At 64.2% G+C, this 57,671-nt stretch carries 52 protein-coding genes (1 of these 52 cut by a window edge); 26 read left to right on the top strand and 26 right to left on the bottom strand.

Annotation, left to right across the window (positions count from 1 at the left end; genetic code table 11):
* Positions 1 to 107: 107 nt before the first annotated feature.
* Entirely contained in the window at positions 108 to 968 is an 861-nt protein-coding gene (locus AB0I57_RS02835; protein ID WP_358329522.1) for a hypothetical protein, read from the top strand.
* Between the two features lie 83 nt (positions 969 to 1,051).
* Here the strand turns inward: AB0I57_RS02835 and AB0I57_RS02840 are convergent, their stop codons facing one another.
* The 4 genes from AB0I57_RS02840 to AB0I57_RS02855 all read right to left on the bottom strand — a co-directional run bounded on the left by AB0I57_RS02840 (position 1,052) and on the right by AB0I57_RS02855 (position 5,044).
* Positions 1,052 to 2,713: a class I adenylate-forming enzyme family protein gene (locus AB0I57_RS02840; protein ID WP_358329525.1), complete on the bottom strand. Its 1,662-nt coding sequence runs from the start codon at positions 2,711 to 2,713 to the stop codon at positions 1,052 to 1,054.
* Positions 2,714 to 2,891: 178 nt separating this feature from the next.
* A complete protein-coding gene (locus AB0I57_RS02845) occupies positions 2,892 to 3,761 on the bottom strand; it encodes a class II glutamine amidotransferase (RefSeq protein ID WP_358329528.1) in 870 nt (289 codons plus the stop codon).
* A gap of 45 nt (positions 3,762 to 3,806) precedes the next feature.
* Positions 3,807 to 4,535, bottom strand: coding sequence for a flavodoxin family protein (locus AB0I57_RS02850; RefSeq protein ID WP_358329531.1), 729 nt, complete (start codon positions 4,533 to 4,535; stop codon positions 3,807 to 3,809).
* A gap of 353 nt (positions 4,536 to 4,888) precedes the next feature.
* Positions 4,889 to 5,044: a hypothetical protein gene (locus AB0I57_RS02855; protein WP_358329534.1), complete on the bottom strand. Its 156-nt coding sequence runs from the start codon at positions 5,042 to 5,044 to the stop codon at positions 4,889 to 4,891.
* A 198-nt stretch (positions 5,045 to 5,242) separates the two neighbouring features.
* On the opposite strand from AB0I57_RS02855, the gene AB0I57_RS02860 reads away from it, so the two are divergent.
* The 4 genes from AB0I57_RS02860 (at position 5,243) to AB0I57_RS02875 (ending at position 17,157) form a co-directional block, all read left to right on the top strand.
* On the top strand, positions 5,243 to 14,395 hold the full coding sequence (locus AB0I57_RS02860) for an amino acid adenylation domain-containing protein (protein ID WP_358329537.1): 9,153 nt from the start codon (positions 5,243 to 5,245) through the stop codon (positions 14,393 to 14,395).
* A gap of 136 nt (positions 14,396 to 14,531) precedes the next feature.
* Entirely contained in the window at positions 14,532 to 15,368 is an 837-nt protein-coding gene (locus AB0I57_RS02865; RefSeq protein WP_358329540.1) for a lysophospholipase, read from the top strand.
* Positions 15,369 to 15,537: 169 nt separating this feature from the next.
* A complete protein-coding gene (locus AB0I57_RS02870; RefSeq protein WP_358329543.1) occupies positions 15,538 to 15,885 on the top strand; it encodes a YciI family protein in 348 nt (115 codons plus the stop codon).
* A gap of 6 nt (positions 15,886 to 15,891) precedes the next feature.
* A complete protein-coding gene (locus AB0I57_RS02875; RefSeq protein ID WP_358329546.1) occupies positions 15,892 to 17,157 on the top strand; it encodes a DUF6596 domain-containing protein in 1,266 nt (421 codons plus the stop codon).
* Positions 17,158 to 17,199: 42 nt separating this feature from the next.
* Here AB0I57_RS02875 and AB0I57_RS02880 read toward each other — a convergent pair whose 3' ends face one another.
* The 3 genes from AB0I57_RS02880 to AB0I57_RS02890 all read right to left on the bottom strand — a co-directional run bounded on the left by AB0I57_RS02880 (position 17,200) and on the right by AB0I57_RS02890 (position 18,855).
* A complete protein-coding gene (locus AB0I57_RS02880) occupies positions 17,200 to 17,595 on the bottom strand; it encodes a DUF5313 family protein (protein WP_358329549.1) in 396 nt (131 codons plus the stop codon).
* Positions 17,596 to 17,630: 35 nt separating this feature from the next.
* Positions 17,631 to 18,116 carry a MarR family transcriptional regulator gene (locus tag AB0I57_RS02885; protein ID WP_358329552.1) on the bottom strand — a complete coding sequence of 162 codons (486 nt, stop codon included), beginning with the start codon at positions 18,114 to 18,116 and terminating at the stop codon, positions 17,631 to 17,633.
* 100 nt (positions 18,117 to 18,216) lie between these two features.
* A complete protein-coding gene (locus AB0I57_RS02890; protein WP_358329555.1) occupies positions 18,217 to 18,855 on the bottom strand; it encodes a TetR/AcrR family transcriptional regulator in 639 nt (212 codons plus the stop codon).
* Between the two features lie 88 nt (positions 18,856 to 18,943).
* Here AB0I57_RS02890 and AB0I57_RS02895 point away from each other — a divergent pair, with 88 nt between their 5' ends.
* The 4 genes from AB0I57_RS02895 to AB0I57_RS02910 all read left to right on the top strand — a co-directional run bounded on the left by AB0I57_RS02895 (position 18,944) and on the right by AB0I57_RS02910 (position 22,536).
* A complete protein-coding gene (locus AB0I57_RS02895; protein ID WP_358329558.1) occupies positions 18,944 to 19,636 on the top strand; it encodes a nitroreductase in 693 nt (230 codons plus the stop codon).
* Between the two features lies 1 nt (position 19,637).
* Positions 19,638 to 20,780: a methyltransferase gene (locus AB0I57_RS02900; protein WP_358329561.1), complete on the top strand. Its 1,143-nt coding sequence runs from the start codon at positions 19,638 to 19,640 to the stop codon at positions 20,778 to 20,780.
* A gap of 181 nt (positions 20,781 to 20,961) precedes the next feature.
* Positions 20,962 to 21,816 carry a Bax inhibitor-1/YccA family protein gene (locus AB0I57_RS02905; protein ID WP_358329564.1) on the top strand — a complete coding sequence of 285 codons (855 nt, stop codon included), beginning with the start codon at positions 20,962 to 20,964 and terminating at the stop codon, positions 21,814 to 21,816.
* 213 nt (positions 21,817 to 22,029) lie between these two features.
* Complete coding sequence (locus tag AB0I57_RS02910; protein WP_358329567.1) at positions 22,030 to 22,536, top strand: GNAT family N-acetyltransferase; 507 nt, start codon at positions 22,030 to 22,032, stop codon at positions 22,534 to 22,536.
* Between the two features lie 103 nt (positions 22,537 to 22,639).
* On the opposite strand, the gene AB0I57_RS02915 is transcribed toward AB0I57_RS02910, so the two are convergent.
* Both AB0I57_RS02915 and AB0I57_RS02920 read right to left on the bottom strand, forming a co-directional pair.
* Entirely contained in the window at positions 22,640 to 23,857 is a 1,218-nt protein-coding gene (locus AB0I57_RS02915) for an acetyl-CoA C-acetyltransferase (RefSeq protein WP_358329570.1), read from the bottom strand.
* Positions 23,858 to 24,033: 176 nt separating this feature from the next.
* Positions 24,034 to 24,918, bottom strand: coding sequence for an SGNH/GDSL hydrolase family protein (locus AB0I57_RS02920; protein WP_358329573.1), 885 nt, complete (start codon positions 24,916 to 24,918; stop codon positions 24,034 to 24,036).
* A gap of 133 nt (positions 24,919 to 25,051) precedes the next feature.
* Here AB0I57_RS02920 and AB0I57_RS02925 point away from each other — a divergent pair, with 133 nt between their 5' ends.
* Complete coding sequence (locus tag AB0I57_RS02925; RefSeq protein ID WP_358329576.1) at positions 25,052 to 26,437, top strand: cystathionine beta-synthase; 1,386 nt, start codon at positions 25,052 to 25,054, stop codon at positions 26,435 to 26,437.
* A gap of 124 nt (positions 26,438 to 26,561) precedes the next feature.
* On the opposite strand, the gene AB0I57_RS02930 is transcribed toward AB0I57_RS02925, so the two are convergent.
* The 3 genes from AB0I57_RS02930 to AB0I57_RS02940 form a co-directional block, all read right to left on the bottom strand.
* Entirely contained in the window at positions 26,562 to 27,785 is a 1,224-nt protein-coding gene (locus AB0I57_RS02930; RefSeq protein WP_358329579.1) for a Dyp-type peroxidase, read from the bottom strand.
* Positions 27,778 to 28,311 carry a copper chaperone PCu(A)C gene (locus tag AB0I57_RS02935; protein WP_358329582.1) on the bottom strand — a complete coding sequence of 178 codons (534 nt, stop codon included), beginning with the start codon at positions 28,309 to 28,311 and terminating at the stop codon, positions 27,778 to 27,780. The genes AB0I57_RS02930 and AB0I57_RS02935 overlap by 8 nt, the downstream gene beginning before the upstream one ends.
* A gap of 173 nt (positions 28,312 to 28,484) precedes the next feature.
* Complete coding sequence (locus AB0I57_RS02940) at positions 28,485 to 29,015, bottom strand: hypothetical protein (RefSeq protein ID WP_358329584.1); 531 nt, start codon at positions 29,013 to 29,015, stop codon at positions 28,485 to 28,487.
* A gap of 161 nt (positions 29,016 to 29,176) precedes the next feature.
* On the opposite strand from AB0I57_RS02940, the gene AB0I57_RS02945 reads away from it, so the two are divergent.
* Both AB0I57_RS02945 and ilvA read left to right on the top strand, forming a co-directional pair.
* Complete coding sequence (locus AB0I57_RS02945) at positions 29,177 to 30,349, top strand: cystathionine gamma-synthase (RefSeq protein WP_358329587.1); 1,173 nt, start codon at positions 29,177 to 29,179, stop codon at positions 30,347 to 30,349.
* Positions 30,350 to 30,385: 36 nt separating this feature from the next.
* A complete protein-coding gene (gene ilvA, locus AB0I57_RS02950) occupies positions 30,386 to 31,618 on the top strand; it encodes a threonine ammonia-lyase (RefSeq protein ID WP_358329589.1) in 1,233 nt (410 codons plus the stop codon).
* A gap of 81 nt (positions 31,619 to 31,699) precedes the next feature.
* Here the strand turns inward: ilvA and AB0I57_RS02955 are convergent, their stop codons facing one another.
* From AB0I57_RS02955 to AB0I57_RS02965, 3 genes are all read right to left on the bottom strand, one after another.
* Positions 31,700 to 31,945, bottom strand: a complete 246-nt coding sequence (locus tag AB0I57_RS02955) for a hypothetical protein (RefSeq protein ID WP_358329591.1) — start codon at positions 31,943 to 31,945, stop codon at positions 31,700 to 31,702.
* A gap of 133 nt (positions 31,946 to 32,078) precedes the next feature.
* The gene (locus AB0I57_RS02960) at positions 32,079 to 32,849 is read right to left on the bottom strand and encodes an FAD:protein FMN transferase (protein ID WP_358329593.1); all 771 of its coding nucleotides are present in this window, start codon (positions 32,847 to 32,849) and stop codon (positions 32,079 to 32,081) included.
* Positions 32,850 to 32,876: 27 nt separating this feature from the next.
* On the bottom strand, positions 32,877 to 33,056 hold the full coding sequence (locus tag AB0I57_RS02965; protein ID WP_358329596.1) for a hypothetical protein: 180 nt from the start codon (positions 33,054 to 33,056) through the stop codon (positions 32,877 to 32,879).
* Between the two features lie 228 nt (positions 33,057 to 33,284).
* Here AB0I57_RS02965 and AB0I57_RS02970 point away from each other — a divergent pair, with 228 nt between their 5' ends.
* Positions 33,285 to 34,634 carry a bifunctional lytic transglycosylase/C40 family peptidase gene (locus AB0I57_RS02970; RefSeq protein WP_358329599.1) on the top strand — a complete coding sequence of 450 codons (1,350 nt, stop codon included), beginning with the start codon at positions 33,285 to 33,287 and terminating at the stop codon, positions 34,632 to 34,634.
* Between the two features lie 97 nt (positions 34,635 to 34,731).
* Here AB0I57_RS02970 and greA read toward each other — a convergent pair whose 3' ends face one another.
* Both greA and AB0I57_RS02980 read right to left on the bottom strand, forming a co-directional pair.
* Positions 34,732 to 35,226, bottom strand: a complete 495-nt coding sequence (greA, locus tag AB0I57_RS02975) for a transcription elongation factor GreA (RefSeq protein ID WP_358333081.1) — start codon at positions 35,224 to 35,226, stop codon at positions 34,732 to 34,734.
* A 227-nt stretch (positions 35,227 to 35,453) separates the two neighbouring features.
* The gene (locus tag AB0I57_RS02980; protein ID WP_358329602.1) at positions 35,454 to 35,879 is read right to left on the bottom strand and encodes a DUF4307 domain-containing protein; all 426 of its coding nucleotides are present in this window, start codon (positions 35,877 to 35,879) and stop codon (positions 35,454 to 35,456) included.
* A gap of 195 nt (positions 35,880 to 36,074) precedes the next feature.
* Here AB0I57_RS02980 and mca point away from each other — a divergent pair, with 195 nt between their 5' ends.
* From mca to AB0I57_RS02995, 3 genes are read left to right on the top strand one after another with little or no spacing between them, the layout of a single operon-like run.
* Positions 36,075 to 36,953, top strand: a complete 879-nt coding sequence (gene mca / locus AB0I57_RS02985) for a mycothiol conjugate amidase Mca (protein WP_358329605.1) — start codon at positions 36,075 to 36,077, stop codon at positions 36,951 to 36,953.
* Entirely contained in the window at positions 36,950 to 37,270 is a 321-nt protein-coding gene (locus AB0I57_RS02990) for a hypothetical protein (protein ID WP_358329608.1), read from the top strand. Before mca ends, AB0I57_RS02990 begins: the two co-directional genes overlap by 4 nt.
* Before the next feature lie 17 nt (positions 37,271 to 37,287).
* Positions 37,288 to 39,303, top strand: coding sequence for a thioredoxin domain-containing protein (locus AB0I57_RS02995; RefSeq protein ID WP_358329611.1), 2,016 nt, complete (start codon positions 37,288 to 37,290; stop codon positions 39,301 to 39,303).
* Between the two features lie 114 nt (positions 39,304 to 39,417).
* Here AB0I57_RS02995 and AB0I57_RS03000 read toward each other — a convergent pair whose 3' ends face one another.
* Positions 39,418 to 40,086 carry a hemolysin III family protein gene (locus AB0I57_RS03000; RefSeq protein WP_358329614.1) on the bottom strand — a complete coding sequence of 223 codons (669 nt, stop codon included), beginning with the start codon at positions 40,084 to 40,086 and terminating at the stop codon, positions 39,418 to 39,420.
* Between the two features lie 160 nt (positions 40,087 to 40,246).
* On the opposite strand from AB0I57_RS03000, the gene AB0I57_RS03005 reads away from it, so the two are divergent.
* A complete protein-coding gene (locus AB0I57_RS03005) occupies positions 40,247 to 41,014 on the top strand; it encodes an isoprenyl transferase (protein ID WP_358333084.1) in 768 nt (255 codons plus the stop codon).
* A 42-nt stretch (positions 41,015 to 41,056) separates the two neighbouring features.
* Here AB0I57_RS03005 and coaA read toward each other — a convergent pair whose 3' ends face one another.
* Complete coding sequence (gene coaA, locus AB0I57_RS03010) at positions 41,057 to 41,989, bottom strand: type I pantothenate kinase (protein WP_358329617.1); 933 nt, start codon at positions 41,987 to 41,989, stop codon at positions 41,057 to 41,059.
* Between the two features lie 168 nt (positions 41,990 to 42,157).
* Between coaA and AB0I57_RS03015 the strand changes: the two genes are divergently transcribed.
* From AB0I57_RS03015 to AB0I57_RS03045, 7 genes are all read left to right on the top strand, one after another.
* Positions 42,158 to 43,402: a DUF885 domain-containing protein gene (locus tag AB0I57_RS03015; protein ID WP_358329620.1), complete on the top strand. Its 1,245-nt coding sequence runs from the start codon at positions 42,158 to 42,160 to the stop codon at positions 43,400 to 43,402.
* Positions 43,403 to 43,445: 43 nt separating this feature from the next.
* Positions 43,446 to 44,741 (top strand): serine hydroxymethyltransferase, encoded by a 1,296-nt coding sequence (gene glyA, locus AB0I57_RS03020; RefSeq protein ID WP_358329623.1) that lies wholly within the window; start codon positions 43,446 to 43,448, stop codon positions 44,739 to 44,741.
* 159 nt (positions 44,742 to 44,900) lie between these two features.
* The gene (locus tag AB0I57_RS03025; protein WP_358329626.1) at positions 44,901 to 45,218 is read left to right on the top strand and encodes a hypothetical protein; all 318 of its coding nucleotides are present in this window, start codon (positions 44,901 to 44,903) and stop codon (positions 45,216 to 45,218) included.
* Positions 45,218 to 45,802 carry a DUF3558 domain-containing protein gene (locus tag AB0I57_RS03030; RefSeq protein ID WP_358329629.1) on the top strand — a complete coding sequence of 195 codons (585 nt, stop codon included), beginning with the start codon at positions 45,218 to 45,220 and terminating at the stop codon, positions 45,800 to 45,802. The genes AB0I57_RS03025 and AB0I57_RS03030 overlap by 1 nt, the downstream gene beginning before the upstream one ends.
* Positions 45,803 to 45,804: 2 nt before the next feature.
* Positions 45,805 to 47,040: a hypothetical protein gene (locus tag AB0I57_RS03035; RefSeq protein WP_358329632.1), complete on the top strand. Its 1,236-nt coding sequence runs from the start codon at positions 45,805 to 45,807 to the stop codon at positions 47,038 to 47,040.
* A complete protein-coding gene (locus AB0I57_RS03040; RefSeq protein WP_358329635.1) occupies positions 47,037 to 47,822 on the top strand; it encodes an ESX secretion-associated protein EspG in 786 nt (261 codons plus the stop codon). The genes AB0I57_RS03035 and AB0I57_RS03040 overlap by 4 nt, the downstream gene beginning before the upstream one ends.
* A gap of 260 nt (positions 47,823 to 48,082) precedes the next feature.
* Entirely contained in the window at positions 48,083 to 49,450 is a 1,368-nt protein-coding gene (locus tag AB0I57_RS03045) for a PhoH family protein (RefSeq protein WP_358329638.1), read from the top strand.
* Between the two features lie 121 nt (positions 49,451 to 49,571).
* On the opposite strand, the gene AB0I57_RS03050 is transcribed toward AB0I57_RS03045, so the two are convergent.
* From AB0I57_RS03050 to glpX, 4 genes are all read right to left on the bottom strand, one after another.
* The gene (locus AB0I57_RS03050; protein ID WP_358329641.1) at positions 49,572 to 50,003 is read right to left on the bottom strand and encodes a limonene-1,2-epoxide hydrolase family protein; all 432 of its coding nucleotides are present in this window, start codon (positions 50,001 to 50,003) and stop codon (positions 49,572 to 49,574) included.
* A 26-nt stretch (positions 50,004 to 50,029) separates the two neighbouring features.
* The gene (locus AB0I57_RS03055) at positions 50,030 to 51,634 is read right to left on the bottom strand and encodes a serine hydrolase (protein ID WP_358329644.1); all 1,605 of its coding nucleotides are present in this window, start codon (positions 51,632 to 51,634) and stop codon (positions 50,030 to 50,032) included.
* 163 nt (positions 51,635 to 51,797) lie between these two features.
* Positions 51,798 to 53,201 carry a class II fumarate hydratase gene (locus AB0I57_RS03060; protein WP_358329647.1) on the bottom strand — a complete coding sequence of 468 codons (1,404 nt, stop codon included), beginning with the start codon at positions 53,199 to 53,201 and terminating at the stop codon, positions 51,798 to 51,800.
* Between the two features lie 115 nt (positions 53,202 to 53,316).
* Positions 53,317 to 54,357 carry a class II fructose-bisphosphatase gene (gene glpX, locus AB0I57_RS03065; protein ID WP_358329651.1) on the bottom strand — a complete coding sequence of 347 codons (1,041 nt, stop codon included), beginning with the start codon at positions 54,355 to 54,357 and terminating at the stop codon, positions 53,317 to 53,319.
* A 214-nt stretch (positions 54,358 to 54,571) separates the two neighbouring features.
* Here glpX and AB0I57_RS03070 point away from each other — a divergent pair, with 214 nt between their 5' ends.
* Complete coding sequence (locus AB0I57_RS03070) at positions 54,572 to 55,141, top strand: DUF4245 domain-containing protein (protein WP_358329654.1); 570 nt, start codon at positions 54,572 to 54,574, stop codon at positions 55,139 to 55,141.
* A gap of 14 nt (positions 55,142 to 55,155) precedes the next feature.
* On the opposite strand, the gene AB0I57_RS03075 is transcribed toward AB0I57_RS03070, so the two are convergent.
* From AB0I57_RS03075 to AB0I57_RS03085, 3 genes are read right to left on the bottom strand one after another with little or no spacing between them, the layout of a single operon-like run.
* Positions 55,156 to 55,410 carry an exodeoxyribonuclease VII small subunit gene (locus tag AB0I57_RS03075; protein ID WP_358329657.1) on the bottom strand — a complete coding sequence of 85 codons (255 nt, stop codon included), beginning with the start codon at positions 55,408 to 55,410 and terminating at the stop codon, positions 55,156 to 55,158.
* A 3-nt stretch (positions 55,411 to 55,413) separates the two neighbouring features.
* Entirely contained in the window at positions 55,414 to 56,670 is a 1,257-nt protein-coding gene (gene xseA / locus AB0I57_RS03080) for an exodeoxyribonuclease VII large subunit (RefSeq protein WP_358329660.1), read from the bottom strand.
* Positions 56,667 to 57,305: a lipid droplet-associated protein gene (locus tag AB0I57_RS03085; RefSeq protein ID WP_358329663.1), complete on the bottom strand. Its 639-nt coding sequence runs from the start codon at positions 57,303 to 57,305 to the stop codon at positions 56,667 to 56,669. The genes xseA and AB0I57_RS03085 overlap by 4 nt, the downstream gene beginning before the upstream one ends.
* 177 nt (positions 57,306 to 57,482) lie before the next feature.
* On the opposite strand from AB0I57_RS03085, the gene AB0I57_RS03090 reads away from it, so the two are divergent.
* Positions 57,483 to 57,671 carry the start of a 4-hydroxy-3-methylbut-2-enyl diphosphate reductase gene (locus AB0I57_RS03090; protein ID WP_358329666.1) on the top strand. The gene runs 822 nt beyond the window's last position, so 189 of the gene's 1,011 nt are visible here — the first part of the coding sequence; its start codon is at positions 57,483 to 57,485; its stop codon lies beyond the right edge, outside the window.

Here is a 57,671-nt window from a genome sequence, read left to right on the forward strand (position 1 = left end):
AGACGTGTGAAATCGTCAACTCATGGACAAGCGTCCGCATAAGTGTGAGACTCTTGTGCCTTGCTCGCTGAAAACGCGGGTCGGTTTCAGCATCGAATGGAGCGTGAATGTCTCGAAAGTTGTGGAAGAGTGCAGTGGCTGGTGCTGCTGCCATGATGCTTGCGGGCGGATTGTGGGGGGCTGGTGTCGCAAGCGCAGCAGATCCTGAGCATCCGACGGCGAACACCATCACGTCCGGCGATTTCAAGATCACCAAGAGAGTTGTGGGCGATGGCACAGTCGTACCGGGCGGGGAGGTCACCTTCCGAACCCAGGTTACGACGACTGGCGAGCCGGGCTCCGTCCTGTGGATTGCCGATCGGTATCCGGAGGGCTTCGAGTACGTCGATGGCAGCGCACGAGTGAACGCGTCGTCCATCCTGGGCCAGAAGTGGGACGACGTCGAGCCCGTTGTCGATGCAGTCGAGAATACGGTGACCGTGTCGGATGAGCGGTGGGAGATCTCGAGCGAAGGCAATGCGGTGACCTTCGAAGTCACCTACCGGGCACCTGAGGACGCCCAACCAGGCGAGGTCTTCGAAACCGGTGCCGAAGTCAAGGTTCTCCTTCCCGAAGAGGCCGACATTTCGGGGACGTGGGTCGAGGTTCGTGAAGAGAATGCCGGAGAGGCGATCAGGTCCGGTTCGTCGGATCTCGGTTTCGACGGAGACAGCGGATCGAGCGTGCTCGACAACCCGGGTGAATTCGTCGGCAACGTCATTCTCACGGTGATTACGGGCGGTGTGTTGCCTTCGCTGCCGGCTGATGCGTTGAGTTCTTCACTGCCGGCTGATGCGTTGACTTCGCTGCCGACTGACGCACTGAGTTCTTCGCTGCCGGCTGATGCGTCGAGTTCTTCGCTGCCGGACGATGCGTCGAGTTCTTCGCTGCCGGATGGTGCGCTGACTTCGCTGCCGTCCGGGTCCTGAGTCGTGCGGGCGCTTTCGCAACGGATACGTGAAAGCGCCCGCGGACAGGTTCGAATGCAGTAGTTTTCGCCTGCGGTGCGCGGTCAGACCGTGATGTCGCGGCGGATCATCTTGCCGGTCGCGTTGCGGGGCAGCGGGTCGGTAGTGATCCGCCACCGTGACGGCACCTTGAAATACGACAGACGCTCGGCGGCGTAGTCGCGCAACTCCACCTCGGAGGTCGTGGCATCCTCTCGCAGCACCACTACTGCGGATACCTCCTGCCCCAGATCCTCATGCGGCGTCCCGACTACGGCGCACTCGAGCACATCGGGGTGCTCGTCGAGACATTGCTCGACCTCGACAGGGTAGACATTCTCACCACCGCGCAGAATCAGATCCGACCTACGTCCGACCAGGCGTAGGCGACCGTTCTCGACTACGCCGTAGTCGCCGGTCCTCAACCACCGTCCGGGGGTTATCGCCGCTTCTGTCGCCGCATCGTCTCCCCAGTAGCCGAGCATCACGAATGGGCTACGCACGCAGACCTCACCTTCGACGCCATCGGGGAGGCTCTTACCGAGCGGGTCTCGGATCTCCATGCTGACGGTGACTATCGGCCGGCCCACCGTGTCCGGATCCTGCTCGAGTTCCGCAGCGGTGGCAACGGTGATCGCCGTGCAGGATTCGGTGAGTCCGTAACTGTCCACGAGCATGTTGCGGGCGAAGGGAGCCTTCTCGCGGAGCCGCTCCTTGAATGCGGCCGACGATGGCGCCGATGCAAGCGAGAACGATGTCAACGAGGACAGGTCGTACTTGTCGAGGTTCGCGTGCTCGATGAGACGTGATGCCATCGTGGGGACGGCACCCCAGTTTGTGACGTGCTCTCGCTCGACGAGGCTCAGCACCGCGTCCACGTCGAACCCGCCCTGGTGCATGACCACTGTGCCGCCGGTCGCCAATCGCGGAATCACCAGATTGTGCAGGCTCGCGATGTGGAAGAGCGGGGACGTCAGGAGGTAGCGCAAGGGGCTCGGTGCCTCGGGGTCGACCGTCAGTCCGCTGAATTCTCCGGCTATCGCGTCGCTGAACCGGTGGTAATCGACGACGGCCAGGATGTTTCGTTGCGAGTGCAGCGCGCCCTTGGGTCTGCCGCTCGTTCCGCTCGTGTAGAGGATCGCGGCTGGATCGTCCTCGTCGACCTCCGTGTGCGGAATTGAAGCTTGCGGGAATCGGGCGAAGATCCGCGGTAGGTCTTCTTCCATCGTGAGGACCGGGATGTCCGTGCCGACCGTGGCGACTGACTTGGCACCGGCGGCATCCGCGATCACCACCGTGGGGCGGCTGTGTCCCAACCCGTACTCGACTTCCCGCGGCACCCACCAGGCGTTGAGACCGACGCTGATGGCGCCAAGTACTTGCGTGGCCCAAAAAGCGATTACCCACTCGGGTGCATTCGCGGCGAGGATCGCGACGCGATCGCCTTTGCGGACTCCGTATTCGTCGCGCAGCGCTGTCGCCAGTGCCGCGACTGCAGTCGCATGCCCGGTATAGGACAAACGGCGGTTCGCGGTAACCAGGTAGTCCCGATCACCCCATCGGAGCGAAGCCGTGAGCAATTCCCCAACAGACCGTCCCCGGTTCTTCATCACCGGCATTCGGGCGCCGAGCACTGACTCTTCGACGACTTCGAAACGCCCACCGGGTCCAGTGAGTTGGGCGATCACATGATTGACGTACAACTGCGGATCTGTTGGGACAGTCATCGGCCGACCTTTCGTCCTCGCGCACTGAGTATCGCTACACGATGGCACGGCGGCACTAGTTCTGGGGTCGAATTGCGACTCGTCGAGACTGTCCGATACATCCAGGGGCCGGCGAATGCGATATCCGTTCAGTCTGACTGTCGCGGTGTGTCATTCGGCGGCGACGTTCATGGGAACACTACTGTTGCATCTGCGCCGCCTTCGCCTGCGCGCCCAGATCGTCGAGACAGATCCGGTGGCGCGGCGGACGATCGAGTATGAATTCTCGGCTCGTGCGGAGTTCCCGATCGACATGGAGGAGTTCACCTGACCGCAACGGCGTCCACCCAGGGTCCTCGTCCATCTGCTCGCTTGCGACCACGACCGCTGGGTGTTCAGCGAGGTGTTCGGACCGGGCACGAATCCTACCGGTCCCGCTCGTCTGCTGAAGATGACGGCTGCCGCTCGGACCGCCGGGGTGACGTTCGAGAAACAGTAGGTCGTGTGTGTCCGGGTAGCGCAGCGCCCACAGTTCGTCGGGGGTAGTCAGGATGAAGTTGAGAGCGTAGATCGGCACGTTGTCGGCCAGCCAGTCAACCGCCGTGGTTATCCCTGCCTTCACGCCGCCGCCGCTTCTGCCGATGTGGCCGGTGATGAGGGCGAAGACGCGTTCGGAGTCGGTGTCGCCTCGGACCAGGTCGAGGTCGGACCCCAGTTCGGCCTCGAGCCGGGGCAAATCTCGAACCACACCGTTGTGGGCGAAGAGGCGACCACGTTGAGCGAACGGATGAGTGTTTTTCGGGAGCAGATCACCCGTTGTCGCGAACCGGATGTGGGCGACGAACGTCGTCGAGTACCGCTGTTTCGCCTCAATGGCAAACTGCTTGTCCCCGTGCGCGGCAAGTGGTTGCTTCTCGACCACTGGCGCTCCGTCCGCCGTAAACGTCCCGAGTCCCGTGCCGTCCGGGTCACGCCAACTTTGCTTGGCCAGGCTGTCCGGCGCGTCGAGCAGCCAGAAGGACGCGCGGACGCGGTGCGGGGAGGCGGACAGCCCGAACAGTCGGCACAAGATGGTTTCCCGTCGATAGGTGAAGCAGCGGTTGACCTGCTTGTCTCAGCGGTAATCCGGGTTGGCGAAGTCGGGCCGGCAACCGGCTTCCCATTCCGAACGCTGATTTCCGTACGCAGGGAACCCACCTGCCTTTTTCAACATCGCAGCGGTATGCATCAGGTTGTAGGTCATGAAAGTCGTATTGCGGTTGGTGAAGTCGTTCTCTGGGCCGCCGGAGCCTTCGTCCAGGTACGACGGGCCGGGCCCAGCCTCACCGATCCACCCGGCGTCCGCCTGCGGCGGGATCACGTATCCGAGATGTTGGAGACTGTAGAGAATATTCATCGCGCAGTGCTTGACGCCGTCCTCGTTGCCGGTGATCAGGCACCCACCTGCTTTCCCGTAGTAGGCGTACTGACCCTGATCGTTGAGAAGTGACGAGCACGCGTAGAGCCGTTCGATCACCAGTTTGGTGACGGAGGCGTTATCGCCCAGCCAAATCGGTCCGCCCAGCACCAGGATGTCTGCGTCCAGTAAACGTCGATACAGCTGCGGCCACTCGTCACTCGACCATCCGTGCTCGGTCATGTCCGGATAGACGCCGGTCGCAATATCGTGATCGACGGCTCGAATCTGATCGACATTGACGCCTTCCTTTTCCATCACGCCGGCGCTGCGGTCGATGAGGCCCTGGGTGTTACTCACCTCCGGGGATCGCTTCAACGTGCAGTTGATGAACAGGGCGCGCAAACCGCTGAAGCGGGGTGCGTCTTCCGACGATGAATTGGTCATCGGCTTCTCCCATGACGTGGGTTTCGAATTGATGAAGTCCTTCAAATCCACGATATGCCGCGGGCAGCTCTTCGGGGGGAGAAGCGCTCCCGGTCAGGTTGGGCAGAGACCATCTCGACCCACGGCGAAATTGCTCGAATGGGGCTAGAGCTGATATCGCCTTCGCTGTACGTGACCGGGTGTATACGCACTGGGTTCAGCTTCCGATGTGCTTGTGCACCAGGTTCTTTGAAGATTCAGAAATCGACTCTCATACCGTACCGCTTCCGCTCGGCGCTTTCAGGGGCGCTGTGAATCGCAGCAACAGGACACCTCTCGCGGGCAGTTTGCACTTCGGAGAAATTGATTGACAGTCAATGGATTTCGTCTAATCGCGCCAAGGTTGTGGCGCCGATCCAGAAATCGACGAAGGCGTTGCTCTGGCGCGCAGCATCGTCAGCCACTAAAATCCAGTCCTCGCCGCGATCACGCGTGGCCTGTCGGTCGGGCGTGATCGCCTGAGCAGGCACCAACGCATCCACAATGATGTCGCATGTCAAAGAGGCTAGTTGGTAGGCTCTATTACACCCCGGCCTGGAAACTATCCAGCTTGGCTACGGGGTATGCAGATGTAGATCCTCGCACGAGTAAATCAGGCGGTACTGGGTCTACCGGGGTACTGCCCAGGTTCCCAGGCTCGCGGACACATAGCGGTGGGGAACAAATCAGTGTCATCGTCGGACGATCTCGATTTCAGCAACGCCCAATGTGGACTGTCGAACGCTGACATCCCGACACAGTCGGGTCTGTTCCCTCTTTCTGCTGCTCAACGCGGTATATGGTTCGCGCAGCATCTCCTCGATGATGTTCCGATCGCGATTTCTCAGTACGTGGAGTTCACCGATCTCGATCTCGACGTCGACCTGCTGGTGGAGAGCGCGCTCATCGCGACACGCGAACTCGGAACCGGCATGCTACGGATCGTCGAGAGAGATGGTGAACCGTACCAGCTGATCGACGAGTCGCTCAGACCCGAGTGGATCCACCGTGATTTTCGGTCCGAAGAAGATCCATGCGCGGCCGCCCACGCGTGGATGCGGGCCGAATGCAGCACACCGATCGACCTGCTGCGCGATCGGCTGATCTGCTCCGCAACCCTCCGCCTTGCCGACAACCACTACTACTTGTACTCGCGAATCCACCACATCGCGCTCGATGGCTTCGGCGCAATGACGTTCATGAACCGGACTGCGGAGTTGTATGCGGCAAGGGTAGAGGGACGCGATCCGGCGAGGTTCCGGGCCAATTCACTTCGTGAAATCGTCGAGGACGAGCATCGATACCGCACATCCAGCAGATTCGAGAAGGATCGCCAGTATTGGTCCGAGCGTAGCCACGACTTCCCGGATCCGATCAGTCTTGCAGGATGGTCGGCATCCCCCAGACTGCCTGCCCGGGTGATCAGCGCACCATTTCCGTGCGCCACGGAAGTTTCCGTGCAGCGGCTACTGGCCCGGCAACCGGGTTCGATGTTCGCTACCGTGGCGGTGGCCGCGGTGGCGGCGTTCTTGTCCCGCCTTACCGGCGAGGACGATGTCGTGCTGAGTCTGCCGGTCTCGGCTCGCACGACCGCGAGACTGCGCAACTCCGGTGGCATGGTCGCTAACGTGGTGCCGATCCGTCTACCGGTACGAGACGAAACGACGGTTGCCGATCTGATGCGGTCCGCGCAACTCGAGTTGACGGGTGCGCTGCGCCATCAGCGGTACCGGCACGAGGACATTCGGCGGGACGCCGGGATCGGCGGTGGCCATCGGGGCCTCTTCGGTCCGTCGATCAACATCATGCTGTTCGAGAACGAGTTTCGAGTCGGTGACTCGGTCGGCCGCTTCAACGTGTTGGGTACCGGTCCCGTCGAAGATCTGACGGTGAATCTGTACCCCAGCATCACGGGCCAGGTGGCGCAGATCGACTTCGAGGCCAATCCGAACCTGTACACCGAGGAGCAGTTGCGTGGACACCACACGCGATTCCTCCAATTCCTGGCCGTCTTCGCTGATGCGCCGGCCGATCGCCGGATCGGCGACCTCGCGATCCTGAACGAGGACGAGGTCGCGCATCTGGTCCCTGCAGGGGGGCCAGAGCCTGAACCGGTGCGTCTGCTGCCCGATCTGCTGGCGGAAGGTGTGGCTGCGGCCCCGGAGGGTATCGCGATCCGTGCATCGGGCACCGAGATCACCTACCGGGATCTCGACGCCCGTTCCAACCGCTTGGCACGGTTGCTCATCGCGCATGGTGCCGGCCCGGAGACCTATGTAGCGTTGTGCCTGCCGCGATCGACGGAGTCGTTGCTTGCGTTCTGGGCAGTTGCCAAGGCGGGCGCCGCCGTCGTGCCGATCGACCCGAATCTGCCGACCGACCTGATCGCTCACATACTCACCGATTCGGGTGCACTCGTGGGTATCGCCCTGGCTGAGCTGGTCGTGGATCTTCCCGACACCACACACTGGATCACTCTCGACACCGAAGCAACCATCCGGCAGTGTGCGCGTCTGACGGACGCGCAGATCATGGATGCGGAGCGCACTTCGGTGTTGCGACCGGACAACACGGCGTACATGATCCATTCGTCGGGTTCGACCGGTGTACCGAAAGGCGTCCTGGTCACACATGCCGGGTTGGCGAATTCAGCGGCCGCCGCTCGCCCGGAACTCGGTGTCACCGCGCATTCGCGGGTGTTGTGCTTCTCGTCGGCGAGCTTCGATGCCTCCTTGTTCGAGATGATCCCGGCGTTCAGCGCCGGTGCCACCATGGTCGTCGTCCCACCCGAAGTGCGCGGCGGGAACGAACTGAACGACCTCCTGCGAAATGAGATGGTGACACACATCATTTCGGCTGCTACGGCACCGAACACCGTCGACCCACGGGCGCTCGTGCATCTCGAGACGGTGGTAGTGGGCGCGGATCTGTGCACACCAGATCTCATTGATCGGTTCGGCGTGGTGTGCCGGTTCACCAACAGCTACGGGCCCACCGAAATGACGATAGTCGCGACCGTCGGCGAACCGCTGTCGCCGGGTAGTCCGATTACCATCGGCCAGCCAGTCCAGGGTGTGAGCGCCGTTGTGTTGGACCGTAGGCTGCAGCCGGTCCCAGTGGGGGTGGTGGGCGAGCTCTACCTGGCCGGGCCTGGACTGGCGCGCGGGTATCACGACGGTCGGGGGTTGACGGCGGAACAGTTCGTGGCCAACCCATTCGGGGAACCGGGGCAGCGTCTCTACCGTAGTGGTGACGAGGCGCGCTGGGTCCGTCCGCCCGGCGCCGAGGGATATTCGCTCGAGCTCATCGGCCGATCCGACTACTGGACGGGTGCGTTGGTGGGTTTGCCGGATGTGTTGGGGTTGCCGACGGATCGGCCGCGGCCTGCGGTGCGGTCGGGTGCTGGTGGTTGTGTCGAGTTCGTGGTGTCGGCGGTGACGGCGGGGCGGGTGCAGTCGTGGGCGCAGGAGCGGGGGGCGACTGCGTTCATGGTGGTGCATGCGGCGTTGTCGGTGGTGTTGGCGAAATTGAGTGGTAGTACCGATATCGCGGTGGGGTCGGCGGTCGCGGGCCGGGGTGAGGCGGCGCTCGATGATCTGGTGGGGAGGTTCGTGAACACTGTGGTGTTGCGGGTCGAGTGTGATCCGGACCTGTCGTTCACGGAGTTGGTCGAGCGGGTGCGGGAGCGGGACCTCGAGGCGTTCGCACATGCGGATATGCCGTTCGAGCGGTTGGTGGAGAGGTTGAATCCGGTTCGGTCGCAGTCGTTCTCGCCTCTGTTTCAGGTGATGTTGGCGTTTCAGAATTACGCCCAGTCGCGGGTGGAGTTGCCGGGGTTGACGGTGTCACCGGTTCAGGCGGATTGGGCGGCGGTACCGCTCGATTTGTCGATGTCGGTCGGTGAGGCGAACGACGGCGGGTACGAGGGGACGCTCGAGTACGCGACAGACATCTTCGATCCGGGGACGGCGGCGCAGATCGGGGAGCGGTTCGTGCGGGTGCTCGAGGCGGTTGTCGACGACCCATCGATTCTGGTCAGAGATGTTTCGGTCCTCGGCGCCTCCGAACGGGCGTCGGTGCTCGATACCTGGAACGACAGCGGTCGTGTGGTGCCGGAGAGGTTGCTGCTCGACGGGTTCGCTGAGCAGGTGGTGCGGGCTCCGGATGCGGTGGCGGTGGTGTTCGAGGGCGAGTCGTTGACGTATGCGCAGTTCGATGCGCGGGTGAATCGGTTGGCGCGGTATCTGATCGATGCCGGGGTGGGTCCGGAGTCGTTGGTGGCGGTCGGGATGCGCCGGTCGCTGGACATGGTGATCGTTCAATACGCGGTAGTCGAGGCCGGTGGTGGGTATGTGCCGATCGACCCGAACCAGCCCCGCGAACGCAACGACCATGTGCTCGAGATGGCGGATTCGGTGTTGGTGCTGACCACTGCGGCCGATCGTGGTGTGCTCCCGGTGGGGTCGGAGATTGTCGAGGTCGACGGTCTGGATGTGTCGGGGTATTCGTCTGCGCCGGTGACGGATACGGATCGGCGTGCTCCGTTGCGGCCGGAGAATGTGGCGTATGTGCTCTTCACCTCTGGGTCGACCGGTCGTCCGAAGGGGGTGGCGGTCAGTCACCGGGCGATCGCCAATCAATTGTCGTGGATGGTCTCCGAATACGGCTTCACCGACTCCGATGTGGTGGTATCGAAGATTCCGGTGACATTCGATGCTTCTTTGTTGGAGTTGTTTCTGCCGTTGACTGTCGGCGCCCGGCTGGTCATCGCCCGGTCGGATGGGCATCGTAATCCGGAATACCTGCTGTCACTGATCGAAGATGCCGGTGTCACGGTGGCGGCGTTTGTGCCGTCGATGCTTGGCACGTTGCTGGCCGACCCCGCCGTGCAGATACCTGCCTCGTTGCGGTTGGTGTATGTCGGCGGCGAGGAATTGCCGGCGGAGCTGTTCGGGCGGCTGGCGGCGAAGTCGGATGCACGCCTGGACAACATGTACGGGCCGACCGAGGCTGCGGTCACCGTGACGTCCTACCGGTGTGACGACCGGGACGTGGCCACCGTGCCGATCGGTGCACCGGTGTGGAACACCCAAACGTATGCGCTCGATGCCCGTTTGCACCCGGTGGCTGTCGGGGTGGCGGGGGAGTTGTATCTGGGTGGGGTCCAGTTGTCTCGCGGGTATCAGGGCAGGGCGGATTTGACGGCGGAGCGATTCGTGGCAGATCCGTTCGGTGATCCGGGCACACGGCTGTATCGCACCGGGGATTTGGTGCGGTGGAATCGGGATGGGAATCTCGAGTTTTTGGGGCGCACCGATTTTCAGGTGAAGGTGCGGGGGCTACGGATCGAGTTGGGGGAGATCGAGTCGGCACTGGTGGCCGAGGATGCGGTCTCTCAGGCTGTGGCGGCGGTACACGAAAATGACCTCGGACAGCAGCTCGTCGGGTATGTGGTGCCGGAGAGCGGCCAATCGGTGGACACGGAGGCGGTGCGGGAAGCCGTCGGGCGGTCGCTGCCCGCCTACATGGTTCCGGCGGTCCTGATGGTCCTCGACGAGTTCCCGTTGACCCCCAGCGGGAAGGTGGATCGGAAGGCGTTGCCGGCGCCGCGGTGGAAGTCCCGTGAGTTCCGGGCGCCGACGACTACGGTTCAGGAGATTGTTGCCGGGGTGTTCGCCGAGGTGCTCGGTGTTCAGCGGGTCGGGCTCGACGACGACTTCTTCGCGCTCGGCGGGAATTCGTTGATCGCAACCCGGGTGATGGCCCGGGTGGGTGCGGCGTTGGACGCGCGGGTGCCGGTGCGGGTGATTTTCGAGGCGCCGACGGTGGAGGCGTTGGCGGTGCGGGTCGAGCGGTATGCCGGTGAGGGTGGGCGTCCGGTACTCGAGGCGAGTCCACGGCCGGATCGGGTGCCGTTGTCGTTGGCGCAGCAGCGGATGTGGTTTTTGAACCAGTTCGATCCGGAGTCGGCGGTGTACAACATTCCGGTGGCGATCCGACTGTCGGGTGACTTGGATGTGGCGGCCTTGGATGCCGCGGTGGCCGATGTGCTCGTTCGGCACGAGGCGTTGCGAACGGTGTTCCCGGATTCGGAGCAGGGGCCGTCGCAGGTGGTGGTGCCGGTTTCGCGGGTGCCGGTGGATCTGACGCCGGTCCCGGTGACGGCGGAGGAGGCCGATGAGCGGATCGCAGCGTTGGTGGGTTTCGGGTTCGATGTGACCGCTGAGGTGCCGGTGCGTGGGGCGTTGTTGCGGTTCTCGGAGTCCGAGTACGTGCTGGCCATGGTGGCGCACCATATTTGCGCGGATGGGTTGTCGACCGCGCCGATGGCGCGGGATGTGATGGTGGCGTATGCGGCCCGTCGTGCCGGACGCGAGCCGGGGTGGGCGCCGTTGCCGGTGCAGTACGCCGACTACACACTCTGGCAGCGGGAGCTTCTCGGGTCGGAGGATGATCCGGAATCGCTGGCCAGCCGGCAGATCGACTACTGGACGGGTGCGTTGGCGGGGTTGCCGGATGTGTTGGGGTTGCCGACGGATCGGCCGCGGCCTGCGGTCCGGTCGGGTGGTGGTGGTTGTGTCGAGTTCGTGGTGTCGGCGGCCACGGTGGGGCGGGTGCAGGCTTGGGCGCAGGATCGGGGGGTGACCCCGTTCATAATGCTGCATGCCGTGCTGTCGGTGGTGTTGGCGAAATTGAGTGGCAGCACCGATATCGCGGTGGGGTCGGCGGTCGCGGGCCGGGGTGAGGCGGCGCTCGATGATCTGGTGGGGATGTTCGTGAACACGGTGGTGTTGCGGGTCGAGTGTGATCCGGATCTGTCGTTCACCGAACTGGTCGATCGGGTGCGGGAGCGGGATCTCGAGGCGTTCGCGCATGCGGATGTGCCGTTCGAGCGGTTGGTGGAGAAGCTGAACCCGACACGGTCGCAGTCGTTCTCGCCTCTGTTTCAGGTGATGTTGGCGTTCCAGAATTACACCCCGTCGGCCGTGGAGCTGCCGGGGCTGACGGTGTCGCCGGTTCAGGTGGAGTGGACGGCGGCGCCGTTCGATTTGTCGATGACTTTTGGTGAGGCGGCTGACGGCGGGTATGAGGGGTCGTTGGTGTACGCGACGGACATCTTCGATGCGGGGACGGCGGCGCAGATCGGGGAGCGGTTCGTGCGGGTGCTCGAGGCGGTTGTCAATGATCCATCGGTTCTGGTGGGAGATGTTTCGGTCCTCGATGCCTCCGAGCGGGCGTCGGTGCTCGATGCCTGGAACGACACCGGCCAACCGGTGCCGGAGGGGTTGTTGCTCGACGGGTTCGCCGAGCAGGTGGCGCGGACACCGGATGCGGTGGCGGTGGCATTCGAGGGGCAGTCGTTGACGTATGCGCAGTTCGATGCGCGGGTGAACCGGTTGGCGCGGTTGCTGATCGATGCCGGGGTGGGCCCGGAGTCGTTGGTGGCGGTCGGGATGCGTCGGTCGTTGGAGATGGTGGTCGGGATCTATGCGGTGCTGCGGGCCGGTGGTGGGTATGTGCCGATCGACCCGGACCAGCCTGGTGAACGTATTGACTATGTGCTCGATACCGCGGCACCGGTGTGCGTGTTGTCGACTTCCCAGGACGGTGTGGCTGTGTCCGGGCATCCCGTGGTGAACATCGATGCGGTGGATGTGTCGGGGTATTCAGCTGCACGGGTGACCGAGTCCGAGTTGCTCGGGCCGGTTCGGCCGGAGAACACGGCGTACGTGATCTTCACGTCCGGGTCGACCGGGCGCCCGAAGGGGGTGGCTGTCAGTCACCGCGCGGGCGTCAACCAGTTGTCGTGGATGATCGCCGAATACGCCTTCACCGACTCCGACGCGATGGTGCAGAAGACTCCGGTCACGTTCGATCCGTCGGTGTTGGAGTTGTTCCTGCCGTTGGCCATCGGTGCCCGGCTGGTCATCGCTCGGCCGGATGGGCATCGTGATCCGGAGTACCTGCTGTCGCTGATCGCGGACGAGGGTGTGACCGCTACTGTGTTCGTGCCGTCGGTACTGGGGACGCTGCTGGCCGATCCTGAGGTGCGGATCCCCGAGTCGTTGCGGTTGGTGTATGTCGGTGGCGAGGAACTGTCGGCGGAGTTGTTCGGGCGTCTGGCAGCGAAGTCGGATGCACGCTTGGACAACATGTACGGGCCGACCGAGGCCGCGGTCACCGTGACGTCCTACCGGTGTGAGAACCAGGATCTGCCGACGGTGCCGATCGGTGCACCGGTGTGGAACACCCGATCGTATGTGCTCGATGCCCGTTTGCAATCGGTTCCGCCCGGGGTGGCGGGGGAGTTGTATCTAGGTGGGGTGCAGGTGGCCCGCGGCTACCAGGGTCGGGCGGATTTGACGGCGGAGCGGTTCGTGGCGGATCCGTTCGGTGGGCCGGGTGCGCGGTTGTATCGGACGGGCGATTTGGTGCGGTGGAGTCGAGAGGGGAATCTCGAGTTCTTGGGGCGCACCGATTTTCAGGTGAAGGTGCGGGGTCTGCGGATCGAGTTGGGGGAGATCGAGTCGGCGCTGACGGCGCTGGACGAGGTCGCGCAGGCCGTGGTGGTCGTGCACGAGGGCGACGTCGGTCGGCAACTGGTCGGGTATGTGGTGCCGGCTGCGGGGTGCACGGTCGAGGTCGAGGCGCTGCGCGAGGCCGCCGGGCGGTCGCTGCCAGCCTATATGGTGCCGGATGCGTTGATGGTCCTCGACGAGTTCCCGCTGGGCCCCAGCGAGAAGGTGGATCGGAAGGCGTTGCCGGCGCCGGTGTGGGCACCTCGTGAGTTCCGGGCGCCGACGACTCCCGTCCAGCAGATCGTGGCCGGCGTATTCGCGGACGTCCTCGGTGTCGAGCGGGTCGGGCTCGATGATGACTTCTTCGCCCTGGGCGGTAATTCGCTGGCCGCGACCAGGGTGACGTCCCGGTTGGGCAGCGAACTCGACATGACCGTGCAGTTGCAGTGGTTGTTCTCGGATCCCACGGTGGAAGCACTGGCCGGCCGGATCGTCGCCGGTGTCGAGGGTGCGGCAGGTGAGGGCTTCAGCTCGGTTCTTCCCATCCGGGAGTCCGGTGCGGCGACGCCGCTGTTCTGCATACACCCCATAGTCGGATTGTCTTGGTGCTATGCGGGTCTAGCCCAGCGCCTCGACGGAGACGTGCCGATCTACGGAGTCCAGAGCCCTGCGCTCGTCGACGAGGGCTTCGTGCCCGAGTCGCTCGAGGAACTCGCGGAGCGGTACACCAGCGAGATCCGTGCGGTTCAGCCGGCCGGTCCGTATCGGCTGCTCGGCTGGTCGTTGGGCGGCGTGATTGCGCATGCGATGGCGATCCAACTTCAGGCGGTGGGCGAGCGGGTGGAGTTGTTGGCCATGATGGACAGCTTCGTCGGCTCGACCGGGGCGGGGGACGGATCCCTGAAGAGCATCACCATGAGCGACCTGCTTGGCGGATTCGGTGAAGAACAGGGCGTAGCGGGTTCTACCCTCTCGGACCTGAGTGTCGAAGCCGTTACCACCGAATTGGCTGGGCTGACTGGGCAATCCGTCGAACGAGCCGAACAGGTCGTGGGGCGGATCCTGTCGACGGCGGAACGCAACTCCCGGTTGATGTTCGAATATTGCCCGGAACGCTTCGATGGCGACATCGTGTTCTTCACCGCGATGGCTGACGATCACACCGGGAGCCGGGCCGCACGGGAATGGGACGGGGCCGTGACCGGACAGGTGCACAACCACCCGGTGCCGGCGACGCATTGGCGGATGACCGCCCCCGGCGCACTGGCCGTCGAATGCCCGATCTTGAGTGATGTCATGGGCGACGGAAAACGGCCGGAGTAATCGTGGACAGCGCTCCCTCGAGAGCCGAGTTCGACCCTCACGGCCACTCCCGTCGGGGGACACCTTCATCGCGCCGCCCGTACCTTGCTTCGACAAGCGCCCACGCGACGGGACAGATCCCCCTAGACTCGCATTCGTGCATCACACAGAGGAGGAATTCAACGGGGTGCAGGGCACCCGCATCGTGTACGACGTATGGCGTCCGGAGGGTCCACCGACGGGAATCCTGCTGCTCGCACACGGGATTGGCGAGCACGCACGCCGGTACGACCACGTCGTCGACCGTCTGGTAGGCCTGGGTCTGGTGGTGTACGCCCCCGATCACCGGGGGCACGGACGTTCGGGCGGTAAGCGGATCGAACTACGCGACTGGTCCGAATTCATCGACGATCTACACCGCCTGTCCGCGATCGCGGCAGCCCAGAATCCGGGACTGCCGCGGTTCCTGCTGGGACACAGCATGGGTGGGGCGATCGCGCTGACCTACGCCCTCGACCACGGCGAGGAGCTGGAGGGGCTGATTCTGTCCGCGCCGGCGATCGAGTTGGTAACCAAGAAGCCGAAGTTCGTGATCGAACTCGGCAAGATAGTGGGGCGGTTCGCGCCCGGCATCCCGGTCGAGACCCTAGACGTGAAGGCGGTCTGCCGTGACCCGGCGGTGGTCGCGGCATACGAGTCCGACCCCCTCGTGTACCACGGAAAGGTCAAGGCCGGTATCGCTCGCGGTCTCGTCATCGCGGCCGAGAGTTTTCCCGAGCGGGTACCGTCGCTGACCATGCCGACGCTGGTCCTGCACGGCACCGACGACCGTGTCGTCGACATCTCCGGCAGCCGGATGATCGCTGAGCGGGCCGGGACGCAGGACATGACGTTGAAGACGTACGACGGACTGTTCCACGAGGTGTTCAACGAGCCCGAACAGGAGAAGGTGCTCGACGATCTCGTCGATTGGCTCCGTCCGCGTCTGAAGTGACGTGATCTCGCAAAACAACCTTTCCTGCAAACGCACTTGCCTCCGGACGGGGTGGCGGCTGGGGTCGGTGGAAAAAAAAAATTCGTCGGCCCTGTCCATTCGTGGCCTTCTCGTTCGTCGTCATGGTGTACCGCAACTGCAACGAGAAACTCTCGAGGAGGAGACGATCATGAAGTACATGCTGCTGATCAACGCCGAGTCCACCGCCGACGTCACCGATGGCCCCACGATGGAAGAGTGGAGGGTCTATGACAAGGAGGTCATGGACGCCGGGATCTTCGTCTCGGGGGAGGGGTTGGCCGATCTGACCACGGCCACCAGCATTCAGGTGGGGCCGGACGGCGAACGTACCGTCACCACCGACGGGCCGTTCGCCGAGACCCGCGAGGTGCTGGGCGGCTTCTACGTCATCGACGTGCCCAACCTCGACGTAGCACTCGACTGGGCGGCGCGGTGCCCGGGATCACGCGACGGTGGCCGGATCGTGATCCGCCCGGTCGCCGACTTCGAGAACTGACATCCGATGGCTGTGGCGGGCAGCGGCCGCGGACCCGACGCGGAGTCGTCCGTGGAGGCGGTCTTCCGAGAGGAACGCGGCCGACTGCTCGCCGCCCTGGTCAGCCGGTTCGGGGACCTCGACCTGGCTGAGGAGGTGACGTCGGAGGCAGTCGAGGCGGCTCTACGGCACTGGCCGGTGGACGGAGTACCGTCCAAGCCCGGCGCCTGGCTGTTGACCACAGCGCGTCGTCGGGCCGTCGATCGACTGCGCCGTGACCAGGTCCTCGCGGCGCGGATAGCGACCTTGCAGGTGGAGGCGGATCGCGCCGACCCCGCTCCGCCCGCGGATATTGGTGGCGACCTCCCAGACGAGCGTCTACAGCTGTTCTTCACGTGTGCGCACCCTGCGCTGTCGGCGGAGGACCGCACCGCCCTTACCCTGCGCTGCCTCGCCGACCTCACGACACCCGAGGTTGCGCGCGCGTTCCTCGTGTCGCCTGCCACGATGGCGAAACGAATAGTGCGGGCCAAGAATAGGATTCGGGCGAACCGGATCCCGTTCCGGGTGCCGGGGCCCGACGAACTCCCACAGCGCCTGTCGGGTGTGCTGCAAGTCCTGTACTCGATCTTCACCGAGGGGTACGCCGCCAGCGGTGGGCCACAACTGCAACGCCTCGACGTCGCCGAGGAAGCGATCAGGCTGACGCGGGTCCTGTATCGGCTGCTGCCCGACGAACGTGAGATCGCCGGGCTCCTGGCGCTCATGCTGCTCGTCCATGCCCGCCGCGGTGCTCGTACGGCTCCTGGCGGCGGGTTGGTGCTGCTCGATGATCAAGATCGCACCGAGTGGGACCATCCGATGATCGAGGAGGGGACCGCGCTGGTGCTGGTCGCCCTCACCGGCGGCCCACCCGGCGCCTACGGAGTGCAGGCCGCGATCGCGGCGCTGCACGACGAGGCTGCCGACGTCGCGAGCACCGACTGGCCGCAGATCGTGGCCCTGTACGACGTCCTGCTGCGAATAGCGCCGTCACCGATCGTGATACTCAACCGAGCGGTCGCGATCGCGATGCGTGACGGTCCAGAGGCCGGCCTCGCGCTCCTCGACGATCTCGCCGACAACCCGCTGCTGCGCTCGCACCACCCGTATCCGGCGGCACGAGCGGAACTACTGCGCCGTCTCGGGCGCAGGAGGGAGGCCGCCGATGCCTACCGGCGCGCGCTCGACCTGGTTGGGACCGAACCGGAGCGCGAGCATCTTCGGCAACGACTCGGTGAGACCGAGCTGTAGTGCCGAGTCCGCAGTAGTGCCTAGGCCATGCGAATCGCCCTGCTAGAACGTGTGCGGGTGCGCCTTCTCGTAGGCGGCCTTCTCGGCGTGGTAGCGGGCGACCTTCTTGGGATTCTCGAGATCCGGTGAGAGTCCGTGCCTTTCGAGGCGGCGTCGACGGTTCTGCTCCATGTAGGCGGCCGCGAAGAACAGGGCGAGGAACAGGCCGAGGAGAACCATCGACCCGCGAAGCCACACCGGTCCGGGGAACAGGAAGAACGCCGCGAAGATCGGGATGAACGGCACCATGGAGCGCACCATGTGGCGGGGGATGGCCCAGTCCCCGATGAGGTCGTTGCGGACCCAGTCCTGCATCGCGTCGGGGAGCTTGCGGCCGCACGCGTAGCCGATCCACTGCAACGGGTTGGGGCGCCGACGGACCGTGTTTTGGGTGGTCATGGGGTGTGTGCCTGTTCCTGATCCGAAGGGGCGGTTCATTCGCTGAGGGCGCCGGCGCGCAGGGCCGCGGCGTTCACGCGGGTGAGGACGGAATGAAGTTCTTCGAGTTCGGCGAGACTGACACCCAGGCGCTGTACGACGGCGCCGGGAATGCGTTCGGCTTGGGTGCGCAGGGCCTTGCCGGAGTCGGTGAGCTCGACGATCAGCTGCCGTTCGTCAGCGGCACTGCGGGTGCGGGTTATCAGCCCGCTCGACTCGAGTCGTTTGAGGAGCGGGGACAGGGTGGGCGAGTCGAGTTGGAGGGCCTGCCCGATCTCCTTGACCGACATCGGTGCATCCCCCCACAGCGCGAGCATGACGAGATATTGCGGGTGCGTCAGCCCCATGGGCTCCAGGAGGGGGCGGTAGACCGCAAGTACCGCCCGATTGGCGACCGCTAATGCGAAGCACAGCTGGCGATCCAGCGCCAAGGGGTCGACGTCGCCCCAGTCGATTTCCGGTTCGGTGATGTCTGCGCTCACGGAAATGAAGAATACACGATTAAGTAGTGCACTAACTAAATGTTGTCGAGAACTCCCGTCGATCGGTGTGTGGACCGCGCCATCTGGTGGTCCACGTCGGCTACGGCGGGTTGTGTGAGCTGGTGGGGCTGTAGGCCGCGAGAAAGACGCGGACGGCTTCACGGATCAGCACGTCGCGGTCAGGTTTGGGTGTGATGGGCTCGCCCGCCACCAGCACCGGGTAGAACAGCGCTCCCTTGGTGAGCGCAGTGAATAGCGACGCAGCCTCCGCCGGAGACCTCACGTCCAGGATGTCGGCGTCGTCGAGATCGGCGAGCCACCGCTCCATGGCTCCGAAGTCGAACTCTCCTAAGAGGTTCTGGGCCCATTCGGGTCGCCGGATGCCCTCAGCCGAGGCCGCCCGCATTAGCCCCACAGTCTCGTCCGCCAGCAGCCAGTCCAGCCGGTTTCGCGACCACTCGAACATAGCCTCGCCGACCTCTTCGACGGACCGTGCCGGCGCCAGCTCAGCGCCGTGTGATCTCACAATCACGTCGCTGATCAGGGTCTCGAACAGCGCCGTTTTGGAACCGAAGTGCGCGTACACCGTCGGCTTGGTGACGGCCGCCTCGGTCGCGACCTTATCCATCGAGACTTGGGCGTAGCCGGCCGCCCCGAACAGCCGAGTTGCAGCGCGCACGATCGTCGCTCGTGTGCGTTCCGCCCGTGGTGACGACAACGGATGTCGTGGCACACTCACTCGTATTCGCCTTCTTGGTGACGTGAGACGCCGGCAGGTAGCCGTCGACAGGTCGCCGAGAGCAAAGAGACCCGAGGAGAGTTCGACGGTGACAGATACCGGCATTGTGGCAGCGGACGCTAGCTTGGCGCAGCTCTTGGAGGCGCGGATCAGTTGCAGGGCGTTCCTACCTGATCGAGTGCCACGCGATGTGATCGAGAGAATTCTGGAACTCGCGCAGCAGACGCCGTCGTGGTGCAACACTCAACCGTGGCAAGTTGCGATCACCGAAGGTGAGGGTACAGAGCGGTTCCGTTCGGGCCTGTCCGAGTACGTGATCGCAAACCCGCAGGAGCCGGATTTCGACTTCCCCCGTGAGTATCGGGGTGAGTACAAGCTGCGTCGGCGGGAGTGCGCGATGCAACTGTATTCCAGTGTCGGCATCGCCGCAGGTGACCGTGCTGCCTCGGCTGCGCAGACGATGAAGAACTTCACCCTGTTCGACGCGCCACACGTAGCGATCATCACCACGGACGAGGCGCTCGGCACTTATGGTGCCATCGATTGCGGTCTGTACGTCCAGACGTTCCTCCTTGCCGCTCAGAGTCTCGGGGTAGCAACCATTCCCCAGGCAGCGCTGGCCGGCAGTTCACCGTTCATTCGTGACTTCTTCTCACTCGAAGAGGGCCGCAGAGTCGTCTGCTCCATCTCCTTCGGCTATCCGGAGGTCGAAAATCCTGTCAACGGATTCCGTACAGCCAGGGAATCGGTCGAGAACGTCGTTCAGTGGGCGTCTGACTGACGTGCTCGACTCCCAAATGCTCGACCGCGACGCCCTGTTCTCCCGACTGCGCCGTCGACCCGACATCGAGGCCCCCAATCTGGTGGCTGTCGACGCAGCCGATCGGCTGATCCTCGACGAATCGGCGGCGGCGCTGTCACAGGCGCGAGAAGGGGCGGTCGCGGTGATCGGTGACCGCTACGGAGCCCTCACCCTTGGTGCCGCGGTGGCCCATGGTTCCACCGGAATCCGAGTGCACCAGGATTTGCTGACCGGCGAATTGGCGCTGGCCAAGAACGCAGACACCGTCGGACTTGCAGACCGCTACCGACCGTGCGCGCTGGGCAGGGAATTGCTGGCAGGAGTCAGTGTGGTGCTGATGCAGTTACCTCGAAGCTTGAGCGAACTCACCGAGATCGCCGAGGCGATCGCCCGCCACGCCGATTCGTCCGTCGTGGTTTACGCCGGCGGTCGCGACAAGCACATCTCGCCCACCATGAACGACGTGCTCGGGCGCTCCTTCGGAACGGTCAGGGCGACTCTCGGCAGGCAGAAGTCGCGGGTGCTGATCGCGAGCGATCCCCTCGAAGTGTCGGCTCCGACCTACCCGGTCACCGAGCACATCGCCGAGATCGGGCTTGACGTGATCTCACACGGTGCAGCATTTGCCGGGTCAAAGCTGGACATCGGGACCCGCTACCTCCTCAAGTACCTGCCACGTGTGAACCCACGGGCGCGCACGGCCGTCGACCTCGGCTGCGGCACCGGCATCCTCGCCGCTAGTCTTGCCCGATCTCTCCCCGAGGTCTCCGTGATCGCAACCGATCAGTCGGCGGCGGCGGTTGCATCGGCCGCCGCGACTGCACGGGCCAACGGCTTCGGCGACCGGGTGAGCACACTGCGTGACGACGCCATGTCCACAATCGAGACTGCGAGCCAGGACATCATCCTGTGCAATCCGCCGTTCCACGTCGGTGCGGCCGTCCACACCGGAGTCGCAGAGAAGATGTTCGCCGAGGCAGGCCGGGTACTCCGGCCAGGAGGTGAGATGTGGACCGTCTACAACTCGCATCTCGGATACCGGGGCATGTTGCGCCGACTTGTCGGGCCGACAGACGTCGTAGGCAGGATCCGCAAGTTCACCGTCACGAGATCCGTGGTCTGACGGCCGACATCAGATCTGGCCGCCGGCATTAGAACAGTTGTTTGGCGGGCGACACCAGTGCACCGGTAGAGTCCGGTTTGTCCCACCTCAGTGACGGTTGGGAACTCGCGGCGGGGTGCCGGACGTTAAGACCTACGAGAGATCGGATCCACCCGGCGAGCCATGAGAAGGGATAAACACGGTGCGCACCACCAGTAACCCGGTGTTCCGTAATCTGCCCAAGCAAGAGGGCAGCGGCGGATACGCCTCGTTCGGATCTGCGACGGGCGGTTCCGCGCAGGCCACTCAGCAGTTCGGCCAGCCACAATACGCTCAGGCCGAACCGTATCGGACAGGTCCCGACTATCGGTCGATGACCATCGACGACGTCGTCACCAAGACGGGAGTCACGCTCGGCGTGCTTTCGGTGACGGCGATCATTTCGTACTTCCTCGTGAGCAACGACACTGGCCTGGCCGTGCCATTCGTGATCGGTGGCGGTCTGGTCGGGTTGGTGCTGGTCCTCGTGGCGACGTTCGGCCGCAAGATGGACAATCCGGCCATCGTCCTCTCCTACGCTGTCGTGGAGGGCCTGTTCCTGGGCGCGCTGTCGTTCATGTTCACCGACATCACGTTCGGTGGCGTCGGTGGATCGGCAATGATCGCCCAGGCCGTGCTCGGCACGTTCGGCGTGTTCTTCGGAATGCTCGTCGTCTACAAGACCGGCGCCATCCGGGTCACGCCCCGGCTCACGCGAATGGTCATCGGCGCCCTGATCGGTGTCGTCGTACTCGCCCTCGGCAACCTGGTTGCCAGCTTCTTCACCCCTGGCGGTCTCGGCCTGCGCGACGGTGGAACCCTCGCGATCATCTTCAGCCTGGTCGTCATCGGTGTGGCTGCGTTCAGTTTCTTGCTGGACTTCGACGCCGCAGACCAGTTGATCCGTGCTCAGGCGCCGGAAAAGGCGGCGTGGGGCGTGGCATTCGGCCTCACCATCACACTGGTGTGGCTGTACATCGAGATCCTCCGCCTGCTGAGCTACTTCAACAGCGACTAGCGATCTCGACTAGCAGTTTCACGCCAATGGCGACTCCCGGGAGCACGGGCAGATTCCAGGGATAGTCGCAACACGTGAACTGGAGATGCAATGCAGTGCCTTGCCGCGACTTCGGTCGCGGCAAGGCACTTTTGCTGTGGATCTGAATACCAGTGCTCCGACTGAGAAGCGACACGGAGCAGGCGTGGTGATTGATCATGGAGGACTTGCCGTATGGCCGATGTTGGATTTTCGTTGCGGGTAGCAACACGTGAAGACGCGGAGTTCCTCGTCGACATGCTGGTCGCCGCTGTGAACTGGGACTCCGCACGGAAGATGGTCAGCCGTGGCGAGGTCTTGGCTGATCGCAGGACGGCGCACTATGTCGAGGGGTGGCCCAAGGCGGATGATCTCGGTCTTGTCGCGGTCGACTCAGGTGGGCAGTCGGTCGGTGCGGTGTGGCTGCGCCTGTTCGACAGTGGCGATCCCGGGTACGGATTCGTTGCCGCGGACATCCCGGAACTGTCGATAGGAGTCGTCCCGTCATGGCGTGGCAAGGGAGTAGGGCGTGCGTTGTTGACGGCGATGGCCCGGCGAGCGACGGAATCCGGTTTCTCCCGGATCTGTCTGAGCGTCGAACGTGCAAATCGTGCACACGGCTTGTATGTCGATGAGGGTTTCACAACCGTGGAATCGGGGCCGGACTCCGACACCATGGTCAAGGTTCTTTCCCAACCCTGATGCAGCTGAAAACGAAGCGGTCGCCGCAACTCCCGAGAGACGGGTGTTGCGACGACCGCCGAGAGACGCCCTCCCTATCAGGGAGGTCATCTATCGCGAGGGGCTAGCTCAGGCGCTCGAGGACCATCGCCATGCCCTGCCCACCGCCGACGCACATGGTCTCGACACCGAAGGTCTTGTCATGCTCGCGCAGGTTGTTGAGCAGGGTGTTGGTGATGCGGGCACCGGTCATGCCGAACGGGTGCCCGAGGGCGATGGCGCCGCCCGAGACGTTCAGCTTCTCTTCGTCGATCTTCAGCTCACGCGCAGAACCGAGAACCTGGACCGCGAATGCTTCGTTGATCTCGAACAGGTCGATGTCCGAGATGCTCTTGCCCGCGATGGCGAGAGCCTTCTTGACCGCCTCGATCGGGCCGAGACCCATGATTTCGGGCGAAAGGCCGGACACGCCGGTGGACACGATGCGAGCCAGCGGCGTGAGGCCGAGTTCCTTCGCCTTCGTGTCGGACATGATGACCAGGGCGGCGGCGCCATCGTTGAGGGGGCAGGCGTTACCTGCGGTGACGGTGCCGTCGGGCCGGAACACAGGCTTCAACTGGCTCACGGCCTCGTACGTGGTGCCGGGGCGCGGGCCGTCGTCGGTGGAAACGACGGTGCCGTCGGGAAGGGTGACCGGTGTGATCTCGCGTTCGTAGAAGCCGTTCTTGATGGCATCCTCCGCGCGGTTCTGGGAGCGAACTCCCCAGCGGTCCTGGTCCTCCCTGGTGATTCCGGTAGCCGACGCTACGTTCTCAGCGGTCTGGCCCATAGCGATGTACACGTCGGGGAGTTGGCCGTCCTCGCGCGGATCTTTCCAGGGGATGCCACCCTCGGCGAGCTTTTCCGTCCGAGCCACCGCATCGGCGAAGAGCGGATTCTGGGTGTTCGGTAGACCGTCCGCGTTGCCGGTGACGAAGCTCGACACGGACTCGACGCCACCCGAGATGAATACATCACCCTCGCCGGCCTTGATCGCGTGCAGTGCCATGCGGGTGGTCTGCAGGGAGGACGAACAATAGCGGTTGACGGTGACACCGGGCAAGAAGTCGTAGCCCAGCTGGACCGCGACGACACGCGCAATGTTGAAGCCCGACTGTCCTGCCGGCTGGCCGCAGCCCAAGAGGAGGTCGTCGATTTCGGTCGGGTCCAGTTCGGGGACCTTCGCCAGGGCGGCGGAAACCATCTGTGCCGTCAGATCGTCGGGTCGGATGGTCTTGAGCGACCCCTTCATGGCACGGCCGATCGGTGAACGTACTGCTGAGACGATTACTGCCTCGGGCATTGAAAACTCCTTTGTCGTCTGGGGGTCCGCACGATGCTTCGACCTCCAGTTCTCATGGCCTCCCGACAACATACGTTGCCGGATGGCGGCGGTGACATCGCCGTCTCATTTGACGACTCAGCCCACTCCGATGCGGATGAAAAGTATTGAGTGACTGCATTTATTCCCGCAATAGTTCATGAGACTTCGCGGGCTGCCTCCATCTCGCGCTGATCGGAACCGGGATCCGAGTCCGCGACCTCGAGCGCCGCCGCGAGAACCGGCACGATCTGGATCGCCACGAGCTCGTAGCCCGCCGCCGAGGGATGAAAGCGGTCAGGGGAGAACATCCGGTCGGGTTCGGCGCGGAACTCGGGCGCCAGTAGGTCGGCCAGCGCTACCGGATGCCCGCCCGCTGCACGGGTCACGCTCGTCTGCGCGCGGGCCAGTCGCAGCGACCAGGTTGATACGACGGTGCGCAGGGGCTGCGGAATTGCGGTGACCACCCCGAGATCGGGGCACGTACCTACGACGACGGTGCAGCCGCGCTCACGAAGCCGCTCGACCGCCACACCGAGCCTGCGTGCCGATCGCCTGATCGAGCTCTTGGACGTCACGTCGTTGACGCCGATGAGGATCACCGCCGCGTCCGGCGGTGGCCCGGCCACGAACATCGCGTCCACCTGCCCGCTCAGGCCGCGGGAGGTGGCTCCTCCGATCGCCTTGGTGCTGAGACGGACTCGCCTCCCGGTCGCGTCGGCCAGTCGGCGTGCGATCTGTACGCCGGGGACGTGCTCAGCCGACAGGCAACCGACGCCTGCCGCCGAAGAGTCTCCGAAGATCATCAGGTGTAGGTCGTATGGCTGGTTCCGACGCCACCGCTCGGGCAGCGCTCCGCCCGGAACGTAGACACCGTCGGCTTCCGGGGGTTTCGCGACATTGCGCCCTATGACGTTCCTGGCCGTGGTGGCCTGCGACATCAGGTACCAGTGCGCTGCCCACGTGAACGTGCCTGCACCCAGACCCGCCACAACAGCAGTGGCACCGGCCTGCGCACCGGTCTGCCATATGCTCTTCGGCACTGGTCTCACCCCTCCGCTATGTGGCTCACCTCACGGTTGCAGCGGACCTATGTCCGTACCAATCTAGTCGGATCGCAGCGCTCGCGCCGGACGTCTGTGAGCATCCGATCATCGCGTCTGGGAACATGGAGCCATGCGCATCGCGGAACACGTTGTCGACCTGATCGGCAACACCCCTCTCGTCAAGCTCAACTCCGTCACCGGTGAGAACTTCGGGACCGTCGCAGCGAAGATCGAGTACCTCAATCCGGGTGGAAGCTCGAAGGATCGCATCGCGGTCAAGATGATCGACGCCGCCGAGGCGTCGGGGGAACTGAAGCCGGGCGGCACGATCGTCGAACCGACATCCGGGAACACCGGCATCGGCCTCGCGCTCGTGGCGCAGCAGCGCGGATACCGATGCGTGTTCGTGTGCCCCGACAAGGTCAGCGAAGACAAGCGCAACGTACTCAGAGCCTACGGCGCGGAGGTCGTGGTGTGCCCGACCGCCGTTGCCCCCGATCACCCCGACAGCTACTACACCGTTTCGGACAGGCTCGCCCGTGAGCTCCCCGGCGGCTGGAAGCCGAACCAGTACGCGAACCCGGGCGGTCCCGAAAGCCATTACGAGACCACGGGCCCCGAGATCTGGGCCGATACCGACGGCAAGGTCACCCACTTCGTCGCCGGCGTCGGCACAGGCGGAACCATCACCGGTACCGGCCGCTACCTCAAGGAGGTGTCCGGCGGCAAGGTAAAGATCATCGGAGCCGACCCCGAGGGATCGGTCTACTCCGGTGGAAGCGGTCGCCCGTACCTGGTGGAAGGCGTGGGCGAGGACTTCTGGCCCAGCGCCTACGACCCGTCGGTCCCGGACGAGATCATCGCCGTCTCCGACGCCGACTCGTTCGAGATGACCCGGCGCCTCGCGCGCGAGGAAGGCCTACTGGTCGGGGGCTCGTGCGGCATGGCCGTGGTTGCCGCACTCGAGGTAGCCAAGCGCGAGGGTCCCGACGCCGTGATCGTGGTCCTGCTCCCTGATGGTGGGCGTGGCTACTTGTCGAAGATCTTCAACGACGAGTGGATGGCGTCCTACGGCTTCCTCCGCAGCCGCCTCGACGGCGAAACTGGTGAGAAAACCGTCGGCGACGTGCTGCGCGGCAAGTCGGGTGAGCTGCCCGATCTCGTTCACACCCATCCGTCCGAGACACTGCGCGACGCGATCGAGATTCTCCGCGAGTACGGGGTGTCGCAGATGCCGGTCGTCGGGGCTGAGCCACCGGTCATGGCCGGTGAGGTCGCGGGCAGTGTGACCGAACGTGACCTGCTCAGTGCCGTGTTCGAGGGCCGTGCACATCTGGCGGACTCCGTCGAAAAGCACATGAGTGAGCCATTCCCCCTCATCGGCTCGGGCGAGCCCGTGTCTGCGGCCACCAAGGCACTCGGAGACACCGACGCGCTGATGGTCGTAGAAGACGGCAAGCCCGTCGGCGTAATCACCCGCCAGGACCTGCTCGGCTTCCTCAGCGCGGGTTCCTGACAGACAGCATCGCCACATCGGGGAGCGAGTACGACAAGACTGCTCCCCGATGTGTCGGTCGATGTTGCGACATGGGCGCGAATCCGGGGCACCTCGGAATCGATGAGGTGCCCCGGGCGATCGGTCAGCTAGGGGGGTCGAGCAATGTCTGGCCGATGTATCGGCCCGGCGCGGCACCGGGCGGAATGGCGTAGACAGCGGAACCGATCGGTGTCGTCCACTCGTTGAGTGCGTCGATCTGTGCGAGGCGTTCTTGGACCGGCAGGAATTGGCTGTCGATGTCTCGCTGGTAGGACGCGAAGATCAACCCGGAGTTCGATACCTGACCGGGTTCGGGTGGATCGTCGTAGTTGTATGCGCGACGGTGAAATCGTTCACCGTCGTGGGTGGGGCGAGCGCGAGCGATATGTGAGGTCGGTGGGATCACCGGGATGCCGTACCGGTCGGTTGCGGCGAAATCGGGTTCGTCGTGCTCGTCGGTGCCGGTCAATGGTGCCCCGGTATCGAGGGTTCGGCCCACGGTCAGTTCTCTTCCGTGGCGATCGATTTCCTCCCAGGTATCCAGTTCCATCCGGATCCGGCGAAGCACAAGAGAGGTACCGCCGGCAAGCCACGGGTGACTGCTGCCGTCGTCCCAGACGAGACTGTCGAATTCGTCGGTACCCGGGTTGGTGGTTCCGTCTACCTGCCCCATGAGGTTGCGCATCGTTGTGCCTTCAGGCCTGCTCCGACGGGCGTGCTGAAAACCCCGCTGCGACCAGCGCACCGTGACCAAAGAGCGGACGTTCTTGATCAGGACCCGGACCGCGTGCGCAACCGTGACGCGGTCGTCGGCGCAGACCTGAAGGAGTAGATCGGTTTGCCCCCATGCGTTGTCGTCGAGACGATCGATCGCGAAGACCGGCAGCGGCCGCAACCACGCAGGCTGCCGGTCGAGAGTGTCGGCGGCAGCGAAGACTCCGGGACCGAGGCCCACGGTGATGGTCAGACGGGCGGGAGTGGAGGCGAGCTCTGGTTCGGTGTCCGCCAACGCGGGCTCGCCGCGGGTGAGCCGGGCGGCGTCCTCTGTCCATACCTTCAACAGCCCGGACAAGGTGGACCGGTCCGTGCCCTCGCGCAGGTCCACCCCGACGAACTGTGCGTTTGCCTGCGGTGAGGTGGCGATCCCACTCTGGTGGATTCCGTGGAACGGTTCTGTCAGCCCGCCGTACTCCGGTGTGTGCGCACGGAGTCGATCGACGGTTTCGTGTGCTCCCCATCCGAGTCCCGCGGTCCCGACCGCGGCGGCACCAGTGAGCAGGTGCCGCCGGCTCAGTGCACGGCCGGGCGGGGTTGCGCGCTCAGCCACCGTACTCGGGGGTCGAGGCGGGGGTGGTGTCGGGCTCGTAGCTCTCCTGGTTACCGGAGAAGTCCCGCACCTGCGCGTCGAAGTCGGCGGTCGACCCGTCTTCGAACGTGAGGGAGAACGTGGTAGTCGTGCCCGGAGTGAGCGGAGCGGTCAGGTCGAACAACATGAGGTGGTCGCCGCCCGGAACGAGGTCGTGGGTGCTGTTTGCCGGGATGGTGATACCGCCGTGCTTGTGCCGCATCATCGTGGCGCCGTCGGCTTCGGTGACGACCTCGTGTAGTTCGGCCCGAGCGGCGGAGGGGCTGGAGACGGACACGATCCGCACGTCCCGGTCCGCAGTGTTGGACAGTTGCGCGAACGCAGAACTCATCCCGGACTCGGCGGCCTTGACCCACTGTTCGGATACGGTCACCGCCTCAGCGTCGGTGTCGGTGGGCGGGTCTTCAGGGGCGGAAGAGCATCCGACCAGTAGCAGGCCGGTGCAAACTCCACCGGCGGCGAGGCGTCGAATAGCGAAGAAGGACATGTATTTCTCCGAGGTATCTGTATGCGCAAGGCATGTGGGTACACCGGGTGCCCGAGGGGGCAGCGGTGAAAGGCAGTACTGACTGTCGGTCCCGACCACAGGTGTGCGCGGGCCATGCAGCGTCCGATACGCGGCCAGGCCGCGAAACACGGGGTCGGTGAAAGAGGTTCGAGCTACACGAGTGCGGGCGGACCGCGAGTGCCTGCTGCAGCACTGACCAGCAGCCACAGTGAGAGCTTCGCCCGGAAGACCGGGATGGGGGACCAGGTGCCGGTATCGACTCGAAGCGGGGCGAGGACTGTAAGAAGAATCCGGGTCATCGACGCCAGAGCACGAAGGCAGGCACGTTCGGCGCCGCGCACCAATGCCGCGGAGATTGCGATCGCGGCTGCGTGCGCGGCCATCATCGGGGACGACAGTCCGAGGCCGTGTGCATGCGCGCTCGTCAACCCGAGCGTGGCGTGTCCTATCAGTTGGCCCGTGGCGAGTGCTGCGGCAAGGAACAGCCAGTCCCGCTCGCGTGCCTGAACGGAGGCCACCGCCGTGCCCACTGCTGCGCACACGGCCAGGAGGAGGACCACTGCGGATTCACTGGGTGGCGTCCCGCCACCGGCCATGCCGTGGGCGGCGATACTGACTGCACCGGAAAACGACCCCACGGCAGCACCGCGCACCCGCGCAAGCACCGTGACCCGTGAATCCACCCCGCGAGAGTACCGCTCCACCAACTGGGGCCATCACTCCGGACCGGCCGTGTGAAGCCAGGCGATTCATGGCGGCGGCATCAGTTAAGGAGGCACTCGCCAGAAGGACGAGCCTTGATCGCCGAGAACCGGGCAACTGGTTCACGATTAGTGTGGTGGCCATGAGTGAGCAGCGCAGCAAAGCGGACAACATCAGCTGGCAGGGGTTCTCCACCAAGGCCGTGCATACCGGGTTCGACCCCGACCCCCAGACGGGTGCCGTCAACGTGCCGATCTATGCGAGTTCGACGTTCGCGCAGGACGGTGTCGGCGGCATGCGCAACGGGTTCGAGTATGCCCGTACCGGCAACCCCACCCGACGGCCGCTCGAAGCGAACCTCGCCGCGCTCGAGTCGGGCGCGTACGGTCGCGCCTTCGGCTCCGGCATGGCCGCCACCGACTGCGTTCTGCGCGCGCTGCTTCGGCCAGGCGATCACCTCGTCATCCCCAACGATGCCTACGGCGGAACGTTCCGGCTGATCGACAAGGTCTTCACGCAGTGGGGGATCGAGTACACGCCTGCCGCGGTGTCCGATGTGGACGCGGTCCGTGCGGCGATTCGGCCCAATACCAAGCTCGTGTGGATCGAGACTCCGACCAACCCGCTGCTCAATATCGGCGACATCGAGGCGCTCGCCGACGTAGCGCACGATGCCGACGCGAAGATCGTGGTCGACAACACATTCGCCTCCCCCTACCTGCAGCAACCCCTGCAGTTGGGTGCGGATATCGCGCTGCATTCGACCACCAAGTACATCGGCGGACATTCCGACGTCGTCGGCGGTGCGCTCGTCACAGATGACGAAGAACTCGATGCTGCCTTCGCGTTCCTTCAGAACGGTGCGGGCGCCGTGCCAGGTCCGTTCGACGCGTATCTCACGCTACGGGGGATCAAGACGCTCTCGCTGCGTATGGAGCGGCACAGCGACAACGCGGAGAAAGTCGCCGAACTGCTCATGGGGCATTCCGCGGTGTCCGAGGTCATCTACCCCGGACTCGAGTCGCACCCAGGGCACAAGGTGGCCCAGAAGCAGATGCGCCGGTTCGGTGGCATGGTCTCCCTCCGTCTCGTCGGAGGCAAGCAGGCTGCTCTCGACTTCTGCTCACGCACAGAGATTTTCACGCTTGCGGAATCTCTCGGCGGCGTCGAATCGCTGATCGAGCATCCGGGCGCGATGACGCACGCCTCGACCGCCGGTTCCCTGCTCGAGGTCCCTGACGATCTGGTACGCCTGTCTGTAGGAATCGAGGATGCGGCCGATCTCGTCGGCGATATAGAGCAGGCTCTGAAGTAGGCACTGCAGCAGGATTCGGATGGCACGCGGGGCCCTATGCTGACCAGCGTGGAACCCGTCACCCTGGATCAGATCAGAGCGGCTCGAGAACTCCTGGGCCCCGTAATCCGCCGCACGCCGGTGATCGCGTCCCGAGCGCTGTCGGAGCGATGCGGAAGCGACGTGATGCTGAAGTGCGAAAATCTTCAGCGCACAGGATCTTTCAAGCCACGAGGCGCGTACAACCGAATTGCGAATCTGTCGACGGGCGAACGGTCCAGCGGGGTCGTTGCGGCCAGCGCGGGTAATCACGCGCAGGGTGTGGCGTGGGCGGCATCGGAGCTAGGTATCGAGTCAACCGTGTTCATGCCCACCGGCGCACCGCTACCCAAGCTGGTCGCAACGAAGGCGTACGGTGCGACGGTCAATCTCACCGGGCATTCGATCGATGACGCACTTGTTGCCGCGCGCGCGTTCTCGAAGGAGACGGGGGCCGTCCTGATCCATCCCTTCGATCATGCCGATATCGTCGCGGGACAGGGCACCGTCGGACTCGAGATCCTCGAACAGTATTCCGAGGTCGGGACGATCGTGGTCCCTACCGGCGGTGGTGGATTGATCGCGGGAATCGCCGCAGCGGTGAAGGCAATCCGGCCGGAGGTTCGCATCGTCGGTGTACAGGCGGAGCAAGCCGCAGCCTGGCCGCGCTCGCTGGCAGAGGGACATCCGATCCCATTGGAAAGCATGTCGACAATGGCCGACGGTATCGCGGTGGGCAGGCCGGGCGACGTGCCGTTCGCTCACGTCGAAAACCAGGTCGATGCGATCGTCACCGTGACCGAGGACGCCCTCTCCCGTGCGTTGCTACTGTGCCTCGAGCGTGCGAAGCTCATCGTCGAACCAGCGGGTGCCGCGGCGGTAGCCGCTCTGATCAGCTGCTCTACTGAGGAACTCGGATTGACCGGCGACGTGTGCGCGGTGCTCTCCGGTGGCAACATCGATCCACTTCTGCTCACGCGTGTGGTCAATCACGGGCTCAGAGCAGCGGGACGTTATCTCGGCGTGCACGTGACCATTCCGGACCGCCCGGGAGGGCTGGTCGGGCTCCTGGGAGTCGTCAGCGACAACGGCGCCAGTGTTGTCGATGTCGTCCACTCGCGCACGGGTGGTGCGCTCGAACTCGACGAGGTGGAGGTGTTTCTGACTGTCGAGACCCGCGGTCCGGAGCATCGGAAGGATCTCCTCGATGCCCTCGAGTCCTCGGGGTATTCGGTCCGGCTGCAGAACTAGCCAGATGACGAGTTGCGGAACCAGTTGGTCGAAGTTCAGCGTTCGAGCAGCTTTGACGAGATCGTCTTTCGGCTGCCCTGATCAATGCTTGCCGTGATGCCCCAGCAGCCCCAGGTTCAGCGAATCGTTCACACCGGGGTTGTACCAGGGATCACCCCACCCCAAGCCGAACTTCGCCCAGGGGCTCGAATTGTGCTGTGCTTGGTCGTGGGGAGGTGCCGGTAGTGGCACCGGGTCAGCATTTGCCAACCCCGCACCGACTCCGAGGTAGCCCAGTCCGAGCCCCCCGCCCAACACGACTGTCACGACGATCCTTTTCATGTTCATCGCAACAGGATGCCAGCCTGTCCTGAAAAATTGCTGAGAGAAACTAAAGATATCCAGTCGCAGAGATATTGCTGGTGCCGATCTACGCGCAAAGCCGGCCTTTTCTATCCGCCGGCTCTCTGCTCTGTGGTGCTCAACTCGGCCAGCCGCCGATGGTGATCACCCGAAGTTCCTGGTCGACGAGCCTGGCCGGCAATTCGAGCTGGGTGAGCCACTCGACAGCGCCATCGCCCATCGCGATCGCGGCGGTGCTGGACGCGCTCGCCCAGGTGCAGGACTGGGCCACGACGGACACAGTGCGCCACAACGAGCCCGAGTCGGGGTGCAGCGGCTTGACGGTACTGGCCGTGGCCACGGCGACCCCGGACGGGATCGACACCTGGCAGGTGGGGTCGCCGGGCAGATCCTGCACCTGCACCTGCCAACCCCCGGACGGCGCACCCCCGGCGGTGGCGATATCTCCGCCGAGCGCCACCAGGACTCCGCACCCCAGTAGTTCGGCGGTCGCTGATACGCAGTGATCAGCAGAACTGGCTCGCGCCGTGGCAGTCAGATCGAGTTCCACGCCGGCGGGAAGTGTCACTTCGGTGTCGTCGACGGTGATCGACTGCCACGAATGCGGATCCGGGGCCGACGCCGTCGGGTCGAGCGCGCCGTCCGTAGCCCAGGCCGCAGCGAGGGCATCTGTGATGAATCGCGCGAGCATCGGAGTGACGGTGTTCCGGCCCTCTGTAAGCGAGCGGATCTCGGCATCCGGTCGACCCCGATTGATCGCGGCATCGGCCGCGGCGAGGTAGCCGTGGACGAGGTTGGATGCCGAATCGAGATAGTCCGGGTCGGTGACGACAACGCGGGCATGCACACCCCAGGTGGACCACTCGGTGGCGCAGCGTGCGCTGGTCATCGGGCAGGTGCTTTGGCCCTCCGAATTCTAGAAACCGCTCGATACCGCATGCGGTACACCGGATCCTGCCGAGACGAGTGTCGCTGTCGCTGTCGAGCCTGAGGCCTCGGGGAGGGTGGCCGCAATACCCGCACACGCGATCAGTCCGGCCGCTGCGAGAGCGCGGCGGACGGGAAGCAAGTGGGATATGTGCGGTTCTTGGTTCATGCGTGCCAGTTTCCCTCATGAACCTAAGAGAAGCCTGGGAGTTTTGTGTAATCGGTCACGAATCTTTTTCCAAAGCGGTTCCGGGGTGCTCGGCGACGCACCGCGGTGAGTCATCCTGCAGGTCAAGGTAGTAGCGGAGCAATCCGCCAGAAATCGCCCCGCGCCAGGTTTGCCCCGTCGTAACGTGTAGTCACTCGGTTCGGTGCACCGAGTAGGAGGAGTGCATGTATGTCGGTTGATGCAGGGGCGATCGTCTTGGCGGTCACCACCGCGGCGGGGGCTATCGTTCAGGGAGCAAATCTCCCGCAACAGATGAAGGATCAAGTAGTCGAGGCGATCGAGGTGGTCGAGCAGGCGTCACCGGAGATTCGACAACAGGTGGACGACGCGCTGGCTACTCTTCCGGAACCGGCCAGAGTGCAGGCCGAGCAGATGTTGTCCCAGGCATCCGACCTCGTCGAACAGGCCACCGATCCCTACATTCCGCCACCGCCACCCGTCGAAACTGCGCCTCGGGATCCCGCGGTTCCGCCGCTGGCGATGCCCGACACCCCACTCGGTCAGCCACCCGTTCCCAGTGCGCCCGGCGAGGAACCCGTAATCGGCGGACTCGCAGTCGTGCCTGGTATACCGGGTGCCGTCAGCGGGCTCGGAGGGCTCATCCCGCCAGTCCCGGCAGGCTTTCCCGGAGTCTCACTGGCACCTATCGGCGCCGTCGCGGTCTTCGCACCGTGGATCCGCAAGGCAGGCTCACTTTGCGAGGGCATTACACCTCAGACACTCGCGGCGTTGTATTCGGTCGAGAACGATTTCCGCTACGGCCCGACCTCCCCCGTGTCCCGGTCGGGTGCGCGCGGTCCTGGGCAGTTCATGCCCGACACCTGGGCCGAGTACGGCAAGGACGCGGACGGCGACGGCAAGGTCGATATCAACGGTGTCGCCGACCCGATGATGACGTCGGGCGAGATGTTGTGTGACCTCTTCGAACAGGTAGACGACTGGAAGAACGAGGGCGTGGTCGACGGTGACACGCTCGATCTCACGATCGCCGCCTACAAGGCAGGTGCGGGAGCGGTCCGGGCATCCGGTGGAATGCCCGCCGGGATGTTCGACGATGAGCACGAAACCGGGCCGTATGTCGCGCAGATCCGTTCGCTCGAGGATGGGTTTGCGCGGATGCTGTCACCGTTCTTCTACGGAGCAGCAGTAGGTGACACCAATGGCGTGGTCGAGGCGGGGATGCGATTCGTCGGGCTGCCCTACGTGTGGGGTGGCGGCGATATCAACGGACCGTCCAGCGGAGGTTTCGACTGCTCGGGCCTGACGTCGTTCGCCGTGTACGCCGCCACGGGCATCAAACTCCCCCGTACGTCGGAAACGCAATGGGGAGTCGGCGTCGAGGTGCCGCTGCCCGAGGCCCGGCCCGGAGACCTGCTCTTCGGCAACTGGCAGTCCGGCGGCCCTGGGCACGTCGCGATCTACATCGGCAACGGTCAGATGCTGCATGCGCCGACCACAGGCGACGTTGTGCGCATCAGCCCTGTGTACGCGGGCATGAAGGTTCGCAGAATTTTCTGACGAGCACGCAGAACGTCTGAATATCGCGAGGGGAGCCGACAGAGAAAACTCCGGTCCGGGTAGGGCTCCCGGCCGGAGTTCGCGGCGAACTTCGAGGTCAGCTGTGGTAGGGCTCCGCGCTGATGAGTGAAACCTTCATGCTGCTGCCATTGGGAAGCGTGTATTCGCGGGTCTCGCCGACCTTCGCTTCGAGCAGTGCGCCGCCCAACGGGGAATTGGGGGAGTAGACCTCGAGCTTGTTATCTCGAACACCCTCTTCGCGGGTGGCGATCAGGAACGTCTCGGTGTCGGTTTCGTCGCCGTCGTAGTAGACCTTCACCACGGAACCGGGTAGAGCGATACCGGACTGAGTGGGTGCCTCGCCGACCTTCGCATTGTTGAGGAGTTCCTGAAGTTGACGGATGCGCGCTTCCTGCTGCCCCTGCTCTTCGCGCGCCGCGTGGTAGCCGCCGTTCTCCTTGAGGTCGCCTTCTTCGCGACGCTCGTTGATCTCGGCGGCGATTACGGGACGGTTCGCAATGAGTTGGTCGAGTTCGCTCTTGAGCCTGTCATGTGACTCCTGGGTCAGCCAGGTCACCTGGGTCTCGGTCATCTCGATCACTCCCTCGTAGTTGGAGCCGCCGGCTCCTCGACAGATCACCGCAACCGCAGTGATCAACGGTGTTGCAGATTCCACGGTCGCGGGCGCGCCTGTACCGACCTAGCCGTCAAATGCAGCAATACACGGTTCCGACCAGGAACCGTGTACCAGGCAATTTTAGCACGATCAGGGTGGGCGAATCCTGAATAAGCCGAACAGCCTCTCGAAGAGTCGCCGTGTCAACCGCCGGTGAGGTAGGCGGGGACGTCGAAGCTGCAGCCGTAGACACCACCCATTCCGGGTGGTCGAGAAGTGTAGACGGGTGCGGTAACTTTCACGGTCTGGTCCGCGCCTTCCGCGATGTACACCTCGCGGCGCCCGGTCTCGGACCCGTCCCTGGAGCGGGCGCGCACGATGCATACCGCATCACGGTAGGGTTCCTTCCGAGTGACGGTGAAGGTGACGTCGAGACGTGAATCGTTCACCAAATCGAAAGACGTAGTCTGGCTGTCGAGTTCGGGAGTGCTGAACCGGTTGAACGCGATGACTGCCACGGTCACGCCGATGGCCACGACCAATATCGACAGCACCCATATCTGCCATCGCTTCGGGCGTGAGGATTTCTCGTCAGTTCCGTAGCGTCCCGGGGGGAGCGTTCTTGTCATCAATCAACCTCAACTTTGTCACCGCTTCAGTTCCCTGCTGCTTCCTGCGCTGGAGCGGGGGCAGGGCTGCATGCGGAACTACCGAATGGGACTATAGAGGATGCGTAGCCGCGCGATGTCAACGATGACGAGGGACGCGAGCGCGATACGGACCAGCCGGCAACGGCTACTGGCGAAGCTGAGGAGAACGAATACGTGAGCGGATTCCGGCTCATGGCCGTCCATGCGCATCCTGACGACGAGTCGAGCAAGGGTGCCGCGACAATGGCGCGATATGTCGCGGAAGGTAATGACGTGCGAGTCGTGACGTTGACCGGTGGTGAACGTGGCGACATCCTCAACCCCGCGATGGACGTGCCCGGGGTGCGTGACCGCATTCATGAGGTGCGCAAAGAGGAAATGGCCAAGGCCGCCCGGATACTCGGCGTTCAGCATCAGTGGCTGGGCTTCGTGGACTCTGGGCTGCCGGAAGGTGACCCCAAGCCGCCGCTGCCGGAGGGGTGCTTCGCGCTCGTCCCGCTCGAGGTGTCGACGGAGGCGTTGGTCCGGGCGATCCGTGAGTTCCGGCCACACGTGATGACCACGTACGACGAGAACGGCGGCTACCCGCACCCGGATCACATCCGCTGCCATGAGGTGTCGATGGCGGCCTACGAGGCCGCAGCCGACCCCGATCGGTTCCCTGATGCCGGTGCTCCGTGGCAGGTGCTCAAGCTTTACTATTCGCACGGCTTCATCCGCAAGCGTCTCCTGCAATTCCAGGAAGAGTACGACCGTCGCGGTCAGGAATTCCCGCTGGCGGAATGGCTCAAGAAGTGGAAGACGGAGCAGGGTGACCTGATGGCACGTGTCACCACGCAGATCACGTGTGGCGACTACTTCCCGCAGCGGGACGACGCCCTTCGTGCGCACGCGACGCAGATCGATCCGAACGGCTCCTTCTTCGCCGTTCCGCTCGACGTTCAGCAGAAGATCTGGCCGACCGAGGAGTTCGAGCTCGCCAAGACACGGGTCACGACGTCCATCCCGGAGAACGACTTGTTCGCCGGCATTCACGAGGACGGACTGAAATGAACTCCTTGACGACACTTTTCGTTGCGGGCACCGCAGACCTCTTGGCGCAGACGCCGAGCACTCCGACAGGCCCCGAGTTCGGCAAGGCGTCACCGGTCGGGCTCGTGGTCATTCTGGCGTTGCTCGCGGGTGTGGTGCTACTGGTTCGCTCGATGAACAGGCAGCTGAAGAAGCTGCCCGAGACGTTCGAACCCGAGCATCCCGAAGCGGATCAGGACGCCGATGCGGGCACCGATCGAGGTGCGATTCACGGTAGATCCGTGCACGTAACCGAGCCGCGCAAGCCCACGGACACCCCGCCGAATCCGCAGAAGTAGCCGGAGAGGAATTCGACATGGACCCCCGTGCACGCAACACCCTGGGTGGGTCCACGAGTCCCTATCTGCGGCAGCATGCCGACAACCCCGTGCACTGGCAAAGATGGGGGCCGGAGGCGACCGAATGGGCGCGTGAGCGTGACGTCCCGATTCTGCTGTCGATCGGTTACTCGGCATGTCACTGGTGTCACGTCATGGCGCACGAGTCATTCGAAGACGAGTCGGTCGCGTCGTTGATGAACGAGAACTTCGTCTGCGTCAAGGTCGATCGCGAGGAGCGTCCTGATCTGGACGCCGTATACATGAATGCCACAGTCGCCATGACGGGCCAGGGCGGTTGGCCGATGACGTGCTTCCTCACTCCCGACGGCGCACCCTTCTACTGCGGCACCTACTACCCGGCGCAGCCGCGCGGGGGGATGCCGTCGTTCACCCAGGTACTCGGTGCCATTGCCGATGCATGGCGGGACCGTCGCGGCGACGTCGACGAAGCGGCAGTCGCGGTGGTCGCAGAGTTGCAACGCGGCGCAGGTGGCATCCCCGAGGGTGATGCGCACGTGGACTCCACCCTGCTGGATGCGGCGTGCGTGTCGGTGCTCAGTGACGAGGACGCCGTTCGTGGCGGGTTCGGCACAGCCCCGAAGTTTCCGCCGTCCGCTCTGATGGAAGGACTACTGCGGACTCACGAGAGGACCGGCAACACGGAGTTCCTCCACGTTGTGGAACGCACCGCGGCGGCGATGGCCCGCGGTGGGATCTACGACCAGCTCGGCGGTGGGTTCGCCCGCTACTCGGTCGATGCCGAATGGGTTGTGCCGCACTTCGAGAAGATGCTCTACGACAATGCCCAACTGCTGCGTGTCTACGCGCACCTCGGCCGTCGTACGGGTTCGGACTTAGCGGTCCGAGTCGCGGAGGAGACCGCCGAGTTTCTGCTCCGTGACCTGCGCACCGAGACCGGGGCGTTCGCATCCGCGCTCGACGCCGACACAGATGGCGTCGAGGGGCTCACTTATGTGTGGACTCCGGAGCAGCTCGTCGCCGTCCTCGGAGTCGAGGACGGCCGCTGGGCCTCGGAGCTGTTCGCGGTAAGTGCGGAAGGCACGTTCGAAGCGGGGACATCCGTCCTTCAACTTCCCGTCGACCCCGACGACTGGGACCGCTGGAGCCGAGTGAAGCAGGCGCTGCTCACGCATCGTCGGACTCGGCCGCAACCGGGGCGCGACGACAAGGTGGTCACCGCGTGGAACGGCCTCGCAATCACTGCTCTGGCGGAGGCCGGAGCGGGATTCGACAAACCGGAGTGGGTAGAGGCGGCCGCCGAGTGTTCGCGCGTCGTGCTGGACCTACATGTCGTCGACGGACGTCTGCGTAGGGCTTCCTTGGGATCGGTGGTCGGCGAGGCGGCAGGAGTTCTCGAAGACTATGCCTGCCTGGCCACCGGGCTCCTCGGGCTGTTTCAGGCCACGGGCGACGCAGAGTGGTTGACACGTGCACAGGCGTTGCTGGACCGCGCGCTGATCCACTTCGCCGACCTCGAGCGACCCGGAAGTTGGTTCGACACGGCCGACGACGCCGAGGAGCTGGTGACCCGCCCCCGTGACCCCGTCGACGGAGCGACACCGTCTGGGGCGTCCTGCCTCGCCGAGGCGCTTGTGACAGCTGCTGCCGTCGTGGACGCGGGGACGTCGGGCCGCTATGCGGATGCGGCCTCAGCGTCGATCGAGCGGGTGGCGCTCCTGCTTCAGCGGGCACCGCGTTCCGCCGGGCACTGGTTGGCCGTCGCGGAGGCGTCGGTGCGCGGGCCGATCCAGGTGGCTGTAGCCACGGACGGCGATTCCGCGCTGCTGGACGAGGCACGCCGTCTCGCTCCGGGTGGCGCCGTGGTGGTCGGGGGTCGCCCCGATTCCTCGCCTCTGCTCGCCGATCGGCCGCTGGTCGGTGGGGTCTCGACGGCCTATGTGTGTCGGGGGTTCGTCTGCGACCGTCCGGTCTCGACAGTCGAGGATCTCGTCGATGCACTGAGCCGATAGCTCTGTGACCAGAGCGGTCGGTACTGCTAGAGCCCAGATCCACCAACTGTTCGTGAGTCTTCTCGCACGGATCTGAGTTCGGGGGATTCTCGGCGATTGTGTGAAATCGCGAGGCTAGCGGAAGACGACCAACCAGACGGCGACGTAGTGGCACAGGGCAGCAACAACAGTCGCGGCGTGAAAGAACTCGTGGTGGCCGAAGGTGCGCGGCCAAGGATTGGGCCACTTGGTTGCGTAGAGAATCGCGCCACCCGAGTAGAGGATGCCGCCGATGAGGAGCAGCATCATCGGCAAAACGCCGACCTCATGCGTCAGCTCAGGAGCCACCGGGACGATTGCCCAGCCGAGGAGCAGGTACAGCGGAACCCCTACCCATCGCGGCGCCGTCGGCCACAGCATCTTCAGGGCGACTCCGGCCAGAGCACCCGCCCAGACGACCGTCAGCAGGGTCCGGCCGGTGTCCGACGGAAGCCCCAGAAATGCCAGGGGGGTGTAGGTGCCCGCGATGAACAGGAAGATCATCGAATGGTCCGCACGCTTCATCCAGATGCGGCCGGCGATGGTGTTCCAGTGGATTCGGTGATAGGTGGCGCTGACACCGAACATGCCACAGACGGTCACGCAATAGACGGCTGTGGCGAGAGCCGCTTGGATGGACACCCTGGTGCCAGAGAGTGTGACGAGGGCGAGTCCTGCGATGGCGAAGACACCGAACGCCCACAGATGAATCCACCCGCGCATTCGGGGTTTGACGGGCAGTTCGTGGAGGTCGAGCGCGGTCAATGAACACCTCTTCTCACTCTTTGCGGCTCAAACCTACGCAGCCGTAGGTTCGCTTGTCGTGAGAGCGTACCCGCGGGTATCAGAAAGGCTGGTCTCGGTGACCACCGTCGAGGAGGACCATCCGCTGCGGCGTAGTCTTGCATGTCATGGTGATCTCCGGGTGAATGTGCGAGGACTGCTGTACAGCATCTACGAGCGTCGCCTGTCCAGGCGGCTCGACGGTCTGCAGCACCCTCGGCACGTAGCCGTGATGTGCGACGGAAATCGTCGTTGGGCTCGGGAGAATGGCTTCACCGATGTCAGCCACGGCCATCGAATGGGTGCCCTCAAGATCGCCGAGTTACTGAGTTGGTGCGACGCCGCTGGCATCGAATTGGCCACCATATACCTGCTTTCCACCGAGAACCTGCGTCGCGCTCCGGAAGAACTCGACACCTTGCTGGAGATCATCACCGACGTTGTCGAGGAGATCTCGGGTGAAGACAAGAACTGGAGTGTGCAGATCGTCGGCACACCCGACCTGCTTCCGGCCGATCAGTCACGGCGGCTGCGTGACGCCGCCGAGAAGACCCAGGGCCGCACTGGCACCCACGTGAACGTAGCGATCGGATACGGCGGCCGGCAGGAGATTGCTGATGCGGTGCAGTCGCTGGTGAGCGAGAAGTTGTCGGCGGGGTTGGCAGGCGATGACTTGGTGAAATCGATCACGGTCGACGGCATCGGCAGTCACCTCTACACCTCTGGGCAACCTGATCCTGACCTTGTCATCCGAACGTCAGGGGAACAGCGATTGTCGGGTTTTCTGCTGTGGCAGAGCGCCTACTCGGAGATCTGGTTCACGGAGGCTTACTGGCCCGAGTTTCGTCGCGTCGACTTCCTCCGCGCCCTGCGCGACTACGCGGCCCGGCACCGCAGGTTCGGTGTGTGACCGGAGCACCAGCCGGTTTCGCTTGTGGCTGAGCGTCTCTGCCTACAGCTTGCGCAGGCGGAGCCGGTTGATCGAGTGATCGGCATCCTTGCGCAGCACCAGTGTGGCTCGCGGACGCGTCGGCAGAATGTTTTCCACCAGATTCGGCCGGTTGATGGTGTGCCAGATCTCTTTCGCGGCGGCGGTTGCGTCGCGGTCGGATAGTCCCGCGTAGTGGTGGAAGTGCGAGTCCGGGTCCGAGAACGACGTCTTGCGTAGCGCGAGAAAGCGCTGGACGTACCAGGACTCGATGTCCTCGATGCGAGCGTCGACGTAGATGGAGAAGTCGAACAGGTCCGACACCATGAGTCGTGGGCCAGTTTGCAGGACGTTCAGGCCTTCGATGATGAGGATGTCTGGTTGCCGTACCAGGTGGTACTGGCCAGGGATGATGTCGTACGAGATATGCGAATAGACGGGCGCAGCTACTTCCTCGGCCCCCGACTTCACCTCGGTGACGAACCTCAGCAGCTTGCGGCGGTCGTAGCTCTCGGGGAAGCCCTTGCGGTGCATGATCCCGCGGTGTGTGAGTTCCGCGGTCGAATACAGGAAGCCATCCGTGGTCACCAGGTCGACACGCGGGTGATGCTCCCAGCGCGCAAGCAGCGCCTGGAGCACGCGTGCGGTGGTGGACTTGCCTACCGCGACGCTGCCTGCGATACCGATCACGAACGGCACCTGCTGGTCGGGATGCTTCTCCCCGAGGAACGTCGCGGTAGCGGCGAAGAGGCGCTGCCGGGCGGCGACCTGAAGGTGGATGAGACGCGACAGCGGCAGGTAGACCTCTGCTACCTCCTCGAGGTCGATCTGCTCACCGAGACCACGCAGTCCGTACAACTCCTCCTCGGTCAGGACGAGGGGCGTCGACTTGCGCAGCGTGCGCCACTGCTTCCGGTCGAATTCGACGTACGGACTGGGCTCGCTCGTTCGGGCCATCAGTTCCGCTCACACGCGAATGCGATGGGAAGTGGACGTTCGATGCCCAAAATCTCTTCCGTCGTCGTTGCGCTGGCGAGTAGCGGTTGCATAGTCGGATTCTGCTTGGTCTCCGAGCCAGCGTTGTCGGCGGGTCGGGCGGATGGGTGTGGACTAGAGTCTGACGGCATGGAATCCGATTCGTTCGTCCGTGAGTATTTGCTGCTCGGGTTGGGTTTTGACCGGCTGGAAGAGGGATTCGTCGACGCCTACACCGGAGACCCGGCGTTGCGAAGGAAGGTGGAGAACGCACCCACGCCCGATCCGAGAGAACTTGCGCGCACGGCGTCGAGGCTTCGTGCCGAATTGCCGTCAGCGGGCCTTGCCGAGGACAGGACTAGGTTTCTCGATGTCCATCTCCGCGCGCTCGAATGCTCGGGGCGAAAGTTCGCGGGCGACGACATCGGCTTCGTCGACGAGGTCGAGGCGTACTTCGACGTCCGCATCGAGCGCGGTGACGAAGAGGAGTACCGAGAGGCCCACCGGAGAATTGATGCCGTCCTTCCCGGACCCGGGCCGCTCGCAGAGCGAATGCAGGCACATCGGGCCTCCGACCGGATCCCGGCGGACCGGCTTCACGAGTGCGTCGAAGCATTCTCGAGCGCCCTACGCGACCTCGTGCGACAGAGCTACACGTTGCCCGACACGGAAGTCGTCGAGTACGAGGTGGTCGGCGACAAGCCCTGGTCGGGTTTCAACTATTACCTCGGTGACTATCGCTCGAGGGTTGCGGTCAACTCCGATCTCGAGCAACACATGGCGAACCTGCCGCGGCTGATCGCGCACGAGTCGTACCCCGGCCATCACACCGAACATTGCCGCAAGGAAGCGGGACTCGTCGGCGCCGGACAACTCGAACAGACGCTGTTCCTCGTCAACACCCCGCAATGCCTGATGGCCGAGGGGCTTGCCGACCTTGCGCTCGAATCGATCGTCGGACGCGACTGGGGGTTGTGGGCGCAAGAGATCTATGCCGATCTGGGTCTGCGTTTCGACGGTGAGCGCGCCCAGCGCCTCTCGGCGGCATCCGCACAGCTATTAGGAGTCCGGCAGGATGCGGCGTTGATGCTCCACGACCAAGGCCGAAGCCACGACGATGTCGTGGGCTTTCTCCAGCGATGGAGCCTGTCGACGCCGGACCGGGCCCGTCAGTCGCTGCGCTTCCTGTCCTCGCCCCTGTGGCGGGCCTACACCAGCACCTATGTGGAGGGTTACCGACTTCTCGGCGGCTGGCTTGCAGAGGTGCCCGCAGGCGCGGACCGATCCGAGCGCTTCCGCCGTCTGCTCGACGAGCCGCTCGTTCCCAGCGTCCTTCGGGCCGATGAGCGGCCGCTGGCCGCAGGCAGTTGGGATGCACTCACGGGTTCTTCGTAGACTGAGGGTGTTCGCTTCCGCACCCAGCTTTGGAGATTCCTCGATGACCGCTGTGCCCGGTACCGACGTCAACACGGCTCCTCTCGCCGAACTCGACCCAGAAGTCGCCCAGGCCATGGCAGGTGAACTGGCCCGTCAGCGTGACACACTCGAGATGATCGCGTCGGAGAACTTCGTTCCCCGCGCGGTTCTGCAGGCACAGGGCAGCGTTCTCACCAACAAGTACGCCGAGGGGTACCCCGGACGCCGCTACTACGGCGGTTGTGAGCACGTCGATATCGTGGAGGATCTGGCGCGCACCCGGGCCAAGGAACTGTTCGGCGCCGATTTCGCCAACGTGCAGCCGCACTCCGGCGCTCAGGCCAACGCCGCCGTTCTCATGGCCATGATGAACCCGGGCGAGAAGCTCCTCGGCCTCGATCTCGCGCATGGCGGTCACCTGACGCACGGCATGAAGCTCAACTTCTCGGGCAAGCTCTATGACGTCGAGTCGTACGGGGTCAGCAAGGAAGATCACCGCATCGACATGGACGAGGTCCGCAAGATCGCGGTCGCGTCGCAGCCGAAGGTGATCGTCGCGGGCTGGTCCGCATACCCCCGCCACCAGGACTTCGAGGCGTTCCGTTCCATCGCGGACGAGGTTGGCGCATACCTGTGGGTCGATATGGCGCACTTCGCCGGTCTGGTTGCATCCGGACTGCACCCGTCGCCGGTGCCCTACGCCGATGTCGTGTCGAGTACCGTGCACAAGACCCTGGGCGGACCCCGCTCCGGTCTGATCCTGGCCAAGCAGGAGTGGGCGAAGAAGCTGAACTCGGCCGTGTTCCCCGGCCAGCAGGGCGGGCCGCTGATGCACGCCATCGCCGCCAAGGCTGTCTCCCTCAAGATCGCGGGTACCGCGGAGTTCAAGGACCGTCAGCAACGCACGATCTCCGGTGCCAAGATCCTCGCCGAGCGTCTGACCGGTTCGGACGTCGCGGGTAAGGGTGTAAGCGTCCTCACCGGTGGCACCGACGTTCACCTGGTGCTCGTCGACCTGCGCAACTCGCAGCTCGACGGCCAGCAGGCCGAGGATCTCCTCCACGAGGTCGGCATCACAGTGAACCGCAACGCCGTGCCGTTCGACCCGCGCCCACCGATGGTCACCTCCGGCCTGCGGATCGGTACCGCCGCGCTCGCATCGCGTGGTTTCGGCGACGAGCAATTCACCGAGGTCTCCGACATCATCGGCGTCGCGCTGGCCGGATCGTCCGACGTGGAGACACTGAAAGCTCGCGTCACCAAGCTGGCCGCCGACTTCCCGTTGTACGACGGGCTAGAGGACTGGCGCCTGATCTAGGCGACAGCACCTGTGGCTCGCTACTGATACTCGAGTGCCGTTGCCGCGGTGGCTGTTCGCAGCCACCCCGGCAACGAGCGTGCGGGCACGAGCCGAGTACCATTCGGCGATCGGGCGTGGGGGTCACGTCGATGACGGTCGATCACATAGGGGGGATACGTGGCGCTGCGTCTCGAACCGGGAGCGATCGAACAGTGCGTGCGCATCTGCGATCAGATGCTCGACTCGATTGATAGCGCGCTAAGGGAGTCGGAAAGGCTCCACTTCGTCGATGGCTTCGGTGATTTTCGGATCGGTGATCAACTTGCCCAGGGGTATAGACGCAAGGCGGTCACAGTCGCCGAACGGCTCGAGGAATTCCGAACCGTCATCATGGCGATGCGGGAGTCCTTCGTGGCCGGTGGAGAGTCCTTCGCCGACACCGACGGGCAGTTCGCGCAGTTGCTCGGCAGTCTCGATCCCGGGATGGATCATTGATGCCGCGCCGCTCCTCCGTTGCCGCCCTCTTGGCGTTCGCGTCGATTCTTACCGCTTGTGCGTCTCCCGCCGCTGTACCTGAGGCTGTGCCGGAGTCGGATACGGTGTCGCCGTCCTCGACCGCGCGGGTGCCGCGTCATGTGGATCAGTCGGACCGACCGCTGGTGGTGTTCGATCCGTGCCTCGACATCCCTGATGAGGCACTGGTGGGGGCTGGCTATGACCCTCAGTCGAAGGACGAAGATCTTGTCGCCGCCGACTATCACACGTTCCTGATCTGTGGGTTCAATACCCCGCAACGCCGGTACGGGCTGAACATATACTCCTCGAACATCACCTTCGCCGAGCAGCAGGAGAAGGCCAGGGACTATTCCACTCCGATCGAGGTCGACGGACGCCGCGCATTACTCGAAACGCCATTCGCGTCCAATTGCGCCGTGAGCATGGAGACCAACTACGGCATCCTAGCTGTCTCCCGACTTTTGCAACCAACTCGGTCGGACCAGAACCTGGAGGAAGAGCGGTGCGTCGGGATCGAGGAAACCGCGAGCATCATCGCCCGTTATCTACCTGAGGGGGAGTAGACATGAGCGACACCAACGGACTGGCTGACCTTGTCACGGCGGGACTCGACGACGCCATCGAGCGTAGCCGGTTGGAAAAGAGCATCGAGCAACTAAGGGGACGTAGCGATGAGGAAAGCGACGCCCCGTACGTCACCGACCCGGATGTCTTCGGAGGGATGAGTCGCGAGGAGATGGCAGGCAAGGTCTCCGCCCTGGACGCCGGCCAGATTCTGGACCTGGCAAACAGGTATATCGCCGTGGCAAGCGAGTTCGATATCGGGTGGGGCTTGATCAAACTGAAGTTGGTCATCAACTCCGATTGGGAGGGTGACGCCGCTGACGCCGCGACCGCGGCCATCGAACGCGTGATGGGCCCCGTCGGCGACACCACGGCGTCGCTTCAAACGATCGGACTCAAGCTTCGGCAGGCGGGCAGCGCGGCTGGGGATGTGAAACCGGCGGTGCAAGCTTTGTTGTCCGACGCGTTTCAACTGCCACTCATGCTGAGCGGTGCGGATGCAGTCGCAGCGAAGGCGCAGCAGGAAACGCAGCGGCGAGAGGCAGCCCAGATCCTGGAGCAGATCTACAAGCCGAGCTTCATCGACGCAGGCACCGACGTGCCCTCCCTCGTGCCCCCGCCCCCGATCGCCGGGGTCCAGGGAAATGGTGGCTGGAACGGAATCGGCGACGGCGCTGGAAGTTCGGGGACAGGCTCCCCCGGCAAAGGCGAGTCACCCGTACCCGATGAAGATGGCGCCGCAACTACGCAGGCAGCCGCTGCTGAAGGTTCCGCGCAGGGCGTCGCACCGGGCGCGCAAGGAAGCGCGAGTTCTCCAACGCCGACGTCTGCCGCGAATGCGTACGGAACACCCACGGGTGCGAATGGAAGTGGTGGATCCAGCAGCAGCGCAGGCGGAATCGGCGGGTTCGGTGGCGGCAGCGCAAACCGAGGAGGAAGCGAGAGCAGGCCTGAGAGCCAAGGGGGCGCTATGGTTCCCGGCGCAATTCCGCCTGGCGTGGCCGCGGGAGCAGCCGCCGGAGCAGCTGCCGGAACAGGTGCCGGAGCCGTAACCACCAAACCGAGCATGGCCCGTCCCGGCATGGGAATGGGCATGCCGATGGCTGCACCCGGCGCCGGGGCAGGCAGAAATGAAGACACTGAGCACGAGACACCGAGCTACCTGATCAATATGGAAAACGGCAACGAGTTGATCGGCGATCTCGATCCCGTCGCGCCACCGGTCATCGGCGCATGAACTGGCAACTGTCCTCGTCACAATTCATGTACTTGTGGGAGGCCACGGATCTTGACACGATGCCGCACCCGTTCGAGCATCGCACCGATGCACGTCTGGAAAGCGAAGCCGACCTCGAACGACAACGTTTGGAGCGGTGGCGCGCCGAGCAAATGGACCCTCGACTCCACGATGCAGTAGCGGTTCTTCGCCACCCCGACGTATCGGTCAGTGTCTACTCTCCGGGCAGTGCCCCCATTCATCGTCGCGGTGCGGTCCGGGGACGGGCCGCCGTGGTCGCCGAGCAGCGGCCCGCGACGGAATCCGGCGGCGTCAGGATCGCACCGGGAACCGGTGACATTCACGTGCAGGCCCGACTGGGATCGCACGCACCCGACGTCCATCAGTTCGTTCGCGATCTACTTTGCGAACTCCCTGAGGCTGTGGCGGGACAGACCGCCGCGATCGAGGCGCACCCCGATGATCTTCGCGCCGAGCCCGCACGGACCAGCGTTCTGCAAAATGCCGCCGTGTCCGGAGCCTCCCTGATCAAGCGCATTCTGGCTCGCCGAACCGGTGCAGGATACATCTGCCTGCACCGTCCGTGGCAGGGTGCTCACGATGCCGTTTTCGACTCCATGACCTGGTTCGATATCGCCGACGACGGACGATACCTGTATTACACGGATCATCTCGTCCGGTTGCGTTCGGCCACCACGGCGGTCATCGAAAATCACCTCGAGGAACGCATCCGAACCGCACTCGTTGAAAGTGAAATAAGCAGCCGTCCAGTCTCGAGTTAACCTCCAGTCACAGGCGTGCTCAGACGTAACAGAATCTTCGCCGACACGCCCCTCAGTCGCACCTCTCTCCGGTGCGATTGGCAGTACGGTCGGGGGTAACAGGCAGCGGTGGAAGTTGCTTGTGCGGGAGGTCCTGATCGTGGCTGAAAGACTCAGTGCGAGGGGGCCGGCACCCGGCCCTCGTGTGGATTCCACACCAGGGACGGACCGGCCCAGCGAACCGAGTCTGCGTGGGTGCCACGCAGATCTAGGAGCCTCACGTGACTGCTTCACGCTCCGTGTCAGCCCGAAGTGGGCATTCGTCCGCAGCTTCCGGAACATCCTCGGATTCGGTAGTTCGTGTATTCGTGTTGGACACATCTGTACTGTTATCGGACCCTTGGGCCGTCACCAGGTTCGCCGAGCACCGTGTGGTGCTTCCCCTCGTCGTCATCAGCGAGCTCGAGGGAAAGAGGCATCATCACGAGTTGGGATGGTTCGCAAGAGAAGCGCTGCGCATGCTCGACGACCTGCGCATGGAGTTCGGCCGCCTCGATCAACCCGTACCGATCGGGGCCGAGGGCGGCTCGCTTCAGGTCGAGCTGAACCATACGGACCCGCTAGTTCTTCCCGTCGGATTCCGCACGGACAGCAACGATTCCAGGATCCTCGCGTGTGCACTGAATCTTCAGGCAGAAGGCAATGACGTCGTTCTGGTCAGCAAGGACATTCCGCTACGCGTGAAGGCCGGTGCGGTAGGACTGTGCGCCGACGAGTACCACGCCCACGATGTCATTGCATCCGGTTGGACGGGCATGACCGAAATGGAGGTGCCGGCGTCGTCGATCGACGAACTGTTCTCGGTAGGTGTCGTCGACTTGGAAGCGGCACGAGAACTGCCGTGCCATACAGGTATTCGGCTCTTGGGCGGATCATCGAGTGCTCTGGGCCGGGTGAATGCGGACAAGCGCGTGCAATTGGTGAGGGGTGAGCGTGAAGCATTCGGCTTGCATGGACGTTCAGCCGAGCAGCGTGTCGCACTGGACATCCTTCTCGACGAGAGTGTGGGCATCGTCTCGCTGGGCGGAAAGGCGGGTACCGGCAAGTCGGCGCTGGCTTTGACCGCTGGTCTGGAAGCGGTCCTCGAGCGTCGTACGCATCGGAAGGTCGTCGTCTTCCGACCCCTCTACGCAGTCGGGGGTCAGGAACTCGGCTACCTGCCAGGCAGTGAGAGCGAGAAGATGGGGCCGTGGGCCCAGGCGGTCTTCGACACTCTCGACGGACTTGCCAGCCCCGAAGTGATGGAAGAGGTCATCAGCCGGGGAATGCTGGAAGTGTTGCCACTCACGCACATTCGTGGCCGTTCGCTCCACGATTCGTTCGTCATCGTCGATGAGGCGCAGTCGCTGGAGAGGAACGTGCTGCTCACGGTCTTGTCGCGGTTGGGCGCCGGTTCCCGGGTGGTCCTCACGCACGATGTCGCACAGCGTGACAACTTGCGGGTAGGCAGGCACGACGGTGTGGCTGCCGTGATCGAGAAACTCAAGGGGCATCCACTGTTTGCGCACATCACTTTGCTGCGGAGCGAGCGTTCTCCGGTCGCGGCTCTGGTTACCGAGATGTTGGAGGAGTTCGGGCCGACGCCGTAGGGGCTTGCTTCACAGGTGGTGCGCTGAATGTCGCATCGGTACCAGCTCGCTGGGCCGGTGCGACATTCGTCGGCGTCCTGGAACGAGAGGTCGCAGAGCGCGCGAGAAGTTCGCGGATGCTTCACAAGGCGCGGACGAGGCCCTTGACTATGCCCCACAGAATGGCGCTGTTGCTGAAATAGTCTCGCCAGACGGCGATCTTGCCGTCTTTCATCTCGAATGTGCCGCACACCCAGAATTCGCTACGCAACTTCTTGTAGATCAGGATGTCGGTGCGTTCGGTGAGTACGGATGTTCCGTTGCCAACGATATGGTGCAGACGTACCTCGAATCCAACGCCTGGTCGGGACATGCCCTCCAGGATGCGCATGACCGCATCGATGCCGTGAATCTTGGGAAAAGATACGTTGTGCCACACGATGTCCGGGTCGAGGTATTGCCTGGCGGCCGCTGGGTCGCCGGCAACGAGTGCGTCGAGGAAGGCGCGCACCACTTCGACGTCAGAGGTGCCCGTCGGAGTGGGTTCGGCGGGCGTGTGCGAGTTCGCATTCATCGTTTTCTCCCTACCTCGGTGATGGCTCAGCGAACGAAAGTCCCCTGGCCGTGGGTGTTGTAGTACTCCAATGTGACGCCGTCTCCTGCGAAGGTGGCTTTCGAGATCGTGCCCGGCGGGGCATTCTCGTTGACCAGGTTGAACGAGAACTCGTCACCGCTCCAGTGCGTCAACGGAAACGTCTGGCCTGCAGGGCCGAGTTCGAGTGAGAGTGCACCGTCGCTTTCGCTGATCACAGCAGGCCCCCAGTAATCATTGTGGTAGACGCCGGAGTAGGTCGCGAGCGCGCGGGCGGGAAGGGGGTTGGTAGGTGCATCCTTGCCCACGAGACTCCCCTCGGGGTCCAGCATCGGTGCGAAGGCCTGAGCGTAGAGCGTCTTCCAGTCTTCGCGGATCTCGCCGAACTGAACGAGGTCGGCGAATTCGGCTGTCAGGGTTTCGGGAATGCCAGTGGGGGATCCATTCGTCAGGACGACTATCGCGACGTCGGCGGATGGTATCGCGACGAAGTTTGCTGCGGCGCCGAGTTGGAACGCTCCGGAGTGGCTGAGGGACACGCGTCCGGCCGGGGTCGTCGACACGTTGAATCCGTATCCGTACATCCCCGGACGAGTATCTGGGGCGCTGGGTGGCAGGGATACGACCTGGGGGCTGATAGCGGGGAGCAGTGCGTCGTAGGAGACGATCTGTCTACCCTCGAACGACCCGTCTGACAGGAGCATGGCCAGCCACTTGCTCATGTCGTTGACGGACGAACTCACACCCCCTGCGGGCGATTGGGCATCAGGATCGCGTTCCTCTGCGACGTACTCGCCCCCGACCAGTTGATGCGCGGTGGCGCGGTCGGCCCTCAGCTCGTAGTCGGCATACCGTGAACTGGTCGAGGACATTCCCAGAGGTCGATAGATCACTTGTTCGGACAGCGTCGCCCAGTCCGTTCCCGACGCCGCCGCGACAGCCTCTGCGGCAGCGGTGAGACCGAAATTGGTGTACTCGTAGGTGATCCGGAACGGATTCAATGGTTCGAGGCGAAGCTTCTCGAGTATCTGTTGCCGGTTGTAGCCGAGATCCTCTAGCTGGTCGCCTGCGTGGTTGGGCAGGCCCGACCGGTGTGAATACAGATCACCCACTGTGACGTGTTCGGTGACCCAAGGGTCGGCCAGTGAGAAGTCGGGCAGTGTGGAGGCGACCGGGGTGTCCCAGTCGATCACACCGTTACCGACCTGGCCGGCCACGACAGTAGCTCCGACCGGTTTGGACAACGATGCCAACTGGAAGACGGTGTCGGCGTTCACCGCTTGATCGGTGCCGATCGCACGCACTCCGAAGCCATTGGCATAGACGGTCTGGCCGTCGTGGACCACGGCCACCGCCATGCCAGGAACGCCGGAACTGCCCATCAGGTCGTTCGCCAGTTCGTCGAGGCGCCCCACGGCGTCGTCGATCTGTCCGTTGGGAATATCGATACCCGCGACGGCGGCGGGGTTGGCCAGGCTCGCGGACTCCGTGGGACCGTCCGTGCCGGTGGAACCGGAGTCGACTGTGTCGTCCGTGTCGAAGGCGCAGCCCGCAGTGAGCGACCCGCCGAGCGCGAGAGCGAGAAGTACCGTCAAGCTCCTGTGTCGACGCACGTGGCGCTCCTCTGCGCAAGCTGGGAGAGTCGTCACTTGTCACACTAGCGACCACAGGCCGGTGACCAGGCCATTTTCGCTCCGAAGCGAACTTCTTTCGACCGAGTTTCTCGCTCGAGAAACCTGTGTCCGCCGATCTGGGCGCTGGGACGTATCCGGTGCGTCAGTCCTTCACCTTGGCCATACCCAGCACGTCGAGGCGCTTGTCGAGTTCCTCCTCGGTGAGCCTGTCGCCGATCAGGCCCCGGTCCACGACGGTCTCGCGGATGGTCTTCTTCTCCCGTAGCGCCTGTTTGGCGACGGCTGCGGCCTCCTCGTACCCGATGGCAGAGTTCAGCGGTGTCACGATCGATGGTGACGACTCGGCAAGGGTCTTCAGGTGTTCTGCGTTCGCGACGAGTCCCGCGACGCAATGGTCCGCGAACAACCGCGACGCGTTTGTCAGCAGGGTGAACGACTCCAACAGGTTCCGTGCCATCATCGGGATGTAGACGTTCAACTCGAAGGCGCCCCCCGCGCCTCCCCAGGCAATGGCGGCGTCGTTACCGACCACCTGGGCCGCCACCTGCGTGATCGCTTCGGGGAGAACCGGATTGACCTTGCCGGGCATGATCGAACTTCCGGGCTGAAGGTCGGGCAGTTGGATCTCTCCGAGCCCGGTGAGTGGCCCCGAGCCCATCCAGCGAATGTCGTTGGCGATCTTGGTGAGGGACACCGCGATCGTGCGCAGGGCCCCGGAAGCCTCGACCAGCCCGTCCCGTGCCGCCTGCGCTTCGAAGCTGTTCGTTGCCGGTGTGAGGGCGTCGATACCCGTCACTCTGACGAGTTCGGCCACCACCAAGGGGCCGAAATCGTCCGGTGCGTTGAGACCCGTCCCGACCGCTGTGCCACCGATGGGAAGCTCGCCGAGGCGCGGAAGGCAGGCCATTACGCGCTCCATTCCGGCTTCCATCTGGCGGGCGTAGCCGCCGAACTCCTGGCCGAGGGTCACCGGAACGGCGTCCATCAGGTGAGTTCGGCCGGATTTGACGACGGTCTTCCACTCGGTGGACTTGTCATGCAGCGCCAATCGCAGATGGCACAGGGCGGGAATCAGATCCTTCACCGCTGACTCGGTGGCGGCGACATGCGTCGCGGTGGGGAAGGTGTCATTGGACGACTGCGACATGTTGACGTCGTCGTTGGGGTGTACCGACACACCCGCGGCGGCCGCGATGGAGGCGATCACCTCGTTGGCGTTCATGTTGGAACTGGTCCCCGAGCCGGTCTGGAATACGTCGATGGGGAACTGGTCGTCGTACCGACCCTCGGCGATCTCGTTGGCTGCGGCGATGATGGCGTCGGCTTTCTTTGCCTCCAGGAGACCCAAATCCTTGTTGACCTGCGCGCAGGCTGCCTTCAGCAATCCCATCGCGCGAATCTGGGCGCGTTCGAGCCCTCGGCCGCTGATCGGGAAGTTCTCGACGGCGCGCTGGGTTTGAGCGCGCCACAACGCGTCGACAGGCACCCGCACCTCACCCATGGTGTCGTGCTCGATCCGGTACTGCTGCTCGCTGCTCTCGGTCATGGGTCAAACATGCCACTTTCGAGGCGATATTGGTGATGCTCCCGTGCACCTTTTCGATGGCGTGCGCCATTCGAAGGCGTGAGCGACCGAAAAGGTGCACGGTCAGGCGAGCCGCCTAGAACGTCGGCGGAACAGCGCCGTCCTCGCCGTCGAAATCCACGGACGAGTATTCGCGCAGCTTTTCGAGGCGGTGGTAGGCGTCGATCATGCGGACGGTGCCCGACTTCGAACGCATCACGATCGACTGGGTCGATGCGCCGCCTCCGTAGTAACGGACGCCGCGGAGCAGATCGCCGTCGGTGACGCCGGTTGCGCAGAAGAAGACGTTCTCGCCCGACACCAGATCCTCGGTGGTCAGCACACGGTCCAGATCGTGCCCGGCGGCGATGGCCTTCTGCCGTTCGGCGTCGTCGATCGGGGCCAGCCTGCCTTGCAGCGAGCCACCCATACAGCGCATGGCGGCGGCGGCGATGATGCCCTCAGGGGTGCCGCCGGTACCGATCAGGATGTCGGTGCCCGATTCCGGGCGGGCGGCGGCGATCGCCCCGGCGACGTCCCCGTCCGAGATCAGGCGGATACGGGCACCGGTGTCGCGGACGTCCTGGATGAGTTCGGCGTGCCGGGGGCGGTCGAGGATGCACACCGTCACATCCGAGACAGAGGACCTGCGGACTTTTGCAACCCGTTTGATGTTCTCGGAGACGGGGGCGGTGATGTCGATGACGTCGGCTGCCTCGGGCCCGACGGCGATCTTCTCCATGTAGAACACGGCAGACGGGTCGAACATCGCACCACGTTCGGCGACCGCGAGGACTGAGATGGCGTTGGGCATTCCCTTTGACATCAAGGTGGTTCCGTCGACAGGGTCGACGGCGAAGTCGCACTCGGGACCGTCGCCGTTGCCTACTTCTTCACCGTTGAACAGCATCGGGGCCTCGTCCTTCTCCCCTTCACCGATGACGACGATGCCGCGCATCGATACGGTGTGGACGAGTTGGCGCATGGCGTCGACGGCGGCACCGTCGCCCCCCTCCTTGTCGCCCCGACCGACCCAGCGACCCGCGGCCAGCGCACCTGCCTCGGTAACCCGGACCAATTCGAGGGCAAGATTTCGGTCCGGCGCCTCGCGGCGACTCGAAGTGGTGCTGGCCGTCATGGGCTGTGCCTCCTGGGCAGTCACGGTCGACCCGGTACGTCGACGCTGTATCGGTGGCCTCGCGGACACCTGGAATCGGATGGGTTCTTGCCCGCCCATCTTTTCAGATAGTCCTGCTCATTCATCTTAGGTAGGGATGTGACGTGCACTGCTCGAGTGCGCATTGGCGGGACCGAGAATCGCCGTTAACGGATCGAGTCTGGATACTGTCTATGTGGCATCAGATAAACCGCGCATTCTGCACAACAATCGCGACATGGTGTGGTCGCTAGTACCTCTTGTCCTGTTCTGTGTTCTGATCGCGGCTATCGCAAGTCAGTGCACGTTCAGCCCGGGTGGGCCTACGACCGGTCCGATCCCGAGTTTCGACATCGATTCGGCGCTGAAGTACGACGCCGAGGACCTCTCGTTCCCGGTGCGTGAGCCGGTGATCCCAGAGGGCTGGACCCCCAACTCGGGAAGCCGCAGCATCGTCAGCGGCGACGGCGGCGGAGATTCGAGCACCGTCGGATTCATCACTCCCACCGGCCGCTACATCCAGCTCACTCAGAGCGACGCCATCGAAACCGTTCTGGTGCCGTTCGTGGCAGGAGGCCCCCGTACGGCGACGGGAACCGAAGATGTCGCGGGATACAACTGGGTCGTGTACGGCGGTGAGGGTGTCGAGCCGATCTGGATCTCGGACTTCGGCGACGTCCGACTCTTGATCACCGGCAGCGCATCCACCGAAGACTTCGAGCAGTTGGCAACAGCGCTCGCGGATGCGCCGGTTCTCACCGGCTGATATCGGTGACGGCGTCAGTCCTCGTCTTCGGCAGGGGCAGTCTCTACGTCTTCGGCATGCGCGAGCGCCGTCTCGACGCGTTTGCGCGCTCCGGCGAGGTGGTCCTCGCACCTCTTGGCGAGGGCTTCGCCTCGCTCCCACAGCGTGAGTGACGCGTCGAGGTCGAGGCCACCCTGCTCGAGTACCTTGACCACGTCCACGAGTTCGTCGCGCGCCGCTTCATAGCCGAGTTCGGCGATGTCGGCATCGTGTCCGGTGGACTCGCTCATGTCCTAGTCGTCCTTTCCAATCACCGCGGCGCGGAGTGCCCCGTCCGCGACGCGAACACGGATTTGAGTGCCCGGCGGGGCGTCGTCGACGGAACGCAGAACCGCGGGGTCTGCGTTCGCGACGATCCGCTGCACCACGGAGTAGCCTCGGGCGAGTGTCGCTGCCGGGCCGAGGGTCGTCAATCGTGCACTTAGATGCTCGATCGTCGTGCTTTCGGTGGTGATCGTGCGGTCGATGTCGCGCCGCGCCGCCTCGCGCAGTCGCTCAATCTCATCCGATCGTTGGTCGAGCGCGCCCAACGGATCGGTGAGTACCGGTCGGCTGCGAAGCTGGGAGATCAGATGAGACTCGCGCTCCACCCAGTTGCGCAGCGCCGCCGCGCTCCGCGCTCGTAGCTCTCCGACCAACGCCAGTTCGGCGACCGCGTCCGGTACGACGCGTTTCGCGGCGTCCGTGGGCGTGGCGGCCCGCAGGTCGGCCACATGATCGCTCAGTGGGCTGTCGGGTTCGTGTCCGATTGCGCTGACCACCGGTGTCGTGCAGGCGACGATGGCGCGGCACAGCGTCTCGTCGGAGAACGGCAACAGGTCTTCGACGCTGCCGCCGCCGCGAGCGAGGATGATCACATCGACCTGGGGATCCGCGTCGAGTTCCTTCAACGCTTCGAGGATCTGCGGGACGGCTGTCGCCCCCTGCACAGGGGTGTTGCGCACTTCGAACTTCACGGCCGGCCAACGCCGCCGAGCCACGCTGAGGACGTCGTGCTCGGCGGCGCTGGCACGGCCGGTGATCAGCCCGACCGTGCCGGGCAGGAACGGCAGCGGGCGCTTCAGCCGAGAGTCGAATAGCCCTTCAGCGGCCAGCAAGGCCCGTAACCGTTCGATCCGGGCCAGGAGTTCACCGATCCCGATCGCGCGGATCTCTGTGACACGCAGCGACACCGAGCCACGACCGGTGTAGAACGACAACTTGCCGAACATCACCACGCGGCTGCCCTCGGTGAGAGGGACCGGTGAATTCTGGAGCAGTCGTGGGGAGCAGGTCACCGAAAGGGACATGTCGACCGAGGGATCGCGCAGCACGAGGAACGCGGTACGCGTGCCGGGACGGGCATTGATCTGGGTGATCTGGCCCTCGACCCAGACGCTTCCGAGCCGATCGATCCACTGTGCGACCTTGGCCGACACAGTGCGGACGGGCCAAGGATGCTCGGCGGTGCTGGGGCCCACACCGGCTGCGCCGGGCTGCGCGGACGTCACTTGGTCTTGGCGGTGGTGATGCGGTTCGTCAGCATGGTCTGAAACGGTGCCCGTGCCCGGGTGGCGTTCTCGTAGTCCAGCAGCGCCGTGAGGTCCTCGACGGAGAGGGTACGCAGACGGGCACGCAGCTGTGCGAGGGTAAGCGATCCGTAGTCGAGGAGTGCGGCGATCTCCGGTTCGGGCACCGGGAGGGAAGTTGTGGTGGCCTTCTTCTTCGACTTGCTCGATGTCTTCGATGCCGAACTGTTGACGGTGGAACCTGTCTTCGGGGTAGACCCCTTGCCGGGCGTGTCCTCGTCCTGAGGGCTCAGCGAGTACAGGGCGAACCGGCCGGGTCCGGCTGATCGGTCATCGGACCCGTCGGCAACGGGGGTCCCCGTATCGGTGTCCTCGTCGAAGACGGCCCACTCCGGTTGTTCGTCGTCGTAGTGGGTCCAGTTGATCAAGGCGAAAGCCTGGTCACCTTTTATGGCCAGCGCGGTAATCGACTGCTGGACTCGCATTGTGGTTTGCAACACCTGGCTGATTGCAGTCATAGGCAAAGTTGCAGCGGTTGTGGGCAGTCTTCTCGCCTCTTCGACGGCCGTCACGGCGATTCCGGCGGCGACACGCGCCACGAAAGGGGGACGAATCATGCCCATAGCCTGCCTCACGGAGGCAGGATTTGGTAGCCGAAGTGCTCAGAGATTCGCCAAGCTCACTTGACAGCCTCGATCAGATCGCCTCGGTAGCACGCACCGTACACCGACCGAGGCCCGCGACGGGAGCCCTGCGACGGTGTCACTTTCGAGACTGACCAGTAGGCTGAGGCCATGTCTTCGGCTGTTCCACTCGATGTGGGTATTTCACGTTCGGCAGATCCAGGAGCGGCGCGTGCCGATGGTGAGAAACGAGTACTGCTCGCCGAACCCCGTGGCTACTGTGCCGGAGTCGACCGTGCTGTCGAGACGGTCGAGAAAGCACTGGAGAAGCACGGGGCGCCGATCTATGTGCGCAAGGAG

It is taken from the genome of Rhodococcus sp. NPDC049939, from assembly GCF_040656415.1.
Lineage (GTDB): Bacteria > Actinomycetota > Actinomycetes > Mycobacteriales > Mycobacteriaceae > Rhodococcus_F.

Bases quoted from the DNA above. Each gene is read 5' to 3' on its own strand.
- AB0I57_RS02835 (WP_358329522.1), top strand. From the start codon at position 108: ATGTCTCGAAAGTTGTGGAAGAGTGCAGTGGCTGGTGCTGCTGCCATG.
- AB0I57_RS02840 (WP_358329525.1), bottom strand. From the start codon at position 2,713: ATGACTGTCCCAACAGATCCGCAGTTGTACGTCAATCATGTGATCGCC.
- AB0I57_RS02850 (WP_358329531.1), bottom strand. From the start codon at position 4,535: ATGACCAATTCATCGTCGGAAGACGCACCCCGCTTCAGCGGTTTGCGC.
- AB0I57_RS02870 (WP_358329543.1), top strand. From the start codon at position 15,538: ATGAAGTACATGCTGCTGATCAACGCCGAGTCCACCGCCGACGTCACC.
- AB0I57_RS02875 (WP_358329546.1), top strand. From the start codon at position 15,892: ATGGCTGTGGCGGGCAGCGGCCGCGGACCCGACGCGGAGTCGTCCGTG.
- AB0I57_RS02880 (WP_358329549.1), bottom strand. From the start codon at position 17,595: ATGACCACCCAAAACACGGTCCGTCGGCGCCCCAACCCGTTGCAGTGG.
- AB0I57_RS02910 (WP_358329567.1), top strand. From the start codon at position 22,030: ATGGCCGATGTTGGATTTTCGTTGCGGGTAGCAACACGTGAAGACGCG.
- AB0I57_RS02915 (WP_358329570.1), bottom strand. From the start codon at position 23,857: ATGCCCGAGGCAGTAATCGTCTCAGCAGTACGTTCACCGATCGGCCGT.
- AB0I57_RS02925 (WP_358329576.1), top strand. From the start codon at position 25,052: ATGCGCATCGCGGAACACGTTGTCGACCTGATCGGCAACACCCCTCTC.
- AB0I57_RS02935 (WP_358329582.1), bottom strand. From the start codon at position 28,311: ATGTCCTTCTTCGCTATTCGACGCCTCGCCGCCGGTGGAGTTTGCACC.
- AB0I57_RS02945 (WP_358329587.1), top strand. From the start codon at position 29,177: ATGAGTGAGCAGCGCAGCAAAGCGGACAACATCAGCTGGCAGGGGTTC.
- ilvA (WP_358329589.1), top strand. From the start codon at position 30,386: ATGCTGACCAGCGTGGAACCCGTCACCCTGGATCAGATCAGAGCGGCT.
- AB0I57_RS02955 (WP_358329591.1), bottom strand. From the start codon at position 31,945: ATGAACATGAAAAGGATCGTCGTGACAGTCGTGTTGGGCGGGGGGCTC.
- AB0I57_RS02960 (WP_358329593.1), bottom strand. From the start codon at position 32,849: ATGACCAGCGCACGCTGCGCCACCGAGTGGTCCACCTGGGGTGTGCAT.
- AB0I57_RS02965 (WP_358329596.1), bottom strand. From the start codon at position 33,056: ATGAACCAAGAACCGCACATATCCCACTTGCTTCCCGTCCGCCGCGCT.
- AB0I57_RS02970 (WP_358329599.1), top strand. From the start codon at position 33,285: ATGTCGGTTGATGCAGGGGCGATCGTCTTGGCGGTCACCACCGCGGCG.
- greA (WP_358333081.1), bottom strand. From the start codon at position 35,226: ATGACCGAGACCCAGGTGACCTGGCTGACCCAGGAGTCACATGACAGG.
- AB0I57_RS02980 (WP_358329602.1), bottom strand. From the start codon at position 35,879: ATGACAAGAACGCTCCCCCCGGGACGCTACGGAACTGACGAGAAATCC.
- AB0I57_RS02990 (WP_358329608.1), top strand. From the start codon at position 36,950: ATGAACTCCTTGACGACACTTTTCGTTGCGGGCACCGCAGACCTCTTG.
- AB0I57_RS02995 (WP_358329611.1), top strand. From the start codon at position 37,288: ATGGACCCCCGTGCACGCAACACCCTGGGTGGGTCCACGAGTCCCTAT.
- coaA (WP_358329617.1), bottom strand. From the start codon at position 41,989: ATGGCCCGAACGAGCGAGCCCAGTCCGTACGTCGAATTCGACCGGAAG.
- AB0I57_RS03015 (WP_358329620.1), top strand. From the start codon at position 42,158: ATGGAATCCGATTCGTTCGTCCGTGAGTATTTGCTGCTCGGGTTGGGT.
- glyA (WP_358329623.1), top strand. From the start codon at position 43,446: ATGACCGCTGTGCCCGGTACCGACGTCAACACGGCTCCTCTCGCCGAA.
- AB0I57_RS03030 (WP_358329629.1), top strand. From the start codon at position 45,218: ATGCCGCGCCGCTCCTCCGTTGCCGCCCTCTTGGCGTTCGCGTCGATT.
- AB0I57_RS03035 (WP_358329632.1), top strand. From the start codon at position 45,805: ATGAGCGACACCAACGGACTGGCTGACCTTGTCACGGCGGGACTCGAC.
- AB0I57_RS03040 (WP_358329635.1), top strand. From the start codon at position 47,037: ATGAACTGGCAACTGTCCTCGTCACAATTCATGTACTTGTGGGAGGCC.
- AB0I57_RS03050 (WP_358329641.1), bottom strand. From the start codon at position 50,003: ATGAATGCGAACTCGCACACGCCCGCCGAACCCACTCCGACGGGCACC.
- AB0I57_RS03060 (WP_358329647.1), bottom strand. From the start codon at position 53,201: ATGACCGAGAGCAGCGAGCAGCAGTACCGGATCGAGCACGACACCATG.
- glpX (WP_358329651.1), bottom strand. From the start codon at position 54,357: ATGACGGCCAGCACCACTTCGAGTCGCCGCGAGGCGCCGGACCGAAAT.
- AB0I57_RS03075 (WP_358329657.1), bottom strand. From the start codon at position 55,410: ATGAGCGAGTCCACCGGACACGATGCCGACATCGCCGAACTCGGCTAT.
- AB0I57_RS03085 (WP_358329663.1), bottom strand. From the start codon at position 57,305: ATGATTCGTCCCCCTTTCGTGGCGCGTGTCGCCGCCGGAATCGCCGTG.